This window comes from Proteus genomosp. 4 str. ATCC 51469 (assembly GCF_003144375.1).
In the GTDB taxonomy this organism is placed as follows: Bacteria; Pseudomonadota; Gammaproteobacteria; order Enterobacterales; family Enterobacteriaceae; genus Proteus.
In genome coordinates this window covers 115,343-173,013 of sequence record NZ_PENV01000001.1, presented here as the reverse complement: position 1 = coordinate 173,013, position 57,671 = coordinate 115,343, and the positions used below count along the sequence as shown (strand labels likewise).

The window sequence follows — 57,671 nt, the reverse complement described above, 5'->3', positions numbered from 1 at the left end:
TTATTGATGACGGGATTAACGCGAGCGTTATTAGCACCAGAGCGCCATTATTATAGCCAATTGATTTTACGGGAACAGTTAGAACCGACTGAAAATTATGAATTAATATATCATAATCTCATAGAACCTTTTCATATAAGACTTTCCCATCTTATTGAATTAATAGATAAAGATTGCGATAAATTAACCACTACTATTCGTGCTCATGCGATGATTGGGCAAATACTGGGATTTGTGATAGCCCGAAAAGCATTTTTATTACGTATTGATAAGCAAGAAATAACATCACAATTACTGGACAAGATAGCGCTAGAAATCAGCAAATTATCAGTAAATGCATTATTAATATAATAAGAAATGGATAGGTGAGAAAAAAGGCCATTACATTTTTCAGTGATGGCCTTTTTCGTTATATTTTTATCGTTATTTGTACTGACAAATTAACGTTTTAACGCATCTGTGAGTTCGCTACGAATTTCAGCTAATAATGCTCTAACGACACGAGGGTTACCAGCAACAATGTTACCTGTTTGGAGATAGCCATGATTACCAGTAAAGTCAGAAACGATAGCACCTGCTTCACGAGCAATTAACTCACCACCTAAGAAATCCCAAGGTTTTAAGCCAATTTCAAAGAAGCCATCAACACGACCAGCGGCAACATAAGCTAAATCTAATGCAGCTGAACCTGTACGACGGAAATCAGCACAAGGAACAAACAGTTTACCTAACATGTTCATATAAGCGGCTGAATGTTGTTTGCTTTTGAATGGGAAACCAGTTGCAAGAACAGCACCATCTAAATCACGGGCATTAGAGCCACGCAGACGATAACCATTTAATTGAGCGCCTTGACCACGAACGGCTGAGAATAATTCGTTACGCATAGGATCATAAACAACAGCCACTTCAGTACGGCCTTTAATGCGTACAGCAATAGAAACAGAGAAGTGTGGAAGACGTTTAATGAAGTTAGTCGTGCCATCAAGTGGATCAATAACCCATTGTATGTCGTGATCTTCACCGAGTAACTCGCCACTTTCTTCCGTAATAATGGTGTGTTTTGGATAAGACTTACGGATGATTTCAATGATTGCTTGTTCTGCGTCACGGTCAACGTTAGTGACAAAATCATTGGTACCTTTCTGATTAGTTTCTACAGATTCAGGATTTTCGTAATTTTTGGCGATTAAATTACCAGCCTTACGTGCGGCACGTATGGCAATATTCAGCATCGGATGCATGGTTATCTTCCACAAGATGTTAAAGAACGGGGATAAAAAACGTGCGAGAGTATAACAGGCATTCGTGTTTCTGGCTACATTTGTGATAAAATAGATGGATCACAAAGCAATTAACAAGAAATCAATGTTAGAAAATATTCGCATCATCCTTGTAGAGACCTCACATACAGGCAATATGGGCTCTACAGCTCGAGCTATGAAAACCATGGGATTGACCAACCTTTATTTTGTTAATCCGAAAGAAAAACCAGATTCACACTCTATTGCCCTATCAGCAGGTGCAAGTGATGTTATTGGCAATGCACATATTGTTAATAGCATCGATGAAGCGATTGAAGGTTGTGGTTTAGTGATTGGAACAAGTGCTCGTAGTCGCACGCTTTCTTGGCCCATGCTTGCTCCCCGTGAATGTGGTGAGCGTTGTGTTATGGAAGCTAAAAATAAGCCAGTTGCGGTTATTTTTGGTCGTGAACGCACAGGTTTAACCAATGAAGAATTACAAAAATGTGACTTTCATCTATATGTTCCGACTAATCCAGAATATGGTTCTTTAAATTTAGCGATGGCAGTTCAGCTTGTTTGTTATGAAATTCGTATGGCAGCACTTGCCCAAGAAGAAAAACAAGAGGAAAATAACCCATCAGAGATTGATTATCCACCAGCAGATGATATTGAACGTTTTTATGTTCACTTAGAGCAGGTGCTTAACGAGTCTGGCTTTATTCGCCCTAAACATCCAGGACAGGTCATGAGCCGTTTACGTCGTCTATTTACGCGTGCACGCCCAGAAACACAAGAGCTTCATATCTTACGTGGTATTCTAACGTCAGTTGAAAAATGGGCTAAAAAATAGAGGGCAAAGTTGATTAACTTAAGTCAATTTTGGGCTGAGTATAATACTTGACTAAAACACTCGGATAAATAGTTGACTAAATTACTCGGGAATGACACAATTTGATTATTGTTCACCACGGAGTATTTGTTATGAGACTGACATCAAAAGGGCGTTACGCAGTTACTGCAATGCTTGATGTTGCATTGCATTCACAGCAAGGCCCTGTTCCCCTCGCCGATATTTCAGAGCGTCAAGGGATTTCCCTTTCTTATCTTGAGCAGCTTTTCTCGCGTTTGCGTAAAAATGAATTAGTTGCAAGTGTTCGTGGTCCTGGCGGCGGCTATTTATTAGGCCGTGATGCTGGGCAAATTTTTGTTGCTCAAGTTATTTCTGCGGTTGATGAATCTGTCGATGCTACCCGCTGTCAGGGTAATAAAGAAGGTTGTCAAGGTGGCGATCGTTGCCTGACTCATACTTTGTGGCGTGATTTAAGTGATCGTATAACCAGTTTCCTAAGCAGTATCAGCCTTGAAGAGTTAGTGAATAACGAAGAGGTTATGGATGTCGCCGATCGTCAAGACAATGAAAAACGCCATGCTATCAATGGTCGTTTACAAGAAACCATTGTTAATATGCGAGTTTAACGGCGATCTCTAGGTAGGCAAAAACAAAATTATTAAAGAAGATCCGTCGTCTTTGGAGTTAGTGAGCAATGAAATTACCCATTTATCTAGATTATTCAGCAACCACTCCTGTTGATCCACGAGTTGCTGAAAAAATGATGCAATGCCTAACTATTGATGGCATTTTTGGTAACCCAGCCTCTCGTTCACACCGTTTTGGTTGGCAAGCAGAAGAAGCTATTGATATCGCACGTAATCAGATTGCTGATTTAATCGGTGCTGATCCTCGTGAAATTGTATTCACATCAGGTGCAACTGAAGCTGATAACCTCGCATTAAAAGGTGTTGCTAACTTTTACCAGAAAAAAGGTAAGCACATCATCACTTCAAAAACCGAACATAAAGCGATTTTAGATACTTGTCGCCAACTTGAGCGTGAAGGTTTTGAAGTCACTTATTTAGCACCAAAAAGTGATGGTCTGATTGACCTGAAAGAACTTGAAGAAGCAATGCGTGAAGACACTATTTTAGTTTCTATCATGCATGTAAATAACGAAATTGGTGTTGTACAAGACATTGCTGCTATCGGTGAACTATGCCGTAGCAAAGGGATTATTTACCACGTAGATGCAACGCAAAGCGTTGGTAAATTACCTATTGATCTCTCTAAGTTAAAAGTTGATTTACTTTCTCTTTCTGCGCATAAAGTATACGGTCCTATGGGCATCGGTGCGCTTTATGTTCGCCGTAAACCACGCATTCGTTTAGAAGCACAAATGCATGGCGGTGGACATGAACGTGGTATGCGTTCAGGTACATTAGCCGTTCACCAAATTGTAGGTATGGGCGAAGCTTACCGTATTTTGAAAGAAGAAATGGCTGATGAAACTAAACGCTTAAACGAATTACGTTTACGTTTATGGAATGGCATTAAAGATATTGAAGAAGTTTATATCAACGGTTCTTTAGAACACACTGCGCCAAATATTCTTAATGTAAGTTTCAACTATGTTGAAGGTGAATCATTAATGATGGCACTGAAAGATCTTGCTGTTTCTTCAGGTTCTGCCTGTACTTCAGCAAGTTTAGAACCTTCTTATGTACTGCGTGCTTTAGGTTTAACTGATGAACTTGCACACAGTTCTATTCGCTTCTCTCTGGGTCGTTTCACAACAGAAGAAGAAATAGATTATGCAATTAAACAAATCCACAGTGCTATTGGTCGCCTACGTGATCTTTCGCCTCTTTGGGATATGCATAAACAAGGTGTTGATATCAACAGTATCGAATGGTCTCACCATTAATCAGACGTTTTCAGGAGTTAAATCATGGCTTATAGCGATAAAGTAATTGATCATTATGAAAACCCTCGTAACGTGGGCTCATTTGATAACAATGACCCTTCTGTAGGAAGTGGTATGGTAGGCGCACCTGCTTGTGGTGACGTCATGAAACTGCAAATCAAAGTTGATGATAACGGCGTAATTGAAGATGCGCGTTTTAAAACTTATGGTTGTGGTTCAGCGATTGCATCAAGTTCACTGGTTACAGAATGGATGAAAGGCAAAACATTAGATGAAGCCGAATCCATCAAGAACACTGCAATTGCAGAAGAATTAGAACTACCACCAGTGAAAATCCACTGTTCAATTCTTGCAGAAGATGCAATAAAAGCAGCGATTGCAGACTATAAAAGCAAACGCCAAGGCAAGTAATTGTCTTTTATAATAAAAAAATAAAATATTGGCGGATGCTGAAACTTTTTTTCAGTATCCGCTTTCGTTCTTTATGAGTGAGGTGTGCCATGTCAATTTCCCTTACAGAATCCGCCGCTAATCGTGTTCGCTCTTTCCTGTCTAATCGCGGTAAAGGTGAAGGTTTGCGTTTAGGCGTAAGAACATCCGGTTGTTCTGGAATGGCTTATGTTCTTGAATTTGCTGATGTCATCAATGACGAAGATACTGTTTTTGAAGACAAAGGTGTGAAAGTTATCATTGATGGTAAAAGCATGGTCTATTTAGATGGAACTGAGCTTGATTTCGTCAAAGAAGGATTAAACGAAGGCTTCAAATTTAACAACCCCAATGTATCCAATGAGTGTGGTTGTGGTGAAAGCTTCACCGTGTAATTTGTGTTAAAACACGGTATTAACGTTAATTAATCCAAGAGTAGATGTATGGACTATTTCACACTATTAGGCATGCCTAATCGTTTTGATATTGATAAACAGCAGCTTGCTACACGTTATCAAGATATGCAACGTCAGTATCACCCAGATCGCTTTGCTGGTAAATCTGATAAAGAACAGGTTCAAGCTATCTCGTTTGCCTCGACTATCAATCAGGCTTATCAAACCTTAAAAAATCCACTCTCTAGAGCTGAATACATGCTCTCATTACACGGTATCGACATTGCCAATGAGCAACAAACAATGCACGATACTGCATTTTTAATGGAGCAACTCTCATTACGTGAAGAGCTAGATAACATTGAGCACAGTGCTGATGCCGAAAGTTTGTTAGCTGATTTTTCTGCGCGTTTAGAGAAAATGTACACTTTACGCCATGATGAAATGGTTAAAATGCTAGATAACCAAACTTGGGATATTGCTGCGGATAATGTGAGAAAATTACGTTTTCTTGCAAAATTAAAAGAGCAAGTAGAGCAACTTGAAGAACGCTTGTTTGATGGTTTTTAAGGGAAATTGTTATGTCATTATTACAAATTAGTGAGCCAGGTCAAACACCTGCACCGCATCAGCGTAGACTTGCTGCAGGTATTGATTTAGGAACGACACACTCATTAGTTGCCACTGTACGTAGTGGGCAAGCCGAAGCGCTTTCAGACAACGAAGGTCGCTATTTATTGCCATCTGTTGTGCAGTATCAAGTTGATAATATCAACGTTGGTTGGAATGCTAAAAAAGAAGCAGAAAAAGATCCTGCTAACACGATAAGTTCAATTAAAAGAATGGTGGGTCGCTCACTAAGTGATGTGACAAGCCGTTATCCAAATCTTCCTTATCACTTTCATGAAAATGACAATGGTTTACCGTTAATTAAAACAGCAGCGGGTATTGTCGATCCTATTCAAGTCTCTTCTGACATCTTAAAAACATTGGCAGAACGTGCAACGCAATCATTAGGTGGTGAACTTGATGGTGTTGTGGTTACTGTTCCAGCTTATTTTGACGATGCTCAACGCCAAGGTACAAAAGAAGCGGCTCGCCGTGCAGGGTTGCATGTTTTACGTTTATTAAACGAACCAACAGCCGCTGCTATTGCTTATGGTTTAGATTCAGGAAAAGAAGGCACCATTGTTGTTTATGACTTAGGCGGTGGTACCTTTGATATTTCTGTTTTACGTTTAACCAAGGGTGTTTTTGAAGTCTTGGCAACTGGCGGTGATACCGCTTTAGGTGGCGATGATTTTGATATGATGTTGGCGGATTGGATAAGAGAGCGCGCAGGTTTTGGCCATCAAAAAGATGCGATATTACAACGCCAACTGCTGGATGTAGCATCAGAAACTAAAATTGCATTAAGTGATAATGATGTTGCTGATATCAATATTAATGGTTGGAAAGGTGAAATTACTCGTGCTGAGTTTGAATCATTAATTCAATCATTGGTGAAGCGTACATTGTTGTCTGTCCGTCGTGCTTTAAAAGATGCAGATATTGACGTTGATGAAGTTTTAGAAGTGGTTATGGTTGGGGGTTCAACACGAGTTCCATTAGTTCGTCAAATGGTTGGCGACTATTTTAAACGTGAACCACTAACCTCTATTGATCCTGACAAAGTTGTCGCTATTGGCGCTTCAATTCAGGCTGATATTTTAGTGGGTAATAAACCTGATAGTGAAATGCTATTGCTAGATGTTATTCCACTTTCTCTTGGTCTTGAAACGATGGGTGGATTAGTTGAGAAAGTGATCCCTCGTAATACCACGATCCCCGTTGCGAGAGCGCAAGAATTTACGACATTTAAAGATGGTCAAACGGCAATGAGCGTTCATGTTGTTCAAGGTGAGCGTGAATTGGTCAGTGATTGTCGTTCTCTAGCTCGTTTTACATTACGTGGTATTCCGCCGATGGCTGCAGGTGGTGCTCATATTCGTGTGACATTCCAAGTTGATGCTGATGGTTTACTTAGTGTCAGTGCGATGGAAAAATCAACGGGTGTTGAAGCTTCAGTACAAGTCAAACCCTCTTATGGTCTTAGTGATACTGAAATCGCTAAGATGATCCAATCTTCGATGGAAAATGCCCAAGAAGATTTACAAGCTCGTCGCCTAGCCGAGCAAAAAGTCGAAGCAGCACGTGTGTTAGAAAGTTTAACCGCGGCATTAGAAGAAGATGCTCATCTGCTAAATGAAGATGAGAAAACCGCTATCGACAAAGTTGTAGATACCTTAATAGAGAGCGTTGAAGGAACAGATCCTGTTGCCATTGAAAACGCGATTAAACTACTGGATAAGCAAACTCAGGATTTTGCAGCGCGTCGAATGGATTCATCTATTCGTCAAGCGTTGGCAGGTCATTCTGTGGACGAGATATAACTATGCCTAAAATTGTATTTTTACCCCATAGCACACTGTGCCCTGAAGGTGCTGTTGTTGACGCAACAGAAGGTGAGTCTATTCTAGATGTTGCATTACGCAATGGTATTGAGATTGAACATGCTTGTGAAATGTCTTGTGCATGTACAACTTGTCACTGTGTAGTGCGTGAAGGTTTTGATTCACTGGAAGAGAGCTCTGAGCTTGAAGACGACATGTTAGATAAAGCATGGGGTTTAGAGCCTGAAAGTCGCTTAAGTTGCCAAGCTAAAGTGACTGACGAAGATTTAGTCGTTGAGATCCCTAAATATTCGATTAACCATGCAAGAGAGCACTAATTTTAGGAGCCAAGTATGAAATGGAGTGATACTCGTGAAATAGGGGAAGCGTTATTTGATCTTTACCCTGACACTGATCCTAAAACTGTGCGCTTTACAGATATGCATCAATGGATCTGTAATTTAGACGGTTTTGATGATGATCCACAAAAATCTAATGAAAAAATTCTTGAAGCCATTTTGCTTGTTTGGCTTGATGAATTTGAATAATTGATTGCATTATAAATTGAAAAGACTGGCTAATTGCTGGTCTTTTTGCATTATGGCGTCTGCATTGAATAGATTAATTACGTTATAAATAACTCTAAAGAGTGATGCCTTGGGTTTTTGTTATGAGAGATATTCCGAAGAAGACAATGCAAGAGCCTAATATAAATTGATGATGATAGTGGTCTCTGGATTTTTGCAGTAAATTGATCACGCTAAAAGGTAAATATCTGGTAGTCTGAATAGGTTAACTGTCACCAGTAATAATAAGTGAGATAATAAATGAATAAACAAATTATGCCTATCATGCTGTCTAATGAACCTGCAGCAGCATGTTGGGGTGATAAAGCACTAATTAGCACTAGCGAAACAGGCATGACAATCCATCTAACGGAAGAAAACCGTTTAGGCGCTATTCAGCGTGGTGGACGTAAAGTTGATAGCCAAGGTATTCGTAATGTTGCTCTTGTTGGTGAAGGCTGGGATATAGAGCGTAGCTGGGCTTTTTGGTTAGGTTTTAGAGCACCTAAAGGCGCTCGTTCTATCGAATGGCCACAATTAAGCGAAGCGGATAAACACGAATTAGAATCACGTATTCGTATCGTTGATTGGGTTAGAGACACAATTAATACGCCAGCTGAAGAATTAGGCCCAGAGCAACTGGCACAGCGTACTGTTGATCTTTTCTGTGGTCTTGGCAAAGAAGACATCAGCTATAAGATCACTAAAGGCGCTGATCTGCGCGATCAAAACTATGCCGGAATTTATACTGTAGGTCGTGGTTCTTCTCGTGATCCTGTCTATTTAGCATTAGATTTTAATCCGACTCAAGATAGCAACGCTCCTGTATTTGCATGTCTAGTAGGTAAAGGTATCACCTTCGATTCAGGCGGTTATAGCATCAAACCTTCATCATCTATGAATTCAATGAAAGCAGACATGGGTGGTGCAGCAACGTTGGCGGGTGCTTTAGCATTAGCAATTACTCGTGGTTTAAATAAACGTGTAAAACTACTGCTATGTATCGCAGATAACATGGTTAGCGGTAATGCCTTTAAGCTGGGTGATATCATTCGTTACCGTAATGGTAAATCAGTCGAAATCATGAATACAGATGCGGAAGGCCGTTTAGTGTTAGCTGATGGCTTAATTGATGCAAGTAATATTGCTCCAGAACTGATCATTGATGCTGCAACATTAACAGGCGCAGCTAAAGTTGCTGTAGGTAATGACTATCATTCAGTATTAAGTTTCGATGATAAATTAGCGGCTGAATTACTGACAAGTGCTGAACAAGAAAATGAGTTGTTCTGGCGTTTACCATTAGCTGATTTCCACCGTAGCCAATTGCCTTCAAGCTTTGCTGATCTGAATAATATTGCAGCGCCTTCGCATACTGCGGGAGCAAGTACAGCCGCGGCTTTCTTATCGCATTTTGTCACTAACTATAAAAAAGGTTGGGTACATATTGACTGTTCAGCAACTTACAGAAAATCGTCTGTAGAACAATGGGCTGCCGGTGCGACAGGTTATGGCGTGCGTTCTATCGCAAATCTGTTATTAGCAAAAGCAAAATAATAAACGTTATTGGATTTGGAGTTTGTAATGGGTGTATCTGAACAATTTGAGACACAAGAAATTGTTTCTGTTGAAGGTTCTTCGTTGAAGTTAAGTGTTTTAGAACCACAACCTGAAAAATTAACAACCGCACTTAGCGAATTTTTTGGTGAACATAAACCAATCCGCCGTGCCTTTATTGTTAATGCTCAGGAGCAAGATAATGAAGAGGAATTTTATCTTATTGGTTTAGAGATAACTGGCGAAGAAGATGTGATTGCGCAGATACTCCCACAAGCGGCTGAATCAGCTTTTGAATATTTAGAAGAAGGGCAATCCTTAGATTTTTGTTTTGTGAATAAAGAGGAAAAAGGTGTGAGCCATTTTATGATCCATCACGTATCACCTTTTTATCAACGCAAACTTGGGGGATTTTTAAGAAAAGGCATCCCGATAGTGAATTTGGATAGTTAATTTTGCCCTTTAAATTTAGGCGATATCTCATCAGATATCGCTTTTTTTTATCCTATAATAGAAAATTGACTAATTTAGCAAATTGTTTGCATTTTTATGTAAGGTGTTGTTTTAGCAGATCTTTATTTTTAATGTAAAAATAGGGCGACCTTTGCCTGTAAAGAACTTCATTATTTTCGATAAAATATAGTCAATATTGTTATTTTTTATCTTATTAGAACAAAGAAAAATCTATATTATCTCTGCCCGGCCTGCATAAAACATCGCATTATTCAGGGGTTGAATTTAAAGGAAATGGATATGAATCAAAACCAATTTAGACAATATACAGAAAAGAGAGGCTATCGTTGGTGCTCACTTGCTGTGGTATTGGCGTCTGCGTTGGCACTGAGTGGGTGTGATGACAAAGCTGATGAAAGCTCGTCATCAACAGACAAAGCGCAAAACGTACAAACAACTGAGCAAAAAAATACAGCTCAAAATGCACCAGATACTGCCACTCAAACTAGCGAAAAATCAGCAGTTACAACAAAAACGAATAATGAAACTGCATTAAAAAGCAAAGAAGTTCGTGATGAGTTGGCTATGCGTTTTGCAGGAAAAGATGTCACTGTATTAGATGCATCAGAACTGCAACGTGATGGTGCAAGTACTATGGTGGTGACTTTCTCTGTACCACTTGATCCAGACCAAAAGTTTGATAACGTTATTCATCTTGTTGATACCAAAAAAGGAAAACTGGAAGGTGCGTGGGAGTTATCAGACAACTTGATGGAGTTGCGTTTTCGTCATTTACCACCATCAACAGAATTGAATTTGACCATTGATGAAAAAATCAAAGGTATTAATGAGCGTACATTAACAACGCCTTTTAGCCAGAAATTAACCACAGAAGAAATTTTCCCTTCAGTTGGATTTACCAGTAAAGGATCGTTATTACCATTTGATGCTGCTGAAGGCTTACCTATTATTGCCTTAAATGTAGATCAAGTGGATGTTAACTTTTTCCGTGTAAAGGACGAGCAATTGGCTCAATTCTTAACGCAATGGGAAAGTCGTTCCAACATTAACTATTGGGAATCTGATGAATTTTTATCTCAAGCAGATTTGGTTTATACCGGTCGTTTTGAGTTAAATACAGAAAAAAATACCCGTGAAAACGTATTATTACCGTTAAAATCAATAGATGCCCTGAAAAAAGAAGGCGCCTATATTGCTGTAATGCAACAAGCCGGTAAATACTCTTATACGGTGCCGGCTACGGTATTCACTTTTAGTGATATCGGATTGTCGATGCACAGCTACCTTGATTCGTTAGATGTTTTCACCCAATCACTTAAAAATGGTTCTGCGTTAAATAAAGTAGAAATCCGCTTATTAGATGAAAAAGGTGGTTTAATCTCCAAGGCGCAAACAGATAGTCAAGGACATGCCACACTTGAGAAAAGTGATAAAGCGCGTTTATTAATGGCTATTCGTGATGGTCAAACTAGTATGATTGATTTGCGTAAACCTGCGCTTGATCTTTCTGAGTTTGATATCGGTGGCCCTCAAGGTTATAACAAACAGTTTTTTGCTTTTGGCCCTCGTGATCTTTATCGTCCTGGTGAAACTTTAATTGTTAATGCATTACTGCGTGATGGCGACGGTAATCCAATTAAAGAGCAGCCCGTTAAAGTGGATTTACTCAAAACAGATGGCCAAGTGTCACGTAGTTTTGTATGGCAACCTGAAAATGGACTTTACCAGTTAAAATTAGCTATTCCTGCTGATGAAAATACTGGTACACGTACCTTACGTTTTGATGTAGGCGATGGTACTCCTCGGTTCTATGAATTTCAGGTCGAAGACTTTATGCCAGAACGTATGGCATTAGTTATTACGGGTAAAAAAGGCATTTTACTTAGTGGCAATGATGCTTATTTTGATCTTGAAGGGCGTTATCTTTATGGCGCGCCAGCGGCTGATAATCGCTTACAAGGGCAGGTATTCTTAAAAGCCTCTCGTGAAGCGGTCAGTAAATTACCAGGTTATGAATTTGGTACCGTAAAAGATGAAAACTTCAGTCGCTTATTGGATGAGTTTGAACTTAATTTAGACTCTGACGGACAAGGTGAATTAAGTGTTGATAGTGATCGTTATGCTGAACTGAAATCACCAATTAATATTATTTTACAAGCAAGCTTGCTCGAAGCGGGTGGCCGTCCGGTTACTCGCCGTTATCAACAAGCTGTTTGGCCAGCCACTCATCTTGCTGGTATTCGTCCAGTCTTCCCTAAAAAAGAAGTTTATGACTACCGGACAGACAAATATAAATCAGGTTACAGCGTTGATGAAAACTCAATGGCTGAATTTGAAATTGTCTATACAGACCAAGACGGTAAAAAGCTACCTGCTAACGATCTCAAAGTGAAGTTTATCTATGAACGTCATGATTATTACTGGCGTTGGTCTAGTTCGAATGGCTGGGAATCTGGCTATAACGAAAAAGATCTGCAAATGGATGAGCAAACAATCAAGATTGCGAAAGATGGCACAGCAAAAGTGGCCTTCCCGGTTGAATGGGGTTCATATCGTATTGAAGTGGTCGATCCTAAAACAGAATTAGTTAGTAGTTTACGGTTCTGGGCGGGTTATTCTTGGATGGATAACACTGGTGGAACAGGTGCAGTAAGACCTGACCAAGTTAAACTTAAACTGGATAAAGACGGTTATTTACCGGGCGAGAAAGTGAAGTTAAATATTGTTGCTCCTCATCCGGGTAAAGGCTATGTCTTATTAGAATCAAGTAATGGGCCTTTATGGTGGCAAGAAATTGATGTGCCAGAAAAAGGACTCAATGTTGAAGTGCCGATTAATAAAGAGTGGGCAAGACACGATCTCTATCTGACATCTGTTGTTGTAAGACCTGGTGATACCTCAAAACAAGCGACTGTAAAACGTGCTGTTGGTATTTTACATTTACCATTACAGGATAAAAATCGCCGTATTGATATTTCACTTGATGCACCTGAAAAAATTCGTCCAAATCAAGATTTAAAAATCCGCATTAAAGCGAATCCAGTTGCAGGTCAGCCATTACCTGAAAATATTAATGTATTGGTTTCTGCGGTAGATACGGGCGTATTAAATATTACAGAGTATAAAACGCCAGATCCTTACGATGCTTTCTTTGGTCGTAAACGTTACAGCATCGATCAATATGATGTTTATGGACAATTAATTGAAGGGCAGGGTCGTTTAGCGAACTTACGCTTTGGTGGTGATGGTGGTGAAGCTGCCGCGCTATCTCGTGGTGGTAAAAAACCATTAACTGATGTGCAAATCATTGCTCAACAAACAGCACCTGTAAAATTAAATGCCCAAGGTGAGGGGGAAGTTTCTTTACCTATTCCTGAATTTAATGGCGAAGTTCGTTTAATGGCGCAAGCTTGGACAGCTGATAAATTCGGTAGTCAAGAAGGTAAAGTGGTTATTGCGGCACCTTTAGTGACTCAACTTTCATTACCTAGATTTATGGCGGGTGGTGATAATGCGCTGTTATCTTTAGATTTAACCAATCTAACGGATGATGCACAATCTATTACGTTAAATTACACCGCTTCTGGTCTGGTAGGATTAGGTGGTGCAGAAAGTAAAACAGTATCGCTGACGAAAGGTGAACGTACCCAAGTTCAGATCCCAGTAAAAGCAAAACATGGCTTTGGTCAAGGTGAATTCTCACTGTCTATTTATGGTATTAAAGTACCCGGTGAAGAAATTAAGCCTTACCACAACACATGGAATATAGGCGTTCGTCCTGCTTATCCGGCAGAAACACTTCATTATGCAAGTACGTTACAAGATGGTGAGACGTGGCGCTTGCCAACAGACGTTTTAAATCGTTTTAATAACTCAACGCTTGAAGGTGAATTATTACTGACAAGTCGTCCTCCATTACAGATTTCACGTTATGTAAGAGAGTTGTTTGCTTACCCTTATGGTTGCTTAGAACAAACCGTCAGTGGGCTTTATCCTTCTTTATATTCAACAGAAAAAGAGTTGAAGCAATTAGGAATTAAAACGCAAACTGATGCAGATAGAAAATTGGCAATTGAAAAAGGTATTGCGCACCTGCTGACAATGCAAAAAGCAGAGGGCGGATTCTCTTTATGGAGCCAAGATGGGCGTGAAGAGTATTGGTTAACAGCCTATGCTACTGACTTCTTATTCCGCGCTTCACAACAAGGTTATGCTGTTCCGGCGGGATCATTAAAACGTGCTAATGATCGCTTATTACGCTATTTACAAGATAAAAGCTTAGTTAACTATGAATATGCGGTTAACCAAGATGCTGCCCGTTTCTCTGCCAGAGCATATGCCGCACTTGTATTAGCGAATCAGCAAAAAGCACCTTTAGGTGAATTACGTCGTCTTTACCTTGAACGAAATGATGCCGGTAGTGGGTTGGCGTTAGTTCAGTTAGGTATTGCGTTGAAACTGATGGGTGATAACAGTCGTGCAGAAGGTTTAATTGCAGAAGGTGTGACAACAACTCGTAAATATAATTATGGGTTAGGTGATTACGGTAGTGTTATTCGTGACCAAGCGTTAATTATTGCTTTATTAAGTGAAAATAATCTTGAAACACAATCTCGTGATGCAAGTATGATTACGTTATCAGATAACTTAATGAGTCGTGAATGGTTCTCAACACAAGAAAGCAACTCTTTATATCTTGCGGGTCGCTTCTTTATTAATATGTCTGAGCAACCTTGGGAAGTCGCTGTAAATCGTCAAGTCCCTGCAATCAGTAGCGATCGCGCGGTGAATGAAACATTAACATCAACGCAATTACAAGAAGGGTTGGAATTAAACAACCGTGGTGGTGCTGCGATTTATTCTCGCATGAATATCGTAGGCTATCCAAAAGTAGCTCCAGCACCTTATAGTAATGTGTTAAATGTTCATCGTAGTTACTACGATTTAAAAGGAAATCGCGTTCATCCAAATCGTTTACAAAGTGGTGAAATGCTGGTGGTGAAACTAGAAGTTTCAGCAGATAGAGATGTACCTGATGCTTTGGTTGTTGATTTATTACCAGCAGGTCTTGAAATCGAAAACCAAAACTTAGCATCAAGCAGTGCAAGCTTGAGTGATAGTGCTGCCGACTTACAGGAGTTTATCGACGATATGGGGCAAGCGAATATTAAGCACCTTGAATATCGTGATGATCGCTTTGTTGCCGCAGTTTCTGTAGATAGATATCGTCCGACAACATTACTCTATTTAGCAAGAGCAGTTACACCGGGTAGCTATCAAGTACCACCTCCACAAGTTGAATCAATGTATGTGCCTTATTGGCGAGCAATAGGTTCAACAGAAACCAAGATTGATATTGTTCCTTAAATCTTGTAGCCCTTTCTTCGGAAAGGGCTTTTTCCTTTGAGTGATTGAATGAAACTAGGATATAAACGGCTTATTGCTGTTATCATTATTTTTCTGTTTGTGATCCCCATTTTAGTCTGGATGGCAGACAAAATTTGGCCTCTCCCTGATCCTGAACCTCAAATAGCAACTATTGTCACGGCACAAGATGGTACACCTCTTTGGCGTTTTGCTGATAAAGAGGGAGTGTGGCGTTATCATGTCAAACTTGCAGATGTTTCTCCTGAATATTTAGATGCTCTTATCACCTATGAAGACCGTTGGTTTTATCAACACCCCGGTGTTAACCCAATGGCAATATTACGAGCCGCATGGCAAGATTTAAGCTCAGGAAGGATTGTTTCTGGGGGAAGTACATTATCAATGCAAGTGGCTCGGCTGATTGATCCACATTCTCGAACTTTGAGTGGAAAAATCAAACAGCTTTGGCGTACCTTGCAATTAGAATGGTATTACTCAAAAGACGAAATTTTGGAGATTTACCTCAATAGAGCACCTTTTGGCGGTACTTTAGAAGGTATTGGTGCGGCAAGTTGGGCTTATTTAGGTAAATCGCCCGCTGATTTGTCTGCGGGGGAAGCAACACTAATGGCGGTATTACCGCAAGCACCAAGTCGTTTGCGACCTGATAGATACCCTGAACGAGCGCAAGCTGCTCGCGATAAAGTGCTAGATAGGCTGGCAGAATATCAGATATGGCCACAAGAAAAAGTTGATGAAATAAAAGAAGAACAGGTTTTATTAGCACCAAGACAGACGCCACAATTGGCACCATTGCTTGCTCGTCGTATGTATAACGAAAAGCGAGAGCCTGTTATTACAACAACGATTGATATTAATATTCAACGACAACTTGAAGATATTGCCAATCAATGGAAGTATCAATTAGCCGATAAAACATCCTTGGCCATCTTAGTGGTTGATCATACGGATATGAGTGTGAAAGGGTATGTTGGCTCTGCGGATTTTAATGATAATTCGCGCTTTGGTCATGTTGATATGATCAGCGCATGGCGCTCGCCAGGTTCAACATTAAAACCTTTTATTTATGCACTTGCATTAGATGAAGGGCTTATTCATGCGGAATCACTCTTACAAGATGTACCTCGTCGATTTGATAATTATCGCCCCGGTAATTTTGACTCTGGTTTCAATGGTGCAGTCAGTGCCAGCGAAGCCTTAAGTCGTTCTTTGAATCTACCGGCAGTACAACTTATTGAGGTGTATGGTGCCAAGAAATTTGCAGCAAAATTACGCCATAATCATCTTGAAATGCGCTTTCCTTATGGTTCAGAACCTAATTTAGCTCTGATATTAGGGGGAACAGCAACACGTATGGATGAACTTGTTTCCGCCTTTAGTGCGTTGGCAAGGCAAGGAAAAACAGCACCTTTACGTTTTAAACCAGAGCAGATAATCGAAAATCGGGTATTAATGTCACCGGGCTCTGCGTGGATCACAAGGCGTATTTTGGCTGGAGAAGCCAGACCTCGTCCAGATAGTGCTATTTCACCCGTTGTTCCTTTGGCTTGGAAAACTGGTACTAGTTATGGCTATCGTGATGCATGGTCTATTGGAGTAAATGCACGTTATACCATTGGAGTCTGGGTGGGAAGGCCTGATGGCACTCCGGTTGCAGGACAATTTGGTTTTGCAACAGCGGTACCTATTATGAATCAAGTCAATAACCTACTCACAGGCTATTTCTATCAAAATAAACAGCGTCCACCGACAGATCTACGTCCTAGTAGTGTAACGGCAGCAACCATTTGTTGGCCAACAGGTAAGACACTACCAAAAGAAGATAGCAATTGTAGAGTCAGTCGTCGAAGTTGGATCTTAGATAACACCATTCCACCAACTTTATTAAATGATAACCAAGAAGGTATTTTGGGGATCAACGAAAAAATTTGGTTAGATAATGAAGGTAAACGCACAGGGCCTAATTGCCCTAATGCAGAGTTAAAAGATATCGCCTTATGGCCGATAGCATTAGAAGCATGGTTGCCTGAAAAAGAGCGTAGAGCAAAACGACGGCCACTGATTTCTGAAACTTGTCCACCAATTAAAGAGGACATTATTCCCTTGTTTATTTCGGGTATTCGTGCGGGTGATTTACTAAGACCATTACCTGGTGAAACTAATCTTGAAATAACCGTTTCTACGCAAGGTGGAAGTGGTATGCAATGGTGGTTTTTAAATGGTGAACAAATAGGGAAGACTGAAAATGGTGAAACGTTCTCTTATTTACTAGAGAAACGAGGTAAATACCAATTATCGGTGCTTGATTTAAGTGGTCAAACGGATATGGTTAATTTTATATTCCGTTAAACTGAAACGATGAGATAAACGAGAACCGAGTGATTTTTAACTAAAATACGCTTTTTAATAAAGATAAAAGGATTATTAATAGCCTTTCATTACGGTTCTTTTTTATTCTCATTTTTCAGTTTGAGCATGGGAAACGTTAAAAATGTGATTAGATCGATAATTTATAACTTTTTTGCCACAGTTTTTTAAAAAAAAAGGCTATTCAATCTGTGCAATTCATTTTTATCCTCCTATAATCGAGCCCTTATTTTTTGCAGGGAATGCGGTTTTTGATTCGTTTTTCCATGATCTGCGATAAAAGAGATAACAAAAGTTATCATTAATAAAATAATTTAGAGGTAAGACATGGCTATTCAGCGCACATTTTCTATTATCAAACCAAACGCAGTGAAAAAAAATGTTATCGGTGCTATCTACCACCGTTTTGAAAGTGCAGGTTTTAGCATCATTGGCGCTAAAATGTTGCATTTAACTCGCGAACAAGCTGAAGGCTTTTATGAAGAGCACAAAGGCCGTCCATTCTTTGATGGCTTAGTTGAATTTATGACTTCTGGCCCAATTATGGTTCAAGTGTTAGAAGGTGAAAATGCGATCCAACGTCACCGTGATCTGATGGGCGCAACTAATCCAGACAACGCATTAGCAGGCACATTACGTGCTGATTACGCTGACAGCTTTACTGAAAATGCGGTACATGGTTCAGATTCAGAAGCTTCTGCTGCTCGTGAAATCGCCTACTTCTTCACTGAAAACGAAGTTTGCGCGCGCTAATTTATTAGCATCTCTACGCGAAAAACAGTACAATGCGACGCCCTGTTTGATTATTAACAGGGCGTTTTTATTATTGTTTAATTATACAAATATATAAGTATCCCATTAGCATCAATGCTAATGCAGGCCGCATAGTGTAACAACGAGGCAATGTCATGACCCAATCTACCACCCCAGCGCCAAGCGCTTCTGTCGCTGTTTCTAAAGAAAATACTGTGAATCAAAAAACTAAAATTAATCTGTTGGATTTAAATCGTAAACAGATGCGAGAGCTTTTTGTCTCTATGGGCGAAAAACCTTTCCGTGCTGACCAAATTATGAAGTGGATGTATCACTACTGTTATGACGATTTTGATCAAATGACAGATATCAACAAGGTGTTACGCAATAAATTAAAAGAAATTGCTGAAATTAAAGCACCTGAAGTTTCTGAAGAACAACGTTCAACTGATGGCACGATTAAATGGGCAATTAAAGTTGGCGATCAACAAGTCGAAACTGTGTATATTCCAGAAGATGATCGTGCAACGTTATGTGTTTCCTCCCAAGTCGGTTGCGCTTTAGAGTGTAAATTCTGTTCAACTGCACAGCAAGGTTTTAACCGTAACCTAAAAGTGTCTGAAATCATTGGGCAAGTGTGGCGCGCTGCTAAAATTATTGGTTCATTAAAAGAGACAGGGCGTCGTCCTATTACTAACGTTGTTATGATGGGAATGGGCGAGCCATTACTGAATTTAAATAATGTTATTCCAGCTCTTGAAATCATGATGGATGATTTTGGTTTTGGTTTATCTAAACGTCGTGTCACTGTATCTACATCAGGTGTTGTACCTGCATTAGATAAATTAGGTGATGCTGTTGATGTAGCGTTAGCTATTTCATTACATGCGCCAACCGATGATATTCGTGATGAAATCGTACCAATTAACAAGAAATATAATATTGAAATGTTTCTTGAAGGTGTTCGCCGTTATATTGCTAAATCAAATGCGAACCAGGGACGTGTTACTATTGAATATGTCATGCTTGATCATATTAATGACAGCACAGAACAAGCTCACCAATTAGCTGAGCTTTTAAAAGATACACCATGTAAAATTAACTTAATTCCATGGAACCCGTTCCCAGGCGCACCATATGGGCGTAGTTCTAATAGCCGTATTGATCGTTTCTCTAAAGTATTAATGGAGTATGGTTTTACAACGATTGTGCGCAAAACGCGTGGTGATGATATTGATGCAGCATGTGGGCAATTAGCGGGTGATGTTATTGACCGCACAAAACGTACGCTGAAAAAACGCCAACAAGGTGAACTAATTTCAGTAAAAGCAGTCTGATACAGTTGGATATCTCTTTCTTTGTGAAGTGTATTACATAATTGCAAAGTAGAGAGAACAAGGATGAATATATTTAAGGAATATGACGATGATAAGGATATCATCAGTAATTATAACTATTGGCTTGATGTTATTGACACTAGGTTGTCAATCATCAGCCAATCAAGAACGTGTTGCAGTATCGACACGTTTACAATTAGGTGATGCTTACTTAGCTGAAAGGCAATACCAAGCCGCACAATATCATTTCCAAAAAGTGTTATCGGTGATGCCAAATCACCCTGAAGCTAATTTAGGAATGGCATTAACATCGCAGTTACTGGGGAATTCTATTCAAGCGTTAGATTATTACAAATTAGCGATGAAGTCGAAGCCAGTAAATGTTAATGTATTAAGGCTTTATGGTAATTTCCTTTGTGAACAAAAACTATTAAACAATAATAGTGTGTTAATTGAGGATATACCGCCAGATTATTTGGTCTGTCAGCAAAGTTTTCATAAAATATCAAAAAATTCGCGGTGATACGCTAAAGTACTTTGTGCTTTTGCGAGTTCATCAATGTTAAACATCCAATAGCCACAGTGCCTAGATTGCTAATGAATACTGAAAACAAAACCGAAGAAGTGAAATTAACAGCAGGTCAACTTTTACGTCAGGCACGAGAAAAAGTAGGGCTAACACAACAAACTGTTGCTGATCGACTTTGTTTGAAGTTATCAACAGTTCGCGAAATTGAAACAGATTCCGTTTCTTCTGATATTGCACCAACCTTCTTACGCGGATATATGCGTTCTTACGCCAAATTAGTTGGCGTTCCTGAAAAAGACATCCTTGGTTTTATCGACCAACAAGCGCCTGTGAAACAAATTAGGATGACAACCACACAAAATTATTCATTAGGTAAGCGTCACAAAAAACGTGAGGGTTGGCTGATGAAAATCACATGGGTGATTGTCATTGTAATGGTCGCACTCGTTGGTGTTTGGTGGTGGCAAGGTCATCAGGCGGATCAACAAGAATTAGTCTCTATGGCATCACAAGACATAGGGCAAAATAGTACACAAGAAAACACTAATACGGTAGATTCTCCATTAGCAACCTTAGATAATACGTCAACATCTGAAGGTGATAATTTACAAGTACCTGCATCGCCATTAGTCGATACTCAGGGGAGTAATGTTGTTACGTCACCAACAATTGAAACGACAACACCTGCACCTATAGAAGTTAGAACAGTTCCATTACCGGTATCGCCGTTAACAACATCAACAACTTCTCGTGCAAATTCAACACAAGAATCAACATCATCACAAGCGCCTGAGATAGCAAACCAATTAGTGTTAATGTTTGATGGTGAATGTTGGTTAGAAATTCGTAATGCTCAAAATAAAATCTTATTTAATGGTATTAAGAAAGCGGGTGATCGTTTGGAATTTGATGGTGAGCAACCTTATAAACTAAAAATAGGCGCACCTTCTGTTACTCGCTTACAGTTTAATGGTGAATCAATTGATTTAAGTCGTTTTACTGGAAAAATAGCAAAAATAACAGTACCGAGCGCTTAATCTGACTACACATTTGAGCAAGCATGGAAGCATGGGAGAATTAATCAATGCATAAAGAATCACCTATTATTCGTCGCAAATCGACTCGAATTAATGTAGGTAATGTTCCTGTTGGCGATGGCGCACCTATCGCTGTACAGTCGATGACGAATACACGAACAACAGACGTAGAAGCGACTGTTCGCCAGATAAAATCTCTGGAACGTGTTGGGGTGGATATTGTTCGTGTTTCTGTACCTACAATGGATGCTGCTGAAGCATTCAAATTAATTAAGCAACAGGTTAATGTGCCTTTAGTGGCTGATATTCATTTTGACTATCGTATTGCATTAAAAGTCGCTGAATATGGCGTTGATTGCTTGCGTATCAACCCAGGTAATATTGGTAGTGAAGAGCGTATTCGTCAAGTTGTTGACTGTGCTCGCCATTATAATATTCCTATTCGTATTGGTGTAAACGGAGGCTCACTTGAAAAAGACATTCAAGAGAAATACGGAGAGCCTACACCTGAAGCGTTAGTTGAATCAGCAATGCGTCATGTCGATATTCTCGATCGACTGAACTTTGAACAATTTAAAGTTAGTGTAAAAGCCTCTGATGTTTTCCTTGCCGTAGATTCTTATCGCTTATTAGCGAAAAAAATTGATCAACCTTTACATCTTGGGATCACTGAAGCCGGTGGAGCAAGAGCAGGATCAGTTAAATCAGCTATTGGTTTAGGGATCTTATTATCAGAAGGTATTGGCGACACATTAAGAATTTCATTAGCGGCTGATCCTGTTGAAGAGGTTAAAGTCGGTTTTGATATTCTAAAATCCTTACGTATTCGTTCTCGTGGTATTAACTTTATTGCGTGTCCGACATGTTCCCGTCAAGAATTTGATGTTATTGGAACAGTTAATGAATTAGAACAACGCCTAGAAGATATTATCACTCCAATGGATGTCTCTATTATCGGTTGTGTTGTTAATGGTCCTGGTGAAGCTGAGGTATCAACTTTAGGCGTTACTGGTGCTAAAACACGCAGTGGTTTTTATGAAGATGGTGTAAGACAAAAAGAACGTCTTGATAATGTTAATATGATTGATTTATTAGAAGCGAAGATCCGCGCTAAAGCGTCAATGCTTGATGACAGCATGCGTATAAATATAAATCAATTGGATAAATAACACTCAAAAAACTGGCTCATTAATCAATGAGCCAGTTTTACTATTGATTTCACGTTGAATACTGATTGATTTCGCTTCTATAATCAGCCTAACAATCAACTAATAACTATTAGAGAAGAAAAGTGGCACAAAAAATCCAAGCCATTCGTGGTATGAACGACTATCTACCTGCTGACACTCGTGTATGGCAGAAAATCGAAAATACGCTAAAACAAATTTTAGCGGGTTATGGTTTTAGTGAAATCAGAACACCTATCGTAGAGCATACCCCTCTATTTCAGCGAGCAATTGGTGAAGTCACTGATGTTGTTGAAAAAGAAATGTATACTTTTACCGATCGTGGTGAAGATGCGCAAAGCCTGACGTTACGCCCAGAAAATACTGCGGGCTGTGTACGTGCAGGTATCGAACATGGTTTGCTTTATAACCAAGAACAACGTTTATGGTATTTAGGGCCAATGTTCCGCTATGAGCGCCCTCAAAAAGGTCGTTATCGTCAATTCCACCAGTTAGGTGCAGAAGTCTTTGGTCTACAAGGCCCAGATATTGATGCGGAATTAATTATGTTAACTGCGCGCTGGTGGAAAGCGTTAGGTATTGCAGAACATGTAACATTAGAACTTAACTCGATTGGTTCATTAGAAGCGCGTGCTAAATACCGTGAAGCGTTAGTTGCTTTCTTAGAGCAGCATGTAGATAAGCTAGATGAAGACTGCAAACGTCGTATGTATTCTAACCCATTACGCGTTTTAGACTCAAAAAATCCAGAAATTCAGACTTTATTGAATGATGCGCCTGAACTTTTCGATTATCTTGATGACGAATCAAGAGCGCACTTTGATGGTCTTTGTGCATTACTAGATGCTGTGGGTATTACCTACCGCGTTAATCAGCGCTTAGTGCGAGGTTTAGATTATTATAACCGTACTGTTTTTGAGTGGGTTACCAGCGCATTAGGATCACAAGGCACAGTTTGTGCCGGTGGGCGTTACGATGGTCTAGTGAAGCAACTTGGCGGACATCCAACACCAGCGGTGGGTTTTGCAATGGGTATGGAGCGCATGATTTTATTAGTTCAAGCGGTTAACCCTGAATTTGTTGCAGACACTAATGTGGCTGATGTTTACCTTGCTTCTTTTGGTGAGAAGAGCCAAAGCGCAGCATTAATGCTTGCTGAAGAAATTCGTGACCAATTACCAACCTTACGTCTAATGACGAATCACGGTAACGGTAACTTTAAAAAGCAATTAGGACGTGCCGATAAACAAGGCGCTAAAATTGCATTGATTTTAGGCGAAGATGAAATTAATGCTGGCACCGTTGCAGTGAAAGATTTGCGTTCAGGAGAACAAACAATCGTTGCTCGTAATGAGCTAGCTCAGCAATTGACTCTGTTATTAGGTTAAGGAGAGACTTGTGGAAGTTTATAGCACCGAAAACGAACAAGTTGATGCAATTAAACAGTTTATAAAAAATTACGGTTTAACCATTGTTTTAGCCGCAGTTATTGGTTTTGGTGGTGTGTTTGGTTGGAAATATTGGCAATCACATCAAACAAATCGCCTGCAAGAAAGTGCAGGGGCTTTTGCAACAGTGAGTGAAGCACTCGCTAAACCGACTCCTGAAAATATTGCGTTAGCCGAAAAATTTGTTACAGATACAAATGATGTTTATGGCGCATTAGCGTCATTAGAACTTGCACAGATTGCTATTGATGCTAATGACTTAGTTAATGGTGAGCGTCATCTGACAACCGCTGTTGCAAAAGTAAAAAATGATGCATTTGCAGATATGCTTAATCTTCGTTTAGCTCGCGTACAATTAGCATTAGATAAAACTGATGCAGCTTTGATTTCGTTAGAGCAAGTGAAAGGCAAAGCATGGAATGGAATGAAAAATTATATCCGTGGTGATGTATTAGCGAAAAAAGGCGATAATGCAGGTGCAGCAACGGCTTATCGTAGCGCATTAACTGATGAAAATGCGGGTGCTATTCGCTCACTGGTTGAACTTAAACTCAATAATTTATCCAATTAAAGGGATCTTCAGACATGCAACTGCGTAAAACTCTCCTGGTTGGTCTACTAGCATCTGCTTTATTGGCAGGGTGTTCTAGTGAACAGGATAATGTGACAATGTCTCCATTACCTGAGGTGCAGAGCCAATTTACACCTAGAGCTGTTTGGGACAAATCTGTTGGAAATGGTATTGGTAAATACTATTCTCACTTGTCACCAACATGGGATGGCCCAGTTGTCTATGTCGCTGATCGCCATGGTTTAGTTAAAGCGTTAGATTTGGAAACAGGTAAAGAGCTTTGGTCACAAGATCTCTCTATTAAAACCGGTTTTCTTTCATCTAATGAATCCGCATTACTTTCTGGTGGGCTGACTGTTTCAGGTACTCGTGTTTTTGTGGGAACTGAAAAAGCCAAAGTCTATGCACTAAATACTGATAATGGTTCTATTGATTGGGAAACCGATGTTGCAGGGGAAGCCATTTCAAAACCTGTTGTTAGTGATGGATTAGTACTTATTCATACCAGCAATGGCTTATTGCAAGGATTGGATTTATTAACTGGCGAAATATCATGGACAGTTAATTTAGATACACCATCATTATCTCTTCGTGGTGAATCTGCGCCAGCTGTCGCTTATGGTGCTGCAATTATTGGTGCAGATAATGGCCGTGTCAGTGCAGTTATCCTTTCTCAAGGACAGCTAATTTGGCAACAAAATATTTCACAAATTAAAGGCTCAACAGAAATTAGCCGATTAAATGATGTGGATATGACACCTATTATTGATGAAAATACAGTATATGCTATGGCATATAACGGTAGCTTAGTTAGCCTTGATATGCGTTCTGGACAAATTCTTTGGAAACGCGATTTAGGTTCAGTCAATGATATGGTGCTATTAGGTGATAATCTTTACCTTGTTGACCAAAATGACCGAGTTTTATCTGTTCGTAAATCTGATGGTGTGACATTATGGACACAAGAAGATTTGTTGCATCGTAATTTAACCGCACCTGCTATTTTTGATGGTTATTTAGTGGTTGGTGATGCAGAAGGTTATCTCCATTGGATTGATACTTCGACAGGTAAATTTATTGCACAAAACGAAGTGAATAGCTCTGGTTTATTAAGTCGCCCTCAAGCGGTAAATGATAAACTGATGATCCAAGCTCGTGACGGTAAGCTTTATCTTTATAATCGGTAATTAATTACTGACAAATCTATTTATTTTACGGCTCCTTTAAAGGAGCCGTTTCGTCTTTTTAGTAATTACATGTAAAATACAATCAGAATTATGATTGTATTTTTATGAGGCATCAAAAAATGATACCCGTTATTGCCTTAGTAGGGCGCCCTAACGTGGGTAAATCCACGTTATTTAATCGACTAACACGCACCAGAGACGCATTAGTTGCCGATTTCCCAGGCCTCACTCGTGACCGTAAATACGGTCGTGCAGAGTTAGAGGGCGAAGAGTTTATTATTATTGATACTGGTGGTATTGATGGTGCTGAAGAGGGTGTTGAAACCCATATGGCATCACAATCATTACAGGCAATCCAAGAAGCCGACGTTGTACTCTTTTTAGTGGATGCACGTGCCGGTTTAATGCCAGCAGACCAAGGCATTGCCAAACATCTTCGTGGTGTTGAGAAAAAAACATATCTAGTTGCGAATAAAACAGACGGTATTGATACTGATACAGCATTAGCTGATTTCTATTCTTTAGGTTTAGGTGAGATTTTCCCAATTGCGGCTTCTCATGGCCGTGGTGTGGCTCAATTAATTGAACAAGCATTATTACCGATTACAGGAAAAGTGGTTGAAGAAGAAAAAGAGCTGACTGAAGAAGAAGAGAATGCAGCATATTGGGCTGCATTAGAAGCTGAGCAAGAAGCACAAGCATTAGAAGAGGAAGAAGATGACTTCGATCCTTCTACATTACCTGTAAAATTGGCGATTGTTGGTCGCCCTAATGTAGGTAAATCGACGCTGACAAATCGTATGCTTGGTGAAGATCGTGTTGTTGTTTACGATATGCCTGGTACAACCCGCGACAGTATCTACATTCCTATGGAACGAGATGATAAAGAATATATCATCATCGATACAGCAGGCGTTCGTAAGCGCGGCAAAGTGAAAGAAACTGTAGAAAAATTCTCTGTTATCAAAACGCTGCAAGCGATTGAAGATTCTAATGTTGCATTGTTAGTTATTGATGCGCGTGAAGGTATCTCAGACCAAGATCTTTCATTACTAGGTTATATCTTGAATGCGGGTCGTTCATTAGTGATTGCTGTTAATAAATGGGATGGCATGACACAAGACGATCGTGAACAAGTAAAAGCCATGCTTGATCTTAAACTGGGCTTTGTTGACTTTGCGCGAGTTCACTTTATTTCTGCATTACATGGTAGTGGTGTAGGTAATCTTTTTGAATCTATTCAAGAAGCTTATGTCTGTGCAACGCGTCGCGTAGGTACATCAATGCTCACTCGTATCATGAAGATGGCTGAAGATGATCACCAGCCACCAATTGTTCGTGGACGCCGTGTAAAAATGAAATATGCACACGCTGGTGGTTATAATCCACCTGTTGTAGTTATTCATGGTAATCAGGTAACTGATTTACCAGATAGCTATAAGCGTTATTTGATGAACTATTTCCGTCGTACTCTGCAAGTTATGGGGACGCCAATCCGTATTCAATTTAAAGAGGGTGAAAACCCTTATGCGGATAAGAAAAATAAATTAACACAATCTCAGTTGCGTAAACGTAAGCGTTTAATGTCACATTTGAAGAAATCAAAATAAGTTAATTTAGTACCAAAATAAAAACTGAGTTCAATTTATAATGAACTCAGTTTTTTTTATCTCTAAGCATTATTTTTGGCTGCTTTCTTTCTATTATTGACGTGCTAACATCGCTAAGATAATTTAGTCTCTATTATTTATAAAAATATTTATCACTGCCAGCTATAAAACTGGTGTTCCTTTCTTATTTTTGAGAAATATCTATGCTTAGAGCTATTCTTCTTTTTATTCTTTTGGGATATCAACATGTTGCTTTTAGTAGCAATGGTTCGGATGATTTTTCTATTGGACTCGTTTCCAATAAAGAAGATGGACTTTTTTTATACACCGATAAAGCGATACTTACAGGGCAATCTGTTTATACTTGCTTTAATGATCTCACAGATAAAAACAACGATCGTTGCTTATCATTAAAAGGTGAAGATTTTACCATTTCAGACAAACACAATGTGGTTTATGATCCTGTTGACGATAAAATCACTTATACATTTATTTATAATAAAAAAACGATGCAACTTGCACATTTTATGGATGAGTTATCAGTATCTGTTATTTACCCTAATAACCCTAAGCAAGAAAATGCAGTTAAAATCACAGGTGTTTTAAAGCAAGTTGAAATTACCTTTAATGAAAACAAAGTGAATATAACGAATTGCTATAGCTCTGAGGGAATACATATTTATAATAAAGATAATCTGAAAAAATATCACTTATATTATTATTTAGGCTTTGATGTTATTTCAGATTGCCCTGATGAGTTATTTGAAGAATAAAAATAGCATCATTTAAACAAGGTGTTACTCCTCATTTAATATTGATTTCATTAATTTTTTTAATTTAATCATCATATAATGATATGGTTTTCATAAAAACTTAATTTAATTTTTCAAATAATAATTTAAAATGTAATTGATTCCTATTCGTCTTAATGAGCTATTATTTTGAAAAAAACAATTATCATTGCATCAATTTTTATGCTTTCTGCTTGTGCAACACCTGAAAAATGGGAAGCAAACACCAGCACTCCATCTCCTTTAGATATCGCTAAAAATATGTGTATGCAAGAAGCCAATACACGATATCCTGCGAGATATGTGGCTTCAAGTCAGCCTTCTTTTGCTCCAATGAAAATAAATGGTAAAGATATTCCAACTTCAGGGGCCGGGACATCTTTTTCTTCAGATGCGAATGAATGGCAGCGTAGGGATTATTTTAATACCTGTATGAGAGGAGAAGGCTGGGAAAATAAAAATAAAGTTACAGGATTACTGGCCTTTTTGTTTAATTGACTTTTAGTTAAACAAAACAAGTTAAAAATGAATTAAACACCCTGAATTTATAATAAATTCAGGGTTGTTTTTTTCAGCATTAAGTAATGTGATATCAATAGTAAGCATACTACCTATCGCATCAATATAACGTTTAAGTATTTATAGTTTAAGGTCATTATCAGCACGTTATATTTTTGCGGTAGCGTGTGGCTGTACCTTTAATGATTTATTTTCTTTATACCCACTCTTTTTGGATCAAAAAGTCACTGTATAGCTTTGCTTCTGGAGTATCTGGCTCAGGCGAATAATCATATTCAAAACGGACCAAAGGTGGCATAGACATTAAAATAGACTCTGTTCTTCCACCACTTTGCAAGCCAAATAAAGTTCCTCTATCCCACACTAAATTAAACTCAACATAGCGACCACGGCGATAGAGTTGGAATTGGCGCTCACGCTCTCCCCAAGGCATTGATTTGCGTTTTTCAACTATAGGTAAGTAAGCATCAATATAACCAAGGCCGACACATTGAACAAACTCGAAACAATGGTCAAAATCTGGTGTATTTAAATCATCAAAGAAAAGCCCACCGACACCACGGGGTTCGTTGCGGTGTTTAATATAAAAGTAATCATCACACCATTTTTTATAACGTGGATAATAATCTTCACTAAAAGGGGTACAAACAGATTTAGCAACCTTATGCCAATGAATAACGTCTTCTTCAAATCCATAATAAGGTGTTAAATCAAAACCACCGCCAAACCACCAAATGGGATCTTCACCTTCTTTTTCAGCAATAAAAAAACGCACATTAGCATGAGAGGTAGGAATATAAGGATTAAGAGGGTGAATAACTAATGAAACACCCATTGCTTGGAAACGGCGTCCGGCTAATTCAGGACGATGTGCTGTTGCCGATTTAGGGAGTGACTCACCATAGACATGTGAAAAATTAACACCTGCTTGTTCGAAAAGTGCGCCATTGGTTAAAACGCGAGTACGGCCACCACCACCTTCTTTTCTTTCCCAATTATCTTGCTGAAAAGTAGCTTTTTGGTCTATGTTTTCAAGAGAGTGACAAATCGTATCTTGTAGTGATAAGAAAAATTCTTTAACGCGATGAATATCAGGTAAATTCATAATAACCTACAATTTTTATCATATTTATTAAAAATAGAACTCCATATTGTCTATGTTCTCATTTTCAAGTTGATTCATAAACCAAACAAGCGATAATAAATTCAGATTTGTATGAACAATAACAGGCAAAACCATGGAAATACGTGTATTTCGCCAAGATGATTTTGAGGCAATTATTACACTTTGGGAACGTTGCGATTTAATTTCGCCAGAGAACGATCCCGAAATTGATATTGAAAGAAAAATAAACCATTCACCTGATTTATTTCTGATTGCAGAAGTGGCTGGTGAACTAGTGGGGAGTGTAATGGGAGGCTACGATGGTCATCGTGGATCTTTATACTATTTAGGGGTTCACCCAGACTTTCGTGGCAGAGGCATTGCGAATGCATTGATCTCTCGATTAGAAAAAAAACTGATCGCGAAAGGATGCCCACAAATTACATTAGTTGTACCAGAAGAAAATGATGCAACGATTTTTATGTTTGAAAAGTTGTTGTATGAAGATCAAAACCAAGAAAGTACAACTTATACTAAACGATTAATTATCGATCAGGATTTTGATCTCTAACATGACATAAGCCCTCAATATTTTGAGGGTTATTCTTACTTTTGTGTTTGTCTTTTCTGTTTCTCTTTTCTGTTTCTCTATTTTTATCTCCCACACTTTATTCCCTTATTTTATACGTAAAATCTGATATTGCTTTTTCTGTGGAACAAACCGTGATGTAAAGGGTCGTAACTAGGCTTTCTTTTTCATGAGATTATTCGACGTTAAATTAGGTAATACTTTGTTATGCTAATTTATTGTGGGTGTTTTAGTCTGATGATTGAGGTGCAGTAAAGAGTAAGATAAGGTGTGCCTAATGACATCAATATCTATTTTAATGAGTGATGAAAAAGTTTAACGGAGAAATAAATGATGCCTAAATTTTGGTTACCCTTGTGTTTAAGCACAAGCGTTTTGCTATTAAGTGGCTGTTCATCCATGGGAGGAATGTCTTTTTCTGCACTAAATCCGATGAATTGGTTCTCAAATGATACGCTAACCGTTTCTGCTAATGGATTAGGTAATATTACAAACTCAACAAAAATTACAGAAAATGATATTAAGAATGAGTTAGGAAGTCGCTTTCATTATCGTGAAGGTATGGAAATGCAAGGCAATGATATTATCGTCGTTGTTCAGGGCCTAGATGATAATAAAATTCAAGTGGCTTTCTACGGCAAAGAAAAAGGCACAGTAGAGAAAATAGAAGTCTTTGATGCCAAGGCAACGACAGATTGGGGCACAACTATTGGTACACCATTTAAAGATATCTATAAAAAAGCCTTTGGTGCATGTAGCAAAGGCCCTAAAGATGAAAAACAAAGAACAATTTTATGCCAGTCAGAACAAGCAAAATCAGTGAGTTATGTCTTTAGTGGACAATGGGATGGCCCTGATGGATTGATGCCACCGGATGAAGTTTTATCAAATTGGACGCTAACGCAAATTATTTGGCAGAACAAAACGCCTACACGCTATTCCCTATAATATATGGACGATTTTATAATCAGACTGTCTGATATTTGTTAAAAGGCAAATCTTCGGAAAAAAATATTCGATATAATTAACATTATTCCGAGCGTTTTGATTATTGATTAGGGAAGCAATATGTCTCATGCACAAAGTGGCATTTTAGTCGCACATAGTAAATTTGGTCTTTTTATCGAAGCAATGGTCGTGGGTGAATTAGAATTTCTGCGTCAAGGATGTCAGAAATTTATGCAATCATTATCTGATTTACAAAAGCAATTTCCTGATGCGTCATTAGGCGCAGTTGTTGCATTTGGCTCTGATCTTTGGAAAAAATTATCAGATGAAAACAGTGCTCCTGAGCTAAAACCTTTTCGCCCATTAGGTAAAGGTTTAGCACCAGCGACACAACGTGATCTGCTTATTCACATTCAATCTATGCGTCATGATGTGAACTTTTCATTGGCACAAGCGGCAATTGCAGCTTTTGGTGATGTGATTAAAGTTGAAGAAGAAATTCATGGTTTCCGTTGGATAGAAGAGCGTGATTTAAGTGGTTTTATTGATGGTACTGAAAACCCCCAAGATGATGAACGCTACGGTGTTGCATTGATTAATGATGGTGTAGATGCTGGTGGTAGTTATGTTTTAGTTCAGCGTTATGAGCATAACCTAAAAAAATGGGCTCGTTTTAGTGAATCAGATCAAGAAAAAATGATCGGTCGAACTAAAAAAGACAGTGTTGAACTTGATGAATCAGAACGTAATGTCACATCTCATGTTTCTCGTGTTGTGATTGAAGAAAATGGCGAAGAGTTAGCAATTTTACGTCACAGCCTCCCTTACGGTACTGCAAGTGGTAAACATGGTTTATATTTCTTAGCTTATTGTGGTCGTTTATATAATATTGAACAGCAATTACTAAGTATGTTTGGTGAATTAGATGGTAAACACGATGACTTATTACGTATGAGTAAGCCTGTTACAGGAAGTTATTACTTTGCTCCATCTTATGAAGTCTTAAAAGCACTATAAATTGCCAAGCATTAAATAATTTTTTATTGATGAAATGCCTGCTTTAATCGCAGGCATTTTTGTCTGAATTTTTTTCACATTAATTCCAATTGATGTAAATTTAATTAATTAGCTTGCGTTTTACTCAATTTTAATAGCTTTCAGTTATATCAAATAACAAAAGCTAACTACACTGTTATAAATAAAGCCGATAAAGTAACCATTAGAATAAAACTTACAATGATGGGTACTTTTGATGAAGAAAAACACAATCAGAACCTTTGCATTACAAGCAACTACAGCATTGTCTTTGGTTGTCAGTAGTTATGCAGGAGCTGCTCAATTACTTAATAGCTCTTATGACATTGCGCGAGAGTTATTCACACAGCTAAATAGTGATTTTAAAACTCAGTGGGATGCACAGCATCCTGATGACAAAGTGACTATCAAACAATCTCATGCGGGTTCTTCTAAGCAAGCACTTGCGATATTGCAAGGGCTACCTGCGGATGTAGTGACATATAACCAAGTGACCGATGTGCAAATTCTGCATGATAAAGGCAAGCTTATTCCTGCGGATTGGCAACAACGTCTTCCTAATAATAGCTCACCTTATTATTCCACTATGGCGTATTTAGTGCGCAAAGGTAATCCTAAAAATATTACGACATGGGAGGATTTAACCCGTGAAGATGTCAAAGTGGTTTTCCCTAATCCAAAAACATCAGGTAATGGGCGCTATACCTATTTAGCTGCTTGGGGGGCTTTTGAAAAAGCCTATGGTAATGATGCGAAAACCCAAGAAGCAATGAAAAAGTTCCTTAAAAATGTTGAAGTGTTTGATACAGGAGGGCGTGGCGCTACAACCTCTTTTATTGAGCGTGGTCTTGGGGATGTGCTGATCAGTTTTGAATCCGAAGTTAATAATATTCGCCAGCAATATGGTGAAGATGAATATCAAGTTATTGTGCCACCCGTAGATATTCTAGCTGAGTTTCCAGTCGCTTGGATTGATAAAAATGTGCAACGTAATGACACAGAAACATTGGCAAAAGCTTACCTCAATTATTTATACAGTCCTAAAGCACAAGAGATCATCACGCAATTTAACTATCGTGTGAATGATAAAGCTGTTATGGCTCAAAAAGCAGCACAATTTCCAGCAACATCTTTATTTACCGTTGAAGAGATATTTGGTGACTGGAATAACGTGATGAAAACGCATTTCACAACTGATGGCATGCTTGACAAGTTATTAGCGCAAGGACGTCAATAATGTTTACCACAACCAGTAAACGAGTATTACCGGGATTTGGATTAAGCTTAGGCGGAACACTGTTTTATACCTGCTTGATCTTATTATTACCAATGAGTGCGCTGGTTGTGCAACTTTCTGATATGAGCTGGGCGCAATATTGGGCCGTCATAACGCATCCTCAAATTGTTGCCGCGTATAAAGTCACACTACTTGCAGCTGCGGTTGCCAGTATTTTTAATGCTATTTTTGGCATGTTGCTTGCGTGGATCATTACACGTTACCGTTTTCCAGGTAGACAACTACTTGATGGTTTAATGGACTTGCCTTTTGCTTTACCTACTGCTGTAGCAGGATTAACGCTTGCTACTCTGTTTTCAACGCAAGGTTGGTATGGCTTTGTGTTAGACAAATTTGATATCAAAGTAATTAACACATGGATTGGGATAGCTGTTGCGATGGCTTTTACCAGTTTACCTTTTGTTGTAAGAACGGTTCAGCCAGTGCTTGAAGAGTTAGGCCCAGAGTATGAAGAGGCCGCTGAAACACTAGGAGCGAGCCGTTGGCAAACATTTCGTAAAGTTGTATTACCTGAATTATCACCCGCACTAATTGCTGGAACCGCGCTCTCTTTTACGCGCAGTTTGGGGGAGTTTGGTGCCGTTATTTTTATTGCCGGTAATATTGCATGGCAAACAGAAGTGGTTTCCTTGATGATTTTTATTCGATTACAAGAGTTTGATTATCCTGCAGCTAGTGCTGTGGCTTCTGTGATTTTACTTGTTTCTTTAGTCTTACTGTTTTCAATTAATGGATTGCAAAGCCGATTTGGACAACGGTTGAGGGGGCATTGATGTCAGATATTATACAGCAACGCTCTATTTATCGTCGCCAAATTGATTGGGTAAAATGGGGATTAATCCTTACAGGCATTGTGTTATCCATTTTATTTTTAGTTGTGCCTATTGCGTGGATCTTTATGACTGCGTTTTCAAAAGGTATTGAAATATTTACTGAAAACTTATTAGACAGCGATATGTTACATGCTGTCTGGTTAACGGTATTAATCGCGTTAATCACCGTACCTGTCAATATGTTGTTTGGTGTCAGTATGGCATGGCTGGTTACTCGCTTCCGCTTCCCAGGACGTCAACTATTAATGACACTAATTGATATTCCTTTTGCGGTATCGCCTGTTGTCGCTGGACTGCTCTACTTACTTTTTTACGGTAGTAATGGATGGGCAGGGCAATGGTTATCTCAGTTTGATATTCAGCTTATGTTCTCATGGCCGGGAATGGTATTAGTTACGGTGTTTGTCACTTGCCCTTTTGTGGTTAGAGAACTGGTGCCGGTGATGATGAGTCAAGGTAGCCAAGAAGATGAAGCCGCTGTGTTATTAGGAGCGAGTGGATGGAAAATGTTTTGGCGTGTGACATTACCGAATATTCGCTGGGCATTGTTATATGGTGTGGTATTAACCAATGCCAGAGCCATTGGTGAGTTCGGGGCTGTTTCAGTGGTATCTGGTGCTATTCGTGGTGAAACCTATTCACTGCCGTTACAAGTTGAATTGCTGCATCAAGATTACAATACCGTTGGTGCTTTTACGGCCGCCGCATTACTCGCCATGATGGCGATATTCACCTTAATGTTTAAAAGTGCATTGCAATGGCATTTAGCGCGTCAGCAATGACATCATTATTGACACAAAAGTAGAGGCAAAATATGAGTATTGAAATTAATAACGTCACAAAATATTTTGATCGCACCGAAGTGTTGCATGATGTCAGTCTTGATGTCGCTTCAGGTGAAATGGTGGCATTGTTAGGGCCTTCAGGATCAGGAAAAACAACACTTTTACGTATTATTGCGGGATTAGAACATCAAACCCAAGGGAAAATCTGTTTTGAAGGACAAGATGTTAGTCGATTACATGCTCGTTCACGTAAAGTCGGTTTTGTTTTTCAGCATTATGCGCTGTTTCGCCATATGACCGTATTTGAGAATATTGCATTTGGCTTAACCGTATTACCACGTCGAGAAAGACCAAGCAAAGATGCTATTCATAAAAAAGTGACCCAACTATTGGAGATGATCCAATTGCCTCACTTAGCTCAACGTTATCCTGCACAATTATCGGGTGGGCAAAAACAGCGGGTGGCTTTAGCAAGGGCTTTGGCTGTTGAACCTCAAATTTTACTACTCGATGAGCCTTTTGGCGCTCTAGACGCAAAAGTAAGAACAGAATTACGCCGTTGGTTACGTGAGTTGCATGAAGAACTTAAATTTACTAGCGTTTTTGTGACTCATGATCAACAAGAAGCAATGGAAGTGGCTGATCGCATTGTGATAATGGGGAATGGAAAAATAGAACAAGTAGGTACACCACAAGAAGTGTGGCAATCACCTTCAAGCCGTTTTGTACTCGAATTTCTAGGTGATGTTAATCATCTACAAGGTGAGATTAATGGCGCACAATTACATATTGGGGGCTATCACTTGCCATTATCGGTGACACCGCTTTATCAAGGTGAAGTAGATGTATTTTTACGTCCTTGGGAAATAGCATTAAGTACACATGAAAATAGTGTCTGTCGATTACCGGTTAAAGTCATTGAGGTTTCACCTAAAGGACATTATTGGCAATTGATTTTACAACCCATTGGATGGAGTAAAACGCCAATTACGGCAGTATGGAATGAGATGTCTTTAACGCCAGCAAAAGGAAACACCTATTATATGGGAGGTGCCCAAGCCCGTTTATATTCGGGTGATACTCCCTTAAAAACCGTGTCGTTGGCGTATACCGCGTAATTATATTTCTCATTGTACTTTCTAATTATCACCCATGCCTATTTTTAAGCATGGGTGTTTTGGTTTTGACAATAGCCTAAAGTTATCTAAATACGTTAATGCTATTGCGTTAATAAGTTAAATGTGATTTCTTCATTAATACAGACAAATAAATGAGCAGGGACTTATTGTGGCAGGGTTAGAACAATTTATTGGTAATACACCATTAGTAAAACTACAACGACTTACGCAAGAAGTAGACGCTGAAATCTGGGTTAAACTTGAAGGTAATAACCCAGCAGGTTCAGTGAAAGACAGAGCCGCATTATCTATGATTGAACAAGCAGAATTACGTGGTGAAATAAAGCCAGGTGATACGCTTATTGAGGCAACTAGTGGTAATACTGGGATTGCCTTAGCCATGATTGCAGCGGTAAAAGGTTACCGTTTAAAGCTGTTAATGCCTGAGAATATGAGTAAAGAACGTCAAGCATCAATGCAAGCTTATGGCGCAGAATTGATTTTAGTGAGTCGTGAAGTCGGTATGGAAGGTGCACGAGATCTCGCACAACAAATGGAACAGCAGGGAGAGGGAAAAGTATTAGATCAATTTAATAACCCAGATAATCCGAGAGCCCATTTTTTGTCAACAGGCCCCGAAATTTGGCAACAGACGCAAGGTCGTATTACACATTTTGTTTCGAGTATGGGAACAACGGGGACGATCACCGGTGTGGGTAGTTACTTAAAAACACAATCTGATAGTGTGCAAATTATTGGACTTCAGCCAGAAGAAAAAAGCCAAATTCCAGGTATTCGTCGCTGGTCGCCCGCTTATTTGCCGGGAATTTTTAAAAAAGAGCTGGTGGATAGTGTGATTGATATGTCTCAAACCGAAGCAGAATCAACGATGCGCCTTTTAGCAAGTCAAGAGGGTATCTTCTGTGGTGTGAGTTCTGGAGGCGCTGTTGCTGGTGCTCTGCGCGTTGCAAAAGAAAATCCAGGGGCAGTAATTGTGGCCATTGTGTGTGATAGAGGGGATCGTTATTTATCAACAGGCGTTTACTCGTCATAATTCAAGTTGTAGCGTTGTTGACTGCGCTCATTCGCACTAGTCACATACTTATGTATGCTCCTAGCGACTTATTCCCTTGTCGCCTAGCTACATCTTGAATTATTTAGAGTATTTACTCATTATACTTCAAGTTGTAGCGTTGTTGACTGCGTTCATTCATGCTAGTCACATACTTATGTATGCTCCCCTTGCTGCCTAACAGCATCTTGAATTATTTAGAGTAATAATATTGTCGAATGAGTTAGAGTAATTTTTGGTTTTTGAATAAATAAAAAAACCGCCACATATGGGTGGCGGTTTAAATAGAGAATATTACAGAAGATTATTTTTTAATCTGAATAATAACGGTTTCACCAACAGTAACTGGGCCTGTCATTTTGGTTAAACCTTGAATTTCATCCATATTAGAAATGACAACTGGCGTTAGAACTGATTTTGCTTTTTCTTCTAATACAGCCAAGTCAAATTCTAAAATAGTATCACCAACTTTTACTTGCTGACCTTCTTCAGCGATACGTTTAAACCCTTCACCTTTCAGTTCAACAGTGTCGATACCGAAGTGGACAAATAACTCGATACCGTTGTCAGACTCAATAGAGAAAGCATGGTTAGTCTCGAAAATTTTACCGATAGTACCATCGACTGGTGCAACAATTTTATTACCAGCAGGTTTGATAGCAATACCGTCACCTACGATTTTTTCAGCGAAAACAACATCAGGAACATCTTCGATATTGACGATTTCACCTGAAAGTGGTGCAACAATATCAATCGTGCCACTGCCTTTCTTTTCCTCTGAAACCAGTGATTTTAATTTATCAAACAGACCCATGAATCTTCTCCTAATTATTGTAGTTGGGACCGGGCTCTGGCTAATGCGATTAGCACAGTGTCTTTTCTTTAGTAAAAGTTTCTACTAAGTCCATCAATTCTTTTGCAGTTGGCTGAGCAAGTGCTTGCTCTGCTAGTGCTCTTGCATCATCGTAATTCGCATTGCGGATCACTTTTTTGATGCGAGGAATTGAAATAGCACTCATACTAAACTCATCTAATCCCATGCCTAGAAGGAGCAGTGTTGCTCGTTCATCTCCAGCAAGTTCACCACACATTCCAGTCCATTTACCTTCAGCATGTGATGCATCAATCACCTGTTTTATCAGGTTGAGTACTGCAGGTGACATTGGATTATATAGATGAGATATCAGCTCATTTCCACGGTCTACAGCCAGAGTATATTGTGTTAGATCGTTAGTCCCAATACTGAAAAAGTCAACTTCTTTTGCCATATGGCGAGCCATTACTGCAGCTGCTGGTGTTTCTACCATCACACCGACTTCAATAGACTCATCAAAAGCTTTATTTTCTTCACGAAGTTGGCTTTTCAATATTTCAAGTTCTGCTTTCAATGCGCGGATCTCTTCAACAGAGATAATCATTGGAAACATAATACGCAGTTTACCAAAAGCAGATGCTCTTAAGATAGCACGTAATTGTGAATGAAGGATCTCTTTACGGTCAAGACAAATACGAATTGCACGCCAACCTAAGAATGGGTTCTCTTCTTTGGGTAGATTCATGTAAGGTAAGTCTTTGTCACCGCCAATATCCATAGTACGAATAATGACCGCAGGACTTCCAACCGCTTCTGCTACCGCTTTATAGGCTTGGAATTGCTCATCTTCTGTTGGTAAAGAGTCTCTATCCATAAATAAAAATTCAGTACGATACAGACCAACACCTTCAGCACCGTTACGTTCAGCACCAGCAACATCACGAACTGTACCAATATTAGCGCAAACTTCGACTTGGTGCCCATCAAGTGTAATGGCAGGTAAATCTTTGAGTTTTGCTAATTCTTCTTTTTCGTGTAGATACTCTTCTTTGATGGCTTTTAATGCTTCGAGTTCTTCGTCAGATGGATTAATAATGATTTTGTTATTAATCGCATCAAGAACCAGATAATCGTCTTTTTTAATGGTTTGTGTCGCATTAGATGTGCCCACAATAGCAGGGATTTCTAATGAACGAGCCATAATAGAAGTGTGAGATGTTCTGCCCCCTAAGTCAGTAATAAAGCCTAATACGTTATCTAGGCTTAATTGAGCTGTTTCAGAAGGGGTGAGGTCAGTTGCCACTAGAATAACTTTTTCTGAAATAGCACTTAAATCGATAATTGGCATTTCTAAAATATTACGCATCAAGCGTTTACCAATATCACGAACGTCAGCAGCACGCTCTTTTAAGTACTCGTCATCTAATGCTTCTAATGCGGTGGCTTGATCTTCAATAACAGATTGAACAGCAGCTTCGGCAGTTTTTTTGTCGCTTTTGATAAGAGTAACAATTTCTTGTTCCAACTCTTCATCTTCTAACAACATGATATGGCCTTCAAAGATTTCGGCTTTATCTGCACCGAGATTCTTTTCAGCACGCTCTTTAATGATTTCTAGTTGTTGTGCAGATTTATTACGGCCATCTTTAAAGCGCTCGATTTGATTCTCAATTTCATCACTTTGGATCTTACGTTGGCTAATGATGATTGGTTCTTCTTTGAGGAGAAGGGTTTGACCAAATGCGATACCGGGTGATGCTAAAATTCCTGAAATCATAATTTATCCTACGACTTGCTGGTGATAATCTTAAAAGAATAGGATTGCAAAATACTGTTGTTTTAAAATCATCATTAGAGGTTAACTCCCCTGAATGGTTTCAGGGGAATAAATACTGTGCTAATGCTTAATCGCGAATTATTCTAATTCCGCCATTAATTTTACCAGTGCTTCAACGGCTTGCTTTTCGTCTTCGCCTTCAGCAGAGATAGTCACTACAGTACCTTGGGTCAAACCTAAGGTTTGTAATTTGAAAAGGCTCTTAGCACTAGCGGATTTACCACTAGAGATAAGGGTGATATCAGAAGAGAACGTTTTGGCTTCTTTTACAAATTGTGCCGCAGGACGAGTATGTAAGCCGTTTGGTGCTGTAATAGTAACTTCTTGCTGGTACATAGGATTTTTTTCCTTTTATAACTCAATTGTTCACATTAAGTCAGGACTTAGTAAGTGTAGATGAAATTGTCCTGCTTTGCGTAGCTATATCAGATAATATTAAGTCGTAAAGCGTCATCTGATAAAAATAGTGTTCAGGAAAATAAAAGAGGGTGATTTTATCATCTCGGTTATTTTCTGATTAATTTCGACCTTCGAAATAATTAATTGATTAAATACTAAACTCGAAGGAATAAATCACCTGTCTGGATGACAAAGTTTGATCTCTACCACAAAAAAAGCACCTTTAAGGTGCTTTTTTAATAAATATTTTACAATTGAGATGATGCGATTTAGCTATCAGAAATGTCAGCAAAAAGTGGGGTGCTTAAATAACGCTCACCTGAAGAAGGTAAAATTACCACAATTTCTTTGTTTGCAAATTCGGGTTCTTTTGACAGTTTTACGGCTGCTGCAATCGCTGCTCCAGAAGAAATACCCGCTAAAATACCTTCTTTGGTCATTAATTCTCGCGCAGTATCAAAAGCTTCTTCGTTGGTGATCTGAATAACGCGATCCAGTAACGATAAATCTAGGTTTTCAGGGATAAAACCAGCACCAATACCTTGGATTTTATGAGGACCTGGTTTAATCTCTTCACCAGCTAAGGCTTGTGTAATAACAGGGGAACCAGTTGGTTCAACCGCAACCATTGTTACTGCTTTACCTTGAGTTTTTTTCAAGTAACGACCAATACCCGTAATAGTACCACCTGTGCCGACACCTGCAATTACAGCACCGACTTCACCATCAGTGTCGTTCCAAATTTCAGGGCCTGTGGTTTTTTCATGAATTTCAGGGTTAGCTGGATTACTAAATTGTTGTAGTAGGAGATAACGGCTAGGATCGCTATCACGAATTTCATTGGCTTTATCAATAGCCCCTTTCATGCCTTTCGCGCCATCAGTTAGCACTAAGTTGGCGCCTAATGCTTTGAGTAGTTTTCGGCGTTCAACGCTCATGGTGTCAGGCATGGTTAGCGTCAATTTGTATCCGCGTGCAGCTGCAACATAGGCAAGTGCAATCCCTGTATTACCACTTGTCGGCTCTACAAGTTCAACACCTTCTTTTAGGATACCTTTCTTTTCAGCATCCCAAATCATGTTGGCACCGATACGGCATTTCACACTAAAGCTTGGGTTACGAGATTCCACTTTAGCTAGAATGTTTCCATTTCCGAAATGCTTTAAGCGAATTAAGGGAGTGTGTCCAATAGTTTGCGAGTTGTCTTCGAAAATCTTGCTCATTTTTATCCTCGGTACATGATTTTTTATAAGGTCAGATGAAATTACCATACGCCATCAAGACAAAGATGGAAATAAGCTTTATGAATAACCTTATAACTTTTTCTTCTTTTTATTCCAAAAGGTTCTAATCAAGAGTGAGTGAGAAGATTCACAAATTAATAAATCAAGAGATGTGCAGTATATTGATGGCTGATAATCTATTTTTAACTACGTTTATTGCAAATACAGGGGTCATAATGGAAACCATTGAAGAGTTGATTAGCGCACTTGAACTCGCTGTACCTGAATTAGACGCGCAAGCTTTGCGTGAAAATTTACCTGAGTCTGATGCTCAAGAAGATGTACTTAATTGGCTATACGAATCACTCTCTGCTCAAGGATTAATGGATTATGTGGAATGGACAGAATATTTTGGTGATATTCCTGATTTGAAATCCTTAGAACAAATTTCTTTGTCTGAATCACCTAGCGCATTGATTTTATCTCAAGTTGAAAATATTGATTGGGATGAGGTGAGTGTTGATCCTTATATGTTGCCTTATGAATTACCTTATCTGGAATATATTAACCACTTTTTGACAGAAAAAGGGTTACGGTTAGTGGATCTCACACCGTTTGAAAATGCGTATATTTTCTGTATTCGAGACGATGAAGAGCTGATTGAAAAATTAGATGGTGCTTTAAATATCTTTGAAATGGGCATCAATGAACGTGAGCCGATGGATAGAGAAGAAACGAAAGATTATATTCGTTCACTCATTGAGTAATATGTTCAATTGCTAAATAAACACAATTAGTATTTTAAATATAACCTATAAAATAAAACCCCGTTTTAATAAAACGGGGTTTTTCAACATGATCGATAAGAGATGAGATAATGTTTACCACTGCCCTTGTTGTGTATGTTGTTTGCGATAACGATCGCACCACATTGCTGTTGCACCACAAATAGCCACAGGCATGATGACTAAATTTAGAATAGGGATCATGGTAAAAATATTAATAATCATACCAAATTGAAGATTATTCCATTTGTCCTGTTTGAGTGAGGATTTCATCGTTGCAAATGAAATTTTATGGTTATCAAATGGGAAGTCATTATATTGAATTGCCATCATCCAAGCACCAAAAGCAAACCATAAAATAGGAGCAACAGTTTGTCCGACAACAGGGATAAAATAAAGTAATAACAAGACAATAGCACGAGGTAAATAATAAGCTATTTTGGTTAATTCACGTTTTAGAATACGTGGAATATCTTTTAATATACCCGTAACTCCCGTATCTGGTGGTGCAATACCGGTTATTTGACCTTCTAATTTTTCAGCCAACAGACCATTAAAAGGAGAGGCAATAATATTAGCTAAGGTGCTAAAGAAATAAGTGAACACCAATAAAATAAAAATAACGGATAATGGCCAAATTAAATAGCTTAGCCATTGTAACCAATCAGGGACTTTTTCCATCATCCAATTGACCATATCGCCAATTTGACCATATAACCACCAAAAGGCACTTCCGAGAATAATAATATTGGCAAGTAACGGCAAGATAACAAAACGTTTTAGCCCTTTGCGTGTAATTAAACGCCAACCAAGAGCAAAATAATGAAATCCATTTAAATTTTTATTCGTTTCTGTCAAATTTGTCATACTTCCTATTCTCTCCAATGAGGGCAAGCTAGTATCATATAGGGAGATAATCAGCCTTACTAGTCATGAATTGTCTAAAAAATGCGCATAAGAGATTGAAGTGTGTATCTTTGTGACAAGAAAATTAAGTATTGGCTTGCACTTATGAGCATTGGCAAATACTCTTAGTAAAAAGTAATATTCGCCAACGTGGCTATTAAACCTCAAGACAACAGAGATAGAAATGATGCAGCAAAATTTGCGTCTGATATTAATCGTTGTTGGTGCGATTTTAATCATAGCTTTGTTATTACACGGCTTATGGATTGGTCGAAAAGAGCGTTCTAAGCTTTTCCGTAATCGCCCAGTAAAACGTCAGAAACAGAATTATCAGTCAGATGAGAACGATGACGAACCACAATATGCTGAGACTAGTCATCAGACATCAACTTTATCCTCTACTGAAAAGCGGGAGAGTGAGCCACCGATAAAATCGGAGTCTCTACATGAACCTGAATTTTCGGTGGCAGATAGAGATCCATTAATGTCTGAGAACCAAGCAAAAGGGCATTCTAATGAAACATCACTACAACAAGAGCCAAGCCTTGGAGTATTTGATGTTATTGAAAAAGAATCTGCACCTGTTGTTAGGGATGAGCCAAGACAAGCTCCAGTGGTCAATGTAGCGGGTGAAATAAAATCACACGTTAATACAAGCTCATCGGTGAGCTCAGAGCCTTCGATTTTAGAGACAACGGCTCATGTGACTCCTGCTGAAACTGAATCTTCGCATCATGCTCCGGCTGAAGAGCCAAAAACGGGTTCTGCGCCAGTTGTAGAACCTGTAGAAGAAGCAGAGAAAGAGCTGGTTATTGTCTTAAACGTAAGTGCGCACCATGGTCAAATGTTGGATGGTGAAATATTGATGCAAAGTATTATTCAAGCTGGATTCCAGTTTGGAGAAATGAATATTTTCCATCGTCATCTAAATCCAACGGCTAATGGTCCTGTTTTGTTTAGCTTAGCCAACATGGTGAAGCCGGGAACCTTTGATATAGATACCATGGCTGAATTAACCACACCAGGTGTCTCTATGTTTATGATGGTGCCATCTTATGGTGATGCTAACCAAAACTTTAAATTGATGTTGCTTGCAGCTCAACGTATTGCATCTGATGTGGGAGGAGTTGTACTTGATGATGAGCGCAAACTCTTAACACCACAAAAAATCGAGCTTTATAAATCTAGAATTCGCAGGACGCTGGATTTAAATCAATAGTTTCTATCTGTAAAAAAGCCCCCGCTTGCGGGGGTTTTTCTTCTTTGGTGATAAATCATGAATAAAAATACTCAACAAAAAATTGATAAACTTCGCGTTACCTTACGTCACCATGAATATCTTTATCATGTCATGGACGCGCCTGAAATACCTGATGCTGAATACGACCGCTTAATGAATGAGCTAAAAGCATTAGAAGCCCAACACCCTGAATTAATTACCTCGGATTCACCTACACAACGTGTTGGTGCATTACCACTCACTGCATTTGAGCAAGTGAGACATGAAATTCCAATGTTGTCTTTAGATAATGCTTTTGATGAAACCAGTTATCAGGCATTTGATAAGCGTTTGCGAGATCGTTTAAAAAATAGTGAAGAAATCACTTTTTGCTGTGAATTAAAACTTGATGGACTTGCAGTTAGCTTACTTTATGAAAATGGAGTTTTAGTACAAGCTGCAACGCGAGGGGATGGTACAACAGGAGAGAACATCACTGAAAACGTAAGAACCATTAAAGCTATTCCATTGCGTTTATATGGTGAAAATATTCCTGCACGTATTGAGATCCGTGGTGAAGTCTTTATGAATGAAAAAGGCTTTGAATATTTAAACGAAGAAGCTCGTCGCACAGGGGGAAAAGTATTTGCTAACCCTCGTAACGCAGCTGCGGGATCTTTACGACAACTAGATCCGCGTATCACAGCGAAACGCCCATTAACCTTTTTCTGTTATGGCGTTGGTGTACTCGAAGGTGGTGAGTTACCTACAAGCCACTATGCCCGTTTACAACTATTTAAAGAATGGGGATTACCTGTCAGTGATGCAGTAAAACTGTGTACTGGTAGTAAAGCCGTTCTTGAGTTTTATCATCATGTAGAAGAAATTCGCCCTAACTTAGGCTTTGATATCGATGGTGTCGTTATTAAGGTGGATGATATTGCGCTACAAGAAGAGCTGGGTTTTGTCTCAAGGGCACCACGTTGGGCTATTGCTTATAAGTTCCAAGCTCAAGAGCAAATGACGATTATCAAAGATGTTGAATTCCAAGTAGGGCGTACTGGTGCAATTACCCCAGTTGCCCGTTTAGAGCCTGTGCAAGTTGCTGGTGTTGTCGTGAGTAATGCTACATTACACAATGCTGATGAAATCGAACGCTTGGGATTGCGTATTGGCGATACTGTGGTTATTCGTCGTGCGGGTGATGTTATTCCTCAGGTTGTTAGTGTGATTGAAGAGAAACGTCCTGCTGATGCACAAGAGATTATTTTTCCAACGCAATGCCCAATTTGCCAATCTGATATAGAGCGTATTGAAGGCGAAGCGGTAGCGCGTTGTACTGGGGGATTAATTTGTGGTGCACAACGTAAAGAAGCGCTTAAGCATTTTGTTTCTCGTCGTGCGATGGATGTTGATGGTATGGGCGATAAAATTATCGACCAATTGGTTGAAAAAGAGTATGTCAAAACACCAGCAGATCTTTTTCGTTTAGATGAGAAAATCTTGTCTGGTTTAGAGCGAATGGGTGAAAAATCAGCAAAAAAATTAATTGCTGCATTAGATAAATCAAAATCAACAACATTTTCGCGTTTTATTTATGCTCTTGGAATTAGAGAAGTTGGTGAAGCAACGGCAAGTGGATTAACTGCTCATTTTTCTACGCTTGAGGCATTACGAAATGCAGATGTTGAAGCACTAAAATCAGTCCCAGATGTGGGAGATATTGTGGCTAAGCACGTTGTGAATTTCTTCCAAGAAGAACACAATAAAACGGTTATTGATCAGCTAATTAATGACGCAGGCATTACATGGCAAGCACCAGTAATAGTCACTCATGAAGCAGGAGATAATCCTTTTGCTGGTAAAACCGTAGTGTTAACTGGCTCACTATCACAATTAACACGCGATGAAGCAAAAGATAGATTAGTGGCTTTAGGGGCAAAAGTGAGTGGAAGTGTCTCTAAAAAAACCGATATGGTGATTGCAGGTGAAGCGGCAGGTTCTAAGTTAGTGAAAGCTAACGAGTTAGGGATAGACGTTATTGATGAAGATGAAATGATAAGATTACTTGATCAATCTAAATAATCACTCTATTATTTAGTAAATGCTACTGAGAAACGCTCTCAGTAGCATTTTTTACTTAAGTGAAATTTACATTTAATGTTTCTTTAGTAACTTATAAAGTGTGATCAACCTATCTTATTTAATAAATAGTGTGTATGCGGTTTCATGATATTGTGACAATAGTCACATCCTAATGTTACGCGTTACATAAAATGCTCCTCAAGATTTATTTTTATTTTTGGAGCATGCATGTCTTCTATCATTCACTTCGTTTTAGCACTCGCCGTTATTGGCGCATTAGCATTCATTGCGAGTAATAATCGCAAAGGGATCCGTCTGCGTTATATCGTGCAGTTATTAGTTATTGAAATCGCATTAGCATGGTTCTTCCTCAACTCTGATGTTGGTGAAGGTTTTGTTCGTGGTTTTGCTGGATTATTTGATCACTTATTAGGTTACGCTGCCCAAGGTACTGAATTTGTATTCGGTGGCATGATGAAAGGTGGTTTAGCATTCTTCTTCCTGAATGTATTATGTCCAATTATCTTTATTTCTGCATTAATTGGTATTCTTCAACATATCAAAGTATTACCTTTCGTGATCCGCATTATCGGTACTGTGCTTTCTAAAGTGAATGGTATGGGGAAACTGGAATCATTCAACGCAGTTAGCTCATTAGTTCTTGGTCAATCAGAGAACTTTATTGCCTATAAAGATGTTTTAGGCAAAATGTCTCAGCGTCGTATGTACACCATGGCTGCAACAGCAATGTCGACAGTATCAATGTCAATTGTTGGTGCATACATGACAATGTTAGATCCAAAATACGTTGTTGCTGCTCTAGTACTGAATATGTTCAGTACCTTTATCGTCCTTTCTGTGATTAACCCATATTCTGTTGAGAATGAAGAAGATATTCAAATGGGTAATCTTCATGAAGGTCAAAGCTTCTTTGAAATGTTAGGGGAATACATTCTAGCTGGTTTCAAAGTTGCATTAATCGTAGCTGCAATGCTGATTGGTTTCATTGCTTTAATTGCTGCAGTGAATGCAATTTTCAGCATGATTTTTGGTATTAGCTTCCAAGATTGCTTAGGTTACGTTTTCTATCCATTAGCATGGGTAATTGGTGTACCAGAACAAGATGCATTACGTGTTGGTAGTGTGATGGCAACGAAATTAGTGTCTAACGAATTCGTTGCAATGGGTAGCTTACAAGATATCGCAGCCGATATTTCACCACGCTCAGTGGGTATTTTATCAGTATTCTTAGTTTCATTTGCTAACTTCTCTTCAATCGGGATTGTAGCAGGTGCGATTAAAGGTCTAAATGAAATGCAAGGTAACGTTGTTTCTCGTTTCGGTCTGAAATTACTGTTCGGTTCTACATTAGTGAGCTTCTTATCAGCGGCTATCGCAGGCTTGTTTGTTTAATCGCTCAAGATAAAACAGATAGCATGTGAATAAAATAACAATGTAAACCACATTACTTGTTCATCAGGTAATAAAAAATCAAGCAGTACCTTCGGGTACTGCTTTTTTTATCTTTAAATTACCCTATAATTGATCCTTTCCTTCGATAACAGCGGTATAGAATATGCTAGAAAAACAGCATCTTATTGATATAGCAAACACACAAATGCCATTTGGTAAGTACAAAGGGCGCATGTTGGTTGATTTACCTGAAGAGTATTTATTATGGTTTGCTAAGAAAGGAGCGTTCCCTGAAGGAAAACTAGGGCAACTCATGGAGATGACTCTTGCAATTAAAATTGAAGGCTTAGAAGGACTATTAAAGCCCTTAAAGCGGTGATGTTAATTATTATCTAGACCTGATTTTTCAGGTGCTAATGCGTTAATAATTTTCTGACTTAATTCAATAAATAATGTTTGTTCTCCCAATGTCAAACATTCACTTATTTTTTCAGCATTTTGTTTACGACCTAATGCTGCTCTTGCTAAAAAAGCGTGGCCATCATCAGTTAAATGGGTAATAAACTCACGTTTATCTTTTTCTGAACGATACTGTGCAATAAATCCTAAGGTTTTTAACCCTCGCATAAACTTCGATAAATTTTGTCTTGAAATCGCTAACGAATGACTTAATTGGGATGGGGTTAAATCACCTCGTAAGCGCAATAATTCTAAAATATCATATTGACCCCAAGTGACTTGTTCTGGGGTATAACGAGTGCGTTGCGCGACTAATGTGCATTGTAATAATGATAATGCATTTTCTAATTCACACTTTTCCATAAATACGTTATCTCATGAATAATATTAACTAAAGTTAATTTTATCAGGTCATCCCGCGTGAAGAAACTTTATATTGATTAACTAAAGTTAATCAAATATCATGGTATATAGTTAACTTTAGTTAACTACCTTCCGGTTGTACGATAAAACGAGATGTCATTGATAATAGGTGAAATAGAAATGAAAGATTATTTTAAAGATAAAGTGATTTTAGTCACTGGTGCAAGTACAGGTGTAGGTGAAGGTATTGCACAATTGCTATTTCAACGTGGTGCGACGGTTTTCATTACTGGTAGGCATTTAGATCAAGTAATAAAAACAGCGTGTTCTATTGATACAACGGGTAAAAAAGTCATTGCTTTGCAGGCTGATATAACCTCACCTTCTCAGGTCGAAAAAATGATTGAGGCTGTTATGTCGCAAGCTGGAGCATTACATGGCTTAGTTAATAATGCAGGGATCACGGGGCCTCATAATACATCTATTGTGGATTATGAGATTGAAGATTGGAAAGCAGTAATAGATACCGATATTAATGGCGTATTTTATGGCTTGAAATATGGTATACCCGCAATATTAAAAAGTGGGGGAGGGAGTATTGTTAATCTTTCTTCATCTAATGGCATTGTCGGTATTGCAGGTATTTCAGCATATACGGCAGCTAAACATGCCGTATTAGGGATCACTCGTTCAGCTGCACTTGAATTTGCAGATAAAGGAATAAGGATCAATGCAATAGGTCCTGGTTATGTCGATACACCAAGAATGCAAATGCTACCCAACGAAGTACGTGAATGGATGGCAGATACACACCCAATGAAACGTATGGCAACCAGAGAAGAAGTCGCTAAAACCGTTGCTTTTTTACTTTCAGATGAAAGTAGTTTCACAACAGGTGCATTTTATGCCGTTGATGGGGGTTACACTGCACAATAGAAATGAATAAGGAGGAGTAGAAAACAAAAAATCCCGAAGATTTCTCTTCAGGATCTTGAAATTCTGGTGGAGCTAAACGGGATCGAACCGTTGACCTCTTGCATGCCATGCAAGCGCTCTCCCAACTGAGCTATAACCCCACATATTGGATTGTTCTAGAGTATATTGGTGGAGCTAAGCGGGATCGAACCGCTGACCTCTTGCATGCCATGCAAGCGCTCTCCCAACTGAGCTATAGCCCCAACATACTGGAACGGGCTTGATAATAGGCAACAAGCACAATACTGTCAATCAGTTAATCTCACATTATTTGTTGATTGCTGAAAAAGAATACAAAAAAAAGATACATTCCGTAATTTAGGAATGTATCTCTCTTAGTCAGCAAGTTTAATGTGTAAATTAAGCTTGATTTTCTCTTTCTGTAATAAAGTCTAATGCTTTATTAATACGCGCAATACTACGTGTTTTACCAATAGCATGAACAGTAACATCTAAGCCAGGAGATTGGCCTGCACCCGTTACAGCAACACGTAATGGCATACCAACTTTACCCATACCGATTTCTAATTCATCAGCGGTATCTTGAATAGCTTGGTGAACATTTTCAGCAGTCCAATCAGTAATAGCAGATAATTTATCACGAACCACTTCTAATGGTTGGCGAGCGACTGGGCGTAAATGTTTTTTCGCAGCTGTTTCTTCAAAGGTTTCGAAATCAACATAGAAGTAATGACAACTTTCAGCCATTTCTTTTAATGTTTTACAGCGTTCACCTAATAATTTGATCAGCTCAACTAATGATGGACCATTGCTGGTATCAATATTTTGTTGTTTGATATGCCAATCTAAATGAACAGCGACTTTTTCTGCTGGCAACGTATTGATGTAATGATGATTTAACCAAAGTAATTTATCAGTATTAAATGCACTGGCTGATTTGCTGATAGCTTCTAAAGTGAAGTGCTCAATCATTTCATCAATAGTAAAGATCTCTTGGTCACCATGAGACCAGCCTAAACGCACTAAGTAGTTTAATAGTGCTTCTGGTAAATAGCCGTCATCGCGGTATTGCATCACACTTACAGCATTATAACGTTTAGACAGTTTTTTGCCGTCATCACCTAAGATCATTGATACGTGAGCATATTCAGGTACAGGTGCACCCAATGCTTTGAGAATATTTATTTGGCGAGGAGTGTTATTGATATGATCTTCACCACGAATTACGTGAGTAATTTCCATATCCCAGTCATCAATAACAACACAGAAGTTATAAGTAGGAGAGCCATCAGTACGACGAATAATGAGGTCATCCAATTCTTGGTTGCTAAATTCAATCGGGCCACGGATTTTATCATCAAAAATCACAGAGCCTTCTTGTGGGTTTAAGAAACGCACAACATGGGGTTCATCAGCGCTGTGATTATGATTACCACCACGGCAGCAACCATCGTAACGAGGTTTTTCACCTTTCGCCATTTGATCTTCGCGTAATTGTTCTAAACGTTCTTTAGAGCAGTAGCAACGGTACGCAGTGCCCGCAGATAACATCTGATCGATAACTTGGTTATAGCGATCGAAGCGTTTAGTCTGATAATAAGGACCTTCATCCCAATTCAGATTTAACCAATTCATACCGTCCATGATTGCATCGATGGCTGGCTGAGTAGAACGTTCTAAGTCGGTGTCTTCAATACGCAGTACAAACTCGCCCTTATTGTGACGGCTATATAACCAGGAATAAAGTGCGGTGCGCGCACCACCAACATGTAGATAGCCAGTAGGACTTGGTGCAAAACGGGTTTTTATTTTACTCATTGGGATTGCCTTAGTACGTCTTACTTATATAGATAAGTAATCGTGATTATCAAAAAAACGAAATGGTTGCCTTATTTTATCACTGGATGCTAATTCCTCAATGGCATTAAGCTTTTAACAGAGATAAAAATTTCAAATTGATGATGTTTTGTTTGACGAAGGCTACTCATAAGATTATTTTGGTTAATTGCTGTGTCACTTATGGTGCTAAAAAAAGCATCTTGACTAAAAATAAAACGAACAGTCATTTTCACGATAAAAATCTGATAAAAATCGTTGACTCATAGCGCAGTATCCCTATAATGCACCCCATCACGACGGGCGGTTAGCTCAGTTGGTAGAGCATCTCCCTTACAAGGAGGAGGTCGTTGGTTCGAGCCCAATACCGCCCACCATTATTTTCGTTGTGATACGTTGTATGATTTGATGTAATTGGGCGGTTAGCTCAGTTGGTAGAGCATCTCCCTTACAAGGAGGAGGTCGTTGGTTCGAGCCCAATACCGCCCACCAATTACATTAAAGCGTGGTAGTGAGAATTTAGTCATCATGAAGTGGGCGGTTAGCTCAGTTGGTAGAGCATCTCCCTTACAAGGAGGAGGTCGTTGGTTCGAGCCCAATACCGCCCACCACTTCATTCGGTTATTTCGCGCAATATCACATAATTAGGTATGGGTCGTTAGCTCAGTCGGTAGAGCAGTTGACTTTTAATCAATTGGTCGGGCGTTCGAATCGCCCACGACCCACCATTCCTAAGAATACAACATAAAGTAGTGAACATTGTGACGGGTCGTTAGCTCAGTCGGTAGAGCAGTTGACTTTTAATCAATTGGTCGGGCGTTCGAATCGCCCACGACCCACCATTCACAAAGCTACTTACAGATTTACGCAAAATTATTAAATGGGTCGTTAGCTCAGTCGGTAGAGCAGTTGACTTTTAATCAATTGGTCGGGCGTTCGAATCGCCCACGACCCACCATTTAATAATCAAGCGGGCGGTTAGCTCAGTTGGTAGAGCATCTCCCTTACAAGGAGGAGGTCGTTGGTTCGAGCCCAATACCGCCCACCACTTCTTTTTATCCTCTCTCATTGCTTTCTTATTTACTTCCTATATCCCCTTTAAATAATCATGATCAGTGATTTAACGTTTTATTTTTATGTGTTGTTCTACAACCTAACTAATTGATTTTTAACTTAGCTTTTCATGAGTTATTGCATCGTTTTAGCTATTACACTAACTTCAAGTGTATGCGCTTTCTAAGTCATCCTAATGGCTTCATTCATTTTCATGTACCACCACAGCTCGTTTCATTTTCTTTGATTCTTTCCTCTTATTCACTCTGTTTCTATATGGTTGTTTTAGCCTATTCAGACATTAAGCCTTCTACATGATGCAAAAGTTAAAAGGCGGTTTTTTAAAACGTTTTTTACATTTTGTTATGTTTATCCGGAAAATAGAGGTGTTTCCAAAGAGAAAATAAGGGCATTCTATATTTAAAACAAAGATGAGTAACTCTTTGAATACCTTCTACGTATTAGCCTGAAATATTCAAAAAACGATATTAATATTAAAAGAAAGATCTACTCTTTTTTTGATGGTTTATAGGTTTTTTCGGTTTATTTATAAAATTAAATAACTTTAAAAACAGTATATTGAATGACTCTAACGTATTTAGTGAGCCAAAAACTCCATAAAATGAGTGGGTTAAAACATTTTCATAACTATAAATAAACGTACATTTGATTATTTCTAATGAGGAAATTGAAGGAATAAAGATAAAAAAATACAATTTTATAGTTAATCTTTCTTAATTATCATCCATTTATTACTAACGTGATGAAATTAAATGATTAAATATAATAATATTTAATTTTTTTCATTCTTCTTTTAAAGAAACTTTAAGTTAAAAATATCTACATAACTAAATGATTATTATGTTATTTTTATAAAAAATTGATATTTGTCAAAATTTGCACCATAATGAACTACGTAGTAAATGATATGAAGCAAAAAGAACTTATTTCATCATTAATTGATTTGCCATTAAGTGGTTAATTTCATTTTTTACTGAAAATGGAGAAAATTGTGCATTTGACAGGAATATAAATTATATAAAAATATTAATGTTTATTTGGGCCTAAGAATAACTCTTATATAGAATGAGTATAAATACTTAGGACATAAAAAGAATATTTCTTATGTTTTTTAACAAAATTAGATCATACCAAAATGGATATTTAACAGCTTATTCATTTTTAAATTTAATTTAAGTTGTAATAAAGATTCTGTTTTTACGCTATCCAAATGCGCGTATTTGAGTGAAAAAGAAAGGATAGAACAATGTGGTGATAAAATGTTCAATTTTTATTGTGGTGAGCTCAAGTATCGAATAACTTACTGATAAAGAAAAAAATATTTATATCAATGATTATGTTTTTTTATTGTAAAAATGAGATTTTTAATCTTATTAAAAATAAAAGGTAATTATTCATTAATAAAAATTCAAAAAAAATGATTAATTAAATGTATTGTCTATTTATACCAATGTAATAAAGATTTATCACATCTTAAATATATTTAGCTGAAACGCTAAGGGTTTATGCTTATATAAATTAATTAACAAATGTTTAAAGGGTGATCTATATCCTAATCTTAGTGTAATAATTGTAATTTGTTGATTTTAAATCATAATTTACATGGAATTATTAATTCATCAGATTTCATTGACATTACTTAAGCTATTTCAGAAAAATAAGAAAATCACCTTCTTTATGAGGTTAATTTATTATTTTAAATAAATTAGACTAATACAACTTGATTTATTTTTGCACAATTCAGGTCATCACGCTTTAAATTAAGAGGATGATAGATAATTATTCTGATTAATGAGTAAAGTTTAAGAAAAAAAAAGCGCTATTTTATAAATAAAATATTTTAACTATATGAAAACAAAGAATATATAGTGCTATCCTAGGTATTGTTTACTAGTATGAGTAAAGTACCAAGCCTTGATTGTCTTTTTTCGACTAGTTGAAAGTGTTTAAATGCGTAGTATATTATTTACATATGATAAGTCATGTTATGAATTGTAATATTTCTTATCTACTAAAAATAATATTTTATTAAAACAAAAAGGTGTCCTCGATAATATATAATTTTATATATTATTGCGCGATAACACACCATTATAAATTAGATATCAATCAAAGTGAAAAGCGAGAACATATTATGAGTAGCAAGTATCCAGTCGCTTATGCAGTTGGACAAAAAATTAAGTCATTAAGAAAATCTCAGGGTTATACTGTATTTCAGTTAGCAAAAGAGATTGATATTAGTGAACAACAATTATTCCGTTATGAGCGTGGTGTAAACCGTATTGATATTGATTGCTTAGTTAGAGTGCTTGAAGTACTAGGCGTTAATATTGGTAGCTTCTTTGAAGAAGTAACAAGTGGAATGACTCAAGAAGTTGAGCATAATGAACAACATATTCCAGCTCATTTCGATAGTAAGGCTCTTTCTATTTTCTAAAAATATCTTTAAATTAGAAGATAACTCATTTTAGAATAACTAAATTGAGTAGGATAATTCTTATATATGTATATCTTTAAGATTAGTAAATAATAAGAATTTTCTTAATTATAGAAATAAAGCCTCTATATAATATTAATGCCCTTATTAGGGCATTTTACGTTTTTATGGGAATGAAATTTTTTAATTATCTTCAAGAAAAAGAAAAATATTATCGCAGAATATCCGAGATTTACATATCTGTAGAAATATACTCTCATACCTATTGTTATGTGTAAATTAACAGGGGATAGATACCTATAAATATAAATCTCTTACTAATCAGCTCTTATATTACCTGCTATGATTTTACTTTTTGGTAACATTTTTAAAGCTATTAATGTATAACTTGTGTGCTTTATACCAAGGAATTTAAAAAGAATAAACGTTGATACGATAAAACTTGAAAAAGAGAACTGGGTCAGAAATTAGGATTAGATCAAATTTTCAAATTTAAGCATTTAATAGCAATGTAGAAATGGCAACAGATAGTCTTTATACAAGAGGGGAGCTTACAGCCTCTTCACCTTCATGATGAAAAGGCTGTTATTCTAGTCTTGGAGTGGTGGTGTCAAAATATATTCGACCTGTTGATCGCTCAGGGAGATATTAAAAAATGTTTGGTAAAACTGTTTTGTCTCTTTGATGATATCAATGTGCTGTGTTTGCTCTGGGTATAAAATTGTTGCAAGCCATAAAAATTGTAGCGCTTCTTCTGTCGTTTCTCTGCACCACCAAAATAGACCTTTGGGATTTGTGTAGACACGACCTTCACGTACTGCAGTAATTGATTGCCATTCGGGTGAATTCTTGATGATTTCCGTATCTCTTGCATACATAGTGACAATGACATCAGGATTAGCATGAATAACTTGTTCTAAGGAAACTTCACCTGCTCGACTAGGTACATTGTCAAACCAATGTTCTGCAACATTGACTCCTCCAGCAAGTGTTATCCAATCATGATTTAGCGAAGGCGCGCCAGACGTTCTTAATGGCGACCCAAAAGCATGATAAACCTTTATTGGTTTCTTGATGCTTATCTCGCTTACAGCACTGTTTACAAGCGCCGTATTACGCTGAAAGTAAGCTAAATAATCTTTTGCTAATTGGTGGCTACTTGAGCCTAAAATTTCACCCGTGATCACGGTTCTTTCTAACAAGGCATCCATTGAGCCTGACTTTAATAATGCAACACTGATCCCTGCATTTTCTAGCGTTGTCATTTGTGCATCAGATAGCTTTCCTGTTGCAAAAAAGATTTGAGGCTGGCTAACAATTAATGTTTCGATATTCAGTGTGTCATTATTACCTTTACTGGAAATTGAAGCCGTTTTTATAGCTGGAACAATCTCAGTAAAAAAGGGAATAGTTTTGACTAAATCGGTTGTAGAAACAATTTTATCTCCAGCACCAAGCATAGCAAGGATTGCATTTTGTGCATTCCAACTCGTGGCGACTCGTTCTGGTGAATCTGGAACAGTAATTGATTGGTCTTGATAATATTGAATAACTCTTTGTGCCTGTACATTGAGAGAGGTACTGAGGGCCGAAACCCCCAGTAATGCAATGCACAGGGTTTTAAAAAACCCTTTATACATTTAACTATCCCCTTAGAGTTCAATACTGACTGATGCGGAAATTTGGCGAGGTGTACCTAAGAAAGCATTAGCACCACCAATTGCACCATTTTGGTTACCAGAGAAGATAGACGCCCAATAATGTTCATTAGTCACATTATCTAAATTGAGGCGGAAAGTGGTTTTCTTATCCCAATACTGTGTTTGATAACGAGCACCTAAATCAAGTGTGGTATAGGCTTTTGCCCACATCGTATTGGTGGTGTTTGCCGCACGTTTTCCGGTGTAGTGAACATTAGCACTGTAGATAACATTTGGCACGGTAGGGTAATGGTATTCGGCTAATAAATTTGCTTGGTATTTTGGTACACCCACAACATCTTTATCCTGGGTTTTCGCATTACCTGTATTAGTTAATGTTGGATCTAACCATGTCATGCTACTGAATACGAAAAGTTCATCAGTCACTTGTCCATTAGCAATCAGCTCCAATCCTCGGTTACGTTGTTTGCCTTGTTCTTTAAAGATATTGTCATTTCCTACGTAAGCAAAAGGACGTTCTAATTGGAAAATTGCGGCATTTAAATTGAGATCACCAATTTGTGATTTAACACCCATTTCCCACTGCTCACTGCGGTAAGGTTTTAGCACTTCACCTTTGTTATCTGCAGTATCGGGCGCTGAATCACCTTCTTCTAATGAATCAGCATAAGAAACATAAGTCATCACTTCAGGAATAGGTTTAAACATTAATGCAATAGCAGGGCTTAAACCATTTTCAGTGTGATTTTCACCACCAGCACGATAGGAAGTTTCTTTGATCCAGTTTTGGCTTAGCGATCCCATCACTGACCATTGCGGATTAAAGGTAACTGTATCACCGAAAGTAACGGATTGAACT

The 57,671-nt window shown here is 38.3% G+C and carries 51 protein-coding genes and 9 tRNA genes (2 of these 60 running past the window's edge); 47 read left to right on the top strand and 13 right to left on the bottom strand.

Features of this window, described 5'->3' with window-relative positions; genetic code table 11:
• A protein-coding gene (locus DK866_RS00810; RefSeq protein ID WP_109407326.1) for a CerR family C-terminal domain-containing protein crosses the window boundary here: on the top strand, positions 1-351 show its 3' portion. It extends 312 nt beyond the left edge of the window; the window shows 351 of its 663 coding nt (coding positions 313-663); its start codon lies off the left edge, out of view; it ends in the stop codon at positions 349-351.
• An 89-nt stretch (positions 352-440) separates the two neighbouring features.
• Here DK866_RS00810 and suhB read toward each other — a convergent pair whose 3' ends face one another.
• Positions 441-1,244, bottom strand: coding sequence for an inositol-1-monophosphatase (gene suhB / locus DK866_RS00805; protein ID WP_023581619.1), 804 nt, complete (start codon positions 1,242-1,244; stop codon positions 441-443).
• Positions 1,245-1,368: 124 nt separating this feature from the next.
• Between suhB and trmJ the strand changes: the two genes are divergently transcribed.
• The 24 genes from trmJ (at position 1,369) to DK866_RS00685 (ending at position 28,562) form a co-directional block, all read left to right on the top strand.
• On the top strand, positions 1,369-2,097 hold the full coding sequence (gene trmJ / locus DK866_RS00800) for a tRNA (cytosine(32)/uridine(32)-2'-O)-methyltransferase TrmJ (RefSeq protein WP_109407325.1): 729 nt from the start codon (positions 1,369-1,371) through the stop codon (positions 2,095-2,097).
• Positions 2,098-2,228: 131 nt separating this feature from the next.
• Positions 2,229-2,723 (top strand): Fe-S cluster assembly transcriptional regulator IscR, encoded by a 495-nt coding sequence (iscR, locus tag DK866_RS00795; RefSeq protein WP_006533450.1) that lies wholly within the window; start codon positions 2,229-2,231, stop codon positions 2,721-2,723.
• A gap of 68 nt (positions 2,724-2,791) precedes the next feature.
• The gene (locus tag DK866_RS00790; protein ID WP_072068700.1) at positions 2,792-4,006 is read left to right on the top strand and encodes an IscS subfamily cysteine desulfurase; all 1,215 of its coding nucleotides are present in this window, start codon (positions 2,792-2,794) and stop codon (positions 4,004-4,006) included.
• A 24-nt stretch (positions 4,007-4,030) separates the two neighbouring features.
• Complete coding sequence (iscU, locus tag DK866_RS00785) at positions 4,031-4,417, top strand: Fe-S cluster assembly scaffold IscU (protein ID WP_036935393.1); 387 nt, start codon at positions 4,031-4,033, stop codon at positions 4,415-4,417.
• Between the two features lie 89 nt (positions 4,418-4,506).
• Entirely contained in the window at positions 4,507-4,830 is a 324-nt protein-coding gene (iscA, locus tag DK866_RS00780) for an iron-sulfur cluster assembly protein IscA (RefSeq protein WP_036935396.1), read from the top strand.
• Positions 4,831-4,878: 48 nt separating this feature from the next.
• The gene (gene hscB, locus DK866_RS00775) at positions 4,879-5,400 is read left to right on the top strand and encodes a co-chaperone HscB (RefSeq protein ID WP_109407324.1); all 522 of its coding nucleotides are present in this window, start codon (positions 4,879-4,881) and stop codon (positions 5,398-5,400) included.
• A gap of 11 nt (positions 5,401-5,411) precedes the next feature.
• Positions 5,412-7,262, top strand: a complete 1,851-nt coding sequence (gene hscA, locus DK866_RS00770) for a Fe-S protein assembly chaperone HscA (protein WP_109407323.1) — start codon at positions 5,412-5,414, stop codon at positions 7,260-7,262.
• Between the two features lie 2 nt (positions 7,263-7,264).
• Positions 7,265-7,600 (top strand): ISC system 2Fe-2S type ferredoxin, encoded by a 336-nt coding sequence (gene fdx, locus DK866_RS00765; RefSeq protein ID WP_006533442.1) that lies wholly within the window; start codon positions 7,265-7,267, stop codon positions 7,598-7,600.
• A gap of 15 nt (positions 7,601-7,615) precedes the next feature.
• Positions 7,616-7,810, top strand: a complete 195-nt coding sequence (iscX, locus tag DK866_RS00760) for a Fe-S cluster assembly protein IscX (RefSeq protein WP_072068697.1) — start codon at positions 7,616-7,618, stop codon at positions 7,808-7,810.
• 279 nt (positions 7,811-8,089) lie between these two features.
• The gene (gene pepB / locus DK866_RS00755) at positions 8,090-9,385 is read left to right on the top strand and encodes an aminopeptidase PepB (RefSeq protein WP_109407322.1); all 1,296 of its coding nucleotides are present in this window, start codon (positions 8,090-8,092) and stop codon (positions 9,383-9,385) included.
• Positions 9,386-9,412: 27 nt separating this feature from the next.
• Entirely contained in the window at positions 9,413-9,838 is a 426-nt protein-coding gene (locus DK866_RS00750) for an enhanced serine sensitivity protein SseB C-terminal domain-containing protein (protein ID WP_109407321.1), read from the top strand.
• Between the two features lie 294 nt (positions 9,839-10,132).
• Positions 10,133-15,226: an alpha-2-macroglobulin family protein gene (locus DK866_RS00745; RefSeq protein WP_109407320.1), complete on the top strand. Its 5,094-nt coding sequence runs from the start codon at positions 10,133-10,135 to the stop codon at positions 15,224-15,226.
• 48 nt (positions 15,227-15,274) lie between these two features.
• Positions 15,275-17,596, top strand: coding sequence for a peptidoglycan glycosyltransferase PbpC (pbpC, locus tag DK866_RS00740; RefSeq protein WP_109407319.1), 2,322 nt, complete (start codon positions 15,275-15,277; stop codon positions 17,594-17,596).
• Positions 17,597-17,941: 345 nt separating this feature from the next.
• Positions 17,942-18,367, top strand: a complete 426-nt coding sequence (gene ndk / locus DK866_RS00735; RefSeq protein WP_023581630.1) for a nucleoside-diphosphate kinase — start codon at positions 17,942-17,944, stop codon at positions 18,365-18,367.
• Positions 18,368-18,522: 155 nt separating this feature from the next.
• Complete coding sequence (locus DK866_RS00730; RefSeq protein ID WP_109407318.1) at positions 18,523-19,704, top strand: bifunctional tRNA (adenosine(37)-C2)-methyltransferase TrmG/ribosomal RNA large subunit methyltransferase RlmN; 1,182 nt, start codon at positions 18,523-18,525, stop codon at positions 19,702-19,704.
• Between the two features lie 88 nt (positions 19,705-19,792).
• Positions 19,793-20,227: a hypothetical protein gene (locus DK866_RS00725; RefSeq protein WP_109407317.1), complete on the top strand. Its 435-nt coding sequence runs from the start codon at positions 19,793-19,795 to the stop codon at positions 20,225-20,227.
• A 74-nt stretch (positions 20,228-20,301) separates the two neighbouring features.
• Entirely contained in the window at positions 20,302-21,270 is a 969-nt protein-coding gene (gene rodZ, locus DK866_RS00720) for a cytoskeleton protein RodZ (protein ID WP_109407316.1), read from the top strand.
• Positions 21,271-21,317: 47 nt separating this feature from the next.
• A complete protein-coding gene (gene ispG / locus DK866_RS00715; RefSeq protein ID WP_109407315.1) occupies positions 21,318-22,439 on the top strand; it encodes a flavodoxin-dependent (E)-4-hydroxy-3-methylbut-2-enyl-diphosphate synthase in 1,122 nt (373 codons plus the stop codon).
• A gap of 122 nt (positions 22,440-22,561) precedes the next feature.
• Positions 22,562-23,845: a histidine--tRNA ligase gene (gene hisS / locus DK866_RS00710; protein ID WP_036912557.1), complete on the top strand. Its 1,284-nt coding sequence runs from the start codon at positions 22,562-22,564 to the stop codon at positions 23,843-23,845.
• 10 nt (positions 23,846-23,855) lie between these two features.
• Positions 23,856-24,476 carry a YfgM family protein gene (locus DK866_RS00705; RefSeq protein WP_109407314.1) on the top strand — a complete coding sequence of 207 codons (621 nt, stop codon included), beginning with the start codon at positions 23,856-23,858 and terminating at the stop codon, positions 24,474-24,476.
• 14 nt (positions 24,477-24,490) lie between these two features.
• Positions 24,491-25,663, top strand: a complete 1,173-nt coding sequence (gene bamB / locus DK866_RS00700; protein ID WP_109407313.1) for an outer membrane protein assembly factor BamB — start codon at positions 24,491-24,493, stop codon at positions 25,661-25,663.
• Positions 25,664-25,782: 119 nt separating this feature from the next.
• Positions 25,783-27,273, top strand: a complete 1,491-nt coding sequence (gene der, locus DK866_RS00695) for a ribosome biogenesis GTPase Der (RefSeq protein ID WP_109407312.1) — start codon at positions 25,783-25,785, stop codon at positions 27,271-27,273.
• A gap of 203 nt (positions 27,274-27,476) precedes the next feature.
• The gene (locus DK866_RS00690) at positions 27,477-28,046 is read left to right on the top strand and encodes a hypothetical protein (protein WP_109407311.1); all 570 of its coding nucleotides are present in this window, start codon (positions 27,477-27,479) and stop codon (positions 28,044-28,046) included.
• A gap of 168 nt (positions 28,047-28,214) precedes the next feature.
• The gene (locus DK866_RS00685; protein WP_244179629.1) at positions 28,215-28,562 is read left to right on the top strand and encodes a hypothetical protein; all 348 of its coding nucleotides are present in this window, start codon (positions 28,215-28,217) and stop codon (positions 28,560-28,562) included.
• Between the two features lie 217 nt (positions 28,563-28,779).
• Here DK866_RS00685 and hemF read toward each other — a convergent pair whose 3' ends face one another.
• The gene (hemF, locus tag DK866_RS00680; protein WP_109407310.1) at positions 28,780-29,688 is read right to left on the bottom strand and encodes an oxygen-dependent coproporphyrinogen oxidase; all 909 of its coding nucleotides are present in this window, start codon (positions 29,686-29,688) and stop codon (positions 28,780-28,782) included.
• Positions 29,689-29,821: 133 nt separating this feature from the next.
• Here hemF and DK866_RS00675 point away from each other — a divergent pair, with 133 nt between their 5' ends.
• From DK866_RS00675 to cysM, 8 genes are all read left to right on the top strand, one after another.
• Positions 29,822-30,259 (top strand): GNAT family acetyltransferase, encoded by a 438-nt coding sequence (locus DK866_RS00675; protein WP_109407309.1) that lies wholly within the window; start codon positions 29,822-29,824, stop codon positions 30,257-30,259.
• A 348-nt stretch (positions 30,260-30,607) separates the two neighbouring features.
• The gene (locus tag DK866_RS00670; protein WP_244179628.1) at positions 30,608-31,225 is read left to right on the top strand and encodes an RpoE-regulated lipoprotein; all 618 of its coding nucleotides are present in this window, start codon (positions 30,608-30,610) and stop codon (positions 31,223-31,225) included.
• Positions 31,226-31,345: 120 nt separating this feature from the next.
• Positions 31,346-32,242, top strand: a complete 897-nt coding sequence (locus DK866_RS00665; protein ID WP_109407308.1) for a Dyp-type peroxidase — start codon at positions 31,346-31,348, stop codon at positions 32,240-32,242.
• Between the two features lie 235 nt (positions 32,243-32,477).
• Positions 32,478-33,497, top strand: coding sequence for a thiosulfate ABC transporter substrate-binding protein CysP (gene cysP / locus DK866_RS00660; RefSeq protein ID WP_109407307.1), 1,020 nt, complete (start codon positions 32,478-32,480; stop codon positions 33,495-33,497).
• Entirely contained in the window at positions 33,497-34,330 is an 834-nt protein-coding gene (gene cysT / locus DK866_RS00655; protein WP_072068681.1) for a sulfate/thiosulfate ABC transporter permease CysT, read from the top strand. Before cysP ends, cysT begins: the two co-directional genes overlap by 1 nt.
• Positions 34,330-35,172, top strand: a complete 843-nt coding sequence (gene cysW / locus DK866_RS00650) for a sulfate/thiosulfate ABC transporter permease CysW (RefSeq protein ID WP_109407306.1) — start codon at positions 34,330-34,332, stop codon at positions 35,170-35,172. Before cysT ends, cysW begins: the two co-directional genes overlap by 1 nt.
• Before the next feature lie 32 nt (positions 35,173-35,204).
• The gene (gene cysA, locus DK866_RS00645) at positions 35,205-36,293 is read left to right on the top strand and encodes a sulfate/thiosulfate ABC transporter ATP-binding protein CysA (RefSeq protein ID WP_109407305.1); all 1,089 of its coding nucleotides are present in this window, start codon (positions 35,205-35,207) and stop codon (positions 36,291-36,293) included.
• Between the two features lie 169 nt (positions 36,294-36,462).
• A complete protein-coding gene (gene cysM / locus DK866_RS00640) occupies positions 36,463-37,347 on the top strand; it encodes a cysteine synthase CysM (RefSeq protein ID WP_109407304.1) in 885 nt (294 codons plus the stop codon).
• Between the two features lie 322 nt (positions 37,348-37,669).
• Here the strand turns inward: cysM and crr are convergent, their stop codons facing one another.
• The 4 genes from crr to cysK all read right to left on the bottom strand — a co-directional run bounded on the left by crr (position 37,670) and on the right by cysK (position 41,638).
• Positions 37,670-38,179 carry a PTS glucose transporter subunit IIA gene (gene crr, locus DK866_RS00635; RefSeq protein WP_036935451.1) on the bottom strand — a complete coding sequence of 170 codons (510 nt, stop codon included), beginning with the start codon at positions 38,177-38,179 and terminating at the stop codon, positions 37,670-37,672.
• A 49-nt stretch (positions 38,180-38,228) separates the two neighbouring features.
• Positions 38,229-39,956 (bottom strand): phosphoenolpyruvate-protein phosphotransferase PtsI, encoded by a 1,728-nt coding sequence (gene ptsI / locus DK866_RS00630; protein ID WP_109407303.1) that lies wholly within the window; start codon positions 39,954-39,956, stop codon positions 38,229-38,231.
• 138 nt (positions 39,957-40,094) lie between these two features.
• Positions 40,095-40,352: a phosphocarrier protein Hpr gene (ptsH, locus tag DK866_RS00625; RefSeq protein ID WP_006533407.1), complete on the bottom strand. Its 258-nt coding sequence runs from the start codon at positions 40,350-40,352 to the stop codon at positions 40,095-40,097.
• 332 nt (positions 40,353-40,684) lie between these two features.
• Positions 40,685-41,638, bottom strand: a complete 954-nt coding sequence (cysK, locus tag DK866_RS00620; protein WP_109407302.1) for a cysteine synthase A — start codon at positions 41,636-41,638, stop codon at positions 40,685-40,687.
• Positions 41,639-41,874: 236 nt separating this feature from the next.
• Between cysK and DK866_RS00615 the strand changes: the two genes are divergently transcribed.
• Positions 41,875-42,405 (top strand): hypothetical protein, encoded by a 531-nt coding sequence (locus DK866_RS00615; protein WP_109407301.1) that lies wholly within the window; start codon positions 41,875-41,877, stop codon positions 42,403-42,405.
• A gap of 114 nt (positions 42,406-42,519) precedes the next feature.
• On the opposite strand, the gene cysZ is transcribed toward DK866_RS00615, so the two are convergent.
• Complete coding sequence (gene cysZ / locus DK866_RS00610; protein WP_109407300.1) at positions 42,520-43,290, bottom strand: sulfate transporter CysZ; 771 nt, start codon at positions 43,288-43,290, stop codon at positions 42,520-42,522.
• Positions 43,291-43,513: 223 nt separating this feature from the next.
• Between cysZ and zipA the strand changes: the two genes are divergently transcribed.
• From zipA to DK866_RS00590, 4 genes are all read left to right on the top strand, one after another.
• Positions 43,514-44,548, top strand: coding sequence for a cell division protein ZipA (gene zipA / locus DK866_RS00605; protein ID WP_109407299.1), 1,035 nt, complete (start codon positions 43,514-43,516; stop codon positions 44,546-44,548).
• A 57-nt stretch (positions 44,549-44,605) separates the two neighbouring features.
• On the top strand, positions 44,606-46,633 hold the full coding sequence (ligA, locus tag DK866_RS00600; protein ID WP_109407298.1) for an NAD-dependent DNA ligase LigA: 2,028 nt from the start codon (positions 44,606-44,608) through the stop codon (positions 46,631-46,633).
• Positions 46,634-46,861: 228 nt separating this feature from the next.
• A complete protein-coding gene (locus DK866_RS00595; protein WP_036935465.1) occupies positions 46,862-48,046 on the top strand; it encodes a NupC/NupG family nucleoside CNT transporter in 1,185 nt (394 codons plus the stop codon).
• Positions 48,047-48,209: 163 nt separating this feature from the next.
• Positions 48,210-48,425 carry a DUF3820 family protein gene (locus DK866_RS00590; protein ID WP_036935467.1) on the top strand — a complete coding sequence of 72 codons (216 nt, stop codon included), beginning with the start codon at positions 48,210-48,212 and terminating at the stop codon, positions 48,423-48,425.
• 2 nt (positions 48,426-48,427) lie between these two features.
• Here DK866_RS00590 and DK866_RS00585 read toward each other — a convergent pair whose 3' ends face one another.
• Positions 48,428-48,868 carry a MarR family winged helix-turn-helix transcriptional regulator gene (locus tag DK866_RS00585; protein ID WP_109407297.1) on the bottom strand — a complete coding sequence of 147 codons (441 nt, stop codon included), beginning with the start codon at positions 48,866-48,868 and terminating at the stop codon, positions 48,428-48,430.
• 180 nt (positions 48,869-49,048) lie between these two features.
• Between DK866_RS00585 and DK866_RS00580 the strand changes: the two genes are divergently transcribed.
• The gene (locus tag DK866_RS00580) at positions 49,049-49,804 is read left to right on the top strand and encodes an SDR family NAD(P)-dependent oxidoreductase (RefSeq protein WP_109407296.1); all 756 of its coding nucleotides are present in this window, start codon (positions 49,049-49,051) and stop codon (positions 49,802-49,804) included.
• Between the two features lie 64 nt (positions 49,805-49,868).
• Here DK866_RS00580 and DK866_RS00575 read toward each other — a convergent pair.
• The 3 genes from DK866_RS00575 to gltX form a co-directional block, all read right to left on the bottom strand.
• Positions 49,869-49,944, bottom strand: a tRNA-Ala gene (locus DK866_RS00575).
• Positions 49,945-49,970: 26 nt separating this feature from the next.
• A tRNA-Ala gene (locus tag DK866_RS00570) sits at positions 49,971-50,046 on the bottom strand.
• Positions 50,047-50,203: 157 nt separating this feature from the next.
• Positions 50,204-51,622: a glutamate--tRNA ligase gene (gene gltX, locus DK866_RS00565; protein ID WP_109407295.1), complete on the bottom strand. Its 1,419-nt coding sequence runs from the start codon at positions 51,620-51,622 to the stop codon at positions 50,204-50,206.
• A 319-nt stretch (positions 51,623-51,941) separates the two neighbouring features.
• On the opposite strand from gltX, the gene DK866_RS00560 reads away from it, so the two are divergent.
• From DK866_RS00560 to DK866_RS00525, 8 genes are all read left to right on the top strand, one after another.
• Positions 51,942-52,017: transfer RNA gene (locus DK866_RS00560), tRNA-Val, on the top strand.
• A 39-nt stretch (positions 52,018-52,056) separates the two neighbouring features.
• A tRNA-Val gene (locus DK866_RS00555) sits at positions 52,057-52,132 on the top strand.
• Positions 52,133-52,175: 43 nt separating this feature from the next.
• Positions 52,176-52,251: transfer RNA gene (locus tag DK866_RS00550), tRNA-Val, on the top strand.
• 41 nt (positions 52,252-52,292) lie between these two features.
• Positions 52,293-52,368, top strand: a tRNA-Lys gene (locus tag DK866_RS00545).
• Positions 52,369-52,406: 38 nt separating this feature from the next.
• Positions 52,407-52,482 (top strand) — tRNA-Lys (locus DK866_RS00540).
• Between the two features lie 40 nt (positions 52,483-52,522).
• Positions 52,523-52,598, top strand: a tRNA-Lys gene (locus DK866_RS00535).
• A 14-nt stretch (positions 52,599-52,612) separates the two neighbouring features.
• Positions 52,613-52,688, top strand: a tRNA-Val gene (locus DK866_RS00530).
• A 2,160-nt stretch (positions 52,689-54,848) separates the two neighbouring features.
• Complete coding sequence (locus DK866_RS00525; RefSeq protein ID WP_109407294.1) at positions 54,849-55,151, top strand: helix-turn-helix domain-containing protein; 303 nt, start codon at positions 54,849-54,851, stop codon at positions 55,149-55,151.
• 590 nt (positions 55,152-55,741) lie between these two features.
• Here DK866_RS00525 and DK866_RS00520 read toward each other — a convergent pair.
• Both DK866_RS00520 and DK866_RS00515 read right to left on the bottom strand, forming a co-directional pair.
• Positions 55,742-56,791 (bottom strand): ABC transporter substrate-binding protein, encoded by a 1,050-nt coding sequence (locus tag DK866_RS00520; protein ID WP_109407293.1) that lies wholly within the window; start codon positions 56,789-56,791, stop codon positions 55,742-55,744.
• A 12-nt stretch (positions 56,792-56,803) separates the two neighbouring features.
• Positions 56,804-57,671, bottom strand: partial view of a TonB-dependent receptor gene (locus DK866_RS00515; RefSeq protein WP_244179627.1) — the end only. Its footprint extends 1,274 nt past the window's final position; only the last 868 of its 2,142 coding nucleotides appear in the window; the start codon falls outside the window, past its right edge; it ends in the stop codon at positions 56,804-56,806.

Coding starts and splice junctions, on each gene's coding strand:
- ptsH (WP_006533407.1), bottom strand. CDS start 40,352: ATGTACCAGCAAGAAGTTACTATTACAGCACCAAACGGCTTACATACT.
- DK866_RS00595 (WP_036935465.1), top strand. CDS start 46,862: ATGTCTTCTATCATTCACTTCGTTTTAGCACTCGCCGTTATTGGCGCA.
- hscB (WP_109407324.1), top strand. CDS start 4,879: ATGGACTATTTCACACTATTAGGCATGCCTAATCGTTTTGATATTGAT.
- ispG (WP_109407315.1), top strand. CDS start 21,318: ATGCATAAAGAATCACCTATTATTCGTCGCAAATCGACTCGAATTAAT.
- trmJ (WP_109407325.1), top strand. CDS start 1,369: ATGTTAGAAAATATTCGCATCATCCTTGTAGAGACCTCACATACAGGC.
- cysT (WP_072068681.1), top strand. CDS start 33,497: ATGTTTACCACAACCAGTAAACGAGTATTACCGGGATTTGGATTAAGC.
- iscU (WP_036935393.1), top strand. CDS start 4,031: ATGGCTTATAGCGATAAAGTAATTGATCATTATGAAAACCCTCGTAAC.
- der (WP_109407312.1), top strand. CDS start 25,783: ATGATACCCGTTATTGCCTTAGTAGGGCGCCCTAACGTGGGTAAATCC.
- gltX (WP_109407295.1), bottom strand. CDS start 51,622: ATGAGTAAAATAAAAACCCGTTTTGCACCAAGTCCTACTGGCTATCTA.
- DK866_RS00665 (WP_109407308.1), top strand. CDS start 31,346: ATGTCTCATGCACAAAGTGGCATTTTAGTCGCACATAGTAAATTTGGT.
- DK866_RS00585 (WP_109407297.1), bottom strand. CDS start 48,868: ATGGAAAAGTGTGAATTAGAAAATGCATTATCATTATTACAATGCACA.
- cysA (WP_109407305.1), top strand. CDS start 35,205: ATGAGTATTGAAATTAATAACGTCACAAAATATTTTGATCGCACCGAA.
- crr (WP_036935451.1), bottom strand. CDS start 38,179: ATGGGTCTGTTTGATAAATTAAAATCACTGGTTTCAGAGGAAAAGAAA.
- DK866_RS00675 (WP_109407309.1), top strand. CDS start 29,822: ATGGAAATACGTGTATTTCGCCAAGATGATTTTGAGGCAATTATTACA.
- DK866_RS00750 (WP_109407321.1), top strand. CDS start 9,413: ATGGGTGTATCTGAACAATTTGAGACACAAGAAATTGTTTCTGTTGAA.
- ndk (WP_023581630.1), top strand. CDS start 17,942: ATGGCTATTCAGCGCACATTTTCTATTATCAAACCAAACGCAGTGAAA.
- DK866_RS00725 (WP_109407317.1), top strand. CDS start 19,793: ATGATAAGGATATCATCAGTAATTATAACTATTGGCTTGATGTTATTG.
- zipA (WP_109407299.1), top strand. CDS start 43,514: ATGATGCAGCAAAATTTGCGTCTGATATTAATCGTTGTTGGTGCGATT.
- DK866_RS00790 (WP_072068700.1), top strand. CDS start 2,792: ATGAAATTACCCATTTATCTAGATTATTCAGCAACCACTCCTGTTGAT.
- cysW (WP_109407306.1), top strand. CDS start 34,330: ATGTCAGATATTATACAGCAACGCTCTATTTATCGTCGCCAAATTGAT.
- DK866_RS00615 (WP_109407301.1), top strand. CDS start 41,875: ATGGAAACCATTGAAGAGTTGATTAGCGCACTTGAACTCGCTGTACCT.
- pbpC (WP_109407319.1), top strand. CDS start 15,275: ATGAAACTAGGATATAAACGGCTTATTGCTGTTATCATTATTTTTCTG.
- hscA (WP_109407323.1), top strand. CDS start 5,412: ATGTCATTATTACAAATTAGTGAGCCAGGTCAAACACCTGCACCGCAT.
- DK866_RS00590 (WP_036935467.1), top strand. CDS start 48,210: ATGCTAGAAAAACAGCATCTTATTGATATAGCAAACACACAAATGCCA.
- iscX (WP_072068697.1), top strand. CDS start 7,616: ATGAAATGGAGTGATACTCGTGAAATAGGGGAAGCGTTATTTGATCTT.
- DK866_RS00580 (WP_109407296.1), top strand. CDS start 49,049: ATGAAAGATTATTTTAAAGATAAAGTGATTTTAGTCACTGGTGCAAGT.
- DK866_RS00520 (WP_109407293.1), bottom strand. CDS start 56,791: ATGTATAAAGGGTTTTTTAAAACCCTGTGCATTGCATTACTGGGGGTT.
- rodZ (WP_109407316.1), top strand. CDS start 20,302: ATGAATACTGAAAACAAAACCGAAGAAGTGAAATTAACAGCAGGTCAA.
- ligA (WP_109407298.1), top strand. CDS start 44,606: ATGAATAAAAATACTCAACAAAAAATTGATAAACTTCGCGTTACCTTA.
- fdx (WP_006533442.1), top strand. CDS start 7,265: ATGCCTAAAATTGTATTTTTACCCCATAGCACACTGTGCCCTGAAGGT.
- bamB (WP_109407313.1), top strand. CDS start 24,491: ATGCAACTGCGTAAAACTCTCCTGGTTGGTCTACTAGCATCTGCTTTA.
- ptsI (WP_109407303.1), bottom strand. CDS start 39,956: ATGATTTCAGGAATTTTAGCATCACCCGGTATCGCATTTGGTCAAACC.
- DK866_RS00745 (WP_109407320.1), top strand. CDS start 10,133: ATGGATATGAATCAAAACCAATTTAGACAATATACAGAAAAGAGAGGC.
- iscR (WP_006533450.1), top strand. CDS start 2,229: ATGAGACTGACATCAAAAGGGCGTTACGCAGTTACTGCAATGCTTGAT.
- cysZ (WP_109407300.1), bottom strand. CDS start 43,290: ATGACAAATTTGACAGAAACGAATAAAAATTTAAATGGATTTCATTAT.
- DK866_RS00730 (WP_109407318.1), top strand. CDS start 18,523: ATGACCCAATCTACCACCCCAGCGCCAAGCGCTTCTGTCGCTGTTTCT.
- iscA (WP_036935396.1), top strand. CDS start 4,507: ATGTCAATTTCCCTTACAGAATCCGCCGCTAATCGTGTTCGCTCTTTC.
- suhB (WP_023581619.1), bottom strand. CDS start 1,244: ATGCATCCGATGCTGAATATTGCCATACGTGCCGCACGTAAGGCTGGT.
- DK866_RS00670 (WP_244179628.1), top strand. CDS start 30,608: ATGATGCCTAAATTTTGGTTACCCTTGTGTTTAAGCACAAGCGTTTTG.
- DK866_RS00525 (WP_109407294.1), top strand. CDS start 54,849: ATGAGTAGCAAGTATCCAGTCGCTTATGCAGTTGGACAAAAAATTAAG.
- cysP (WP_109407307.1), top strand. CDS start 32,478: ATGAAGAAAAACACAATCAGAACCTTTGCATTACAAGCAACTACAGCA.
- hemF (WP_109407310.1), bottom strand. CDS start 29,688: ATGAATTTACCTGATATTCATCGCGTTAAAGAATTTTTCTTATCACTA.
- cysK (WP_109407302.1), bottom strand. CDS start 41,638: ATGAGCAAGATTTTCGAAGACAACTCGCAAACTATTGGACACACTCCC.
- pepB (WP_109407322.1), top strand. CDS start 8,090: ATGAATAAACAAATTATGCCTATCATGCTGTCTAATGAACCTGCAGCA.
- DK866_RS00690 (WP_109407311.1), top strand. CDS start 27,477: ATGCTTAGAGCTATTCTTCTTTTTATTCTTTTGGGATATCAACATGTT.